General features: G+C 32.9%; 62 protein-coding genes, 1 tRNA gene and 1 other RNA gene (1 of these 64 cut by a window edge). 43 read left to right on the top strand and 21 right to left on the bottom strand.

The window, feature by feature from the left end:
* A protein-coding gene (locus QYZ68_RS00320) for a PASTA domain-containing protein (RefSeq protein WP_476390631.1) crosses the window boundary here: on the top strand, positions 1–167 show its 3' portion. Its footprint begins 757 nt before the window's first position; the window shows 167 of its 924 coding nt (coding positions 758–924); the start codon falls outside the window, past its left edge; its stop codon occupies positions 165–167.
* 35 nt (positions 168–202) lie between these two features.
* On the opposite strand, the gene QYZ68_RS00315 is transcribed toward QYZ68_RS00320, so the two are convergent.
* Complete coding sequence (locus QYZ68_RS00315) at positions 203–925, bottom strand: 16S rRNA (uracil(1498)-N(3))-methyltransferase (protein WP_301383504.1); 723 nt, start codon at positions 923–925, stop codon at positions 203–205.
* A 72-nt stretch (positions 926–997) separates the two neighbouring features.
* Between QYZ68_RS00315 and trxA the strand changes: the two genes are divergently transcribed.
* The 8 genes from trxA to secG all read left to right on the top strand — a co-directional run bounded on the left by trxA (position 998) and on the right by secG (position 8,053).
* A complete protein-coding gene (gene trxA, locus QYZ68_RS00310) occupies positions 998–1,351 on the top strand; it encodes a thioredoxin (RefSeq protein ID WP_301383502.1) in 354 nt (117 codons plus the stop codon).
* Positions 1,352–1,438: 87 nt separating this feature from the next.
* Positions 1,439–1,885, top strand: a complete 447-nt coding sequence (ybeY, locus tag QYZ68_RS00305; RefSeq protein WP_301383500.1) for an rRNA maturation RNase YbeY — start codon at positions 1,439–1,441, stop codon at positions 1,883–1,885.
* Entirely contained in the window at positions 1,885–2,661 is a 777-nt protein-coding gene (locus tag QYZ68_RS00300; protein WP_301383498.1) for a hemolysin family protein, read from the top strand. Before ybeY ends, QYZ68_RS00300 begins: the two co-directional genes overlap by 1 nt.
* The gene (locus QYZ68_RS00295) at positions 2,658–4,658 is read left to right on the top strand and encodes a tetratricopeptide repeat protein (protein ID WP_301383496.1); all 2,001 of its coding nucleotides are present in this window, start codon (positions 2,658–2,660) and stop codon (positions 4,656–4,658) included. The genes QYZ68_RS00300 and QYZ68_RS00295 overlap by 4 nt, the downstream gene beginning before the upstream one ends.
* A 49-nt stretch (positions 4,659–4,707) precedes the next feature.
* On the top strand, positions 4,708–5,715 hold the full coding sequence (gene gap, locus QYZ68_RS00290) for a type I glyceraldehyde-3-phosphate dehydrogenase (protein WP_301383495.1): 1,008 nt from the start codon (positions 4,708–4,710) through the stop codon (positions 5,713–5,715).
* A 27-nt stretch (positions 5,716–5,742) separates the two neighbouring features.
* Entirely contained in the window at positions 5,743–6,921 is a 1,179-nt protein-coding gene (locus QYZ68_RS00285) for a phosphoglycerate kinase (RefSeq protein WP_301383493.1), read from the top strand.
* Positions 6,922–6,923: 2 nt separating this feature from the next.
* Entirely contained in the window at positions 6,924–7,691 is a 768-nt protein-coding gene (gene tpiA, locus QYZ68_RS00280; protein ID WP_301383491.1) for a triose-phosphate isomerase, read from the top strand.
* Positions 7,692–7,699: 8 nt separating this feature from the next.
* Positions 7,700–8,053, top strand: coding sequence for a preprotein translocase subunit SecG (secG, locus tag QYZ68_RS00275; RefSeq protein WP_301383490.1), 354 nt, complete (start codon positions 7,700–7,702; stop codon positions 8,051–8,053).
* A 38-nt stretch (positions 8,054–8,091) separates the two neighbouring features.
* On the opposite strand, the gene ung is transcribed toward secG, so the two are convergent.
* Both ung and QYZ68_RS00265 read right to left on the bottom strand, forming a co-directional pair.
* Entirely contained in the window at positions 8,092–8,763 is a 672-nt protein-coding gene (ung, locus tag QYZ68_RS00270) for a uracil-DNA glycosylase (RefSeq protein ID WP_301384377.1), read from the bottom strand.
* 110 nt (positions 8,764–8,873) lie between these two features.
* Positions 8,874–9,344 (bottom strand): VUT family protein, encoded by a 471-nt coding sequence (locus QYZ68_RS00265; RefSeq protein WP_301384375.1) that lies wholly within the window; start codon positions 9,342–9,344, stop codon positions 8,874–8,876.
* Here QYZ68_RS00265 and QYZ68_RS00260 point away from each other — a divergent pair.
* Positions 9,304–9,495, top strand: a complete 192-nt coding sequence (locus QYZ68_RS00260) for a hypothetical protein (RefSeq protein ID WP_301384460.1) — start codon at positions 9,304–9,306, stop codon at positions 9,493–9,495. The two genes, QYZ68_RS00265 and QYZ68_RS00260, sit on opposite strands and share 41 nt — an antisense overlap.
* Positions 9,496–9,599: 104 nt before the next feature.
* Here QYZ68_RS00260 and QYZ68_RS00255 read toward each other — a convergent pair whose 3' ends face one another.
* Positions 9,600–10,295: a queuosine precursor transporter gene (locus QYZ68_RS00255; protein WP_301384373.1), complete on the bottom strand. Its 696-nt coding sequence runs from the start codon at positions 10,293–10,295 to the stop codon at positions 9,600–9,602.
* 134 nt (positions 10,296–10,429) lie between these two features.
* Between QYZ68_RS00255 and ssrA the strand changes: the two genes are divergently transcribed.
* Positions 10,430–10,790: a transfer-messenger RNA gene (gene ssrA, locus QYZ68_RS00250) on the top strand.
* Positions 10,791–10,802: 12 nt separating this feature from the next.
* Here ssrA and QYZ68_RS00245 read toward each other — a convergent pair.
* Positions 10,803–10,874, bottom strand: a tRNA-Gly gene (locus tag QYZ68_RS00245).
* Positions 10,875–11,030: 156 nt separating this feature from the next.
* Between QYZ68_RS00245 and QYZ68_RS00240 the strand changes: the two genes are divergently transcribed.
* A complete protein-coding gene (locus QYZ68_RS00240) occupies positions 11,031–11,387 on the top strand; it encodes a DUF3276 family protein (protein ID WP_301383488.1) in 357 nt (118 codons plus the stop codon).
* Positions 11,388–11,395: 8 nt separating this feature from the next.
* On the opposite strand, the gene QYZ68_RS00235 is transcribed toward QYZ68_RS00240, so the two are convergent.
* The gene (locus QYZ68_RS00235; RefSeq protein ID WP_301383486.1) at positions 11,396–11,941 is read right to left on the bottom strand and encodes a ribonuclease HII; all 546 of its coding nucleotides are present in this window, start codon (positions 11,939–11,941) and stop codon (positions 11,396–11,398) included.
* Positions 11,942–12,014: 73 nt separating this feature from the next.
* Between QYZ68_RS00235 and QYZ68_RS00230 the strand changes: the two genes are divergently transcribed.
* The 4 genes from QYZ68_RS00230 to QYZ68_RS00215 are packed head-to-tail and all read left to right on the top strand — an operon-like array spanning position 12,015 to position 14,437.
* Positions 12,015–12,395 (top strand): hypothetical protein, encoded by a 381-nt coding sequence (locus tag QYZ68_RS00230; RefSeq protein WP_301383485.1) that lies wholly within the window; start codon positions 12,015–12,017, stop codon positions 12,393–12,395.
* A gap of 2 nt (positions 12,396–12,397) precedes the next feature.
* Positions 12,398–13,411 (top strand): tetratricopeptide repeat protein, encoded by a 1,014-nt coding sequence (locus QYZ68_RS00225; protein ID WP_476390612.1) that lies wholly within the window; start codon positions 12,398–12,400, stop codon positions 13,409–13,411.
* 11 nt (positions 13,412–13,422) lie between these two features.
* Entirely contained in the window at positions 13,423–14,094 is a 672-nt protein-coding gene (phoU, locus tag QYZ68_RS00220; RefSeq protein ID WP_301383483.1) for a phosphate signaling complex protein PhoU, read from the top strand.
* A 10-nt stretch (positions 14,095–14,104) separates the two neighbouring features.
* A complete protein-coding gene (locus QYZ68_RS00215; RefSeq protein ID WP_301383481.1) occupies positions 14,105–14,437 on the top strand; it encodes a PTS lactose/cellobiose transporter subunit IIA in 333 nt (110 codons plus the stop codon).
* 12 nt (positions 14,438–14,449) lie between these two features.
* On the opposite strand, the gene QYZ68_RS00210 is transcribed toward QYZ68_RS00215, so the two are convergent.
* Positions 14,450–15,292 (bottom strand): CheR family methyltransferase, encoded by an 843-nt coding sequence (locus tag QYZ68_RS00210; RefSeq protein ID WP_301383479.1) that lies wholly within the window; start codon positions 15,290–15,292, stop codon positions 14,450–14,452.
* 168 nt (positions 15,293–15,460) lie between these two features.
* On the opposite strand from QYZ68_RS00210, the gene QYZ68_RS00205 reads away from it, so the two are divergent.
* The 6 genes from QYZ68_RS00205 (at position 15,461) to QYZ68_RS00180 (ending at position 23,557) form a co-directional block, all read left to right on the top strand.
* Positions 15,461–16,966, top strand: coding sequence for a peptidylprolyl isomerase (locus QYZ68_RS00205; protein ID WP_301383478.1), 1,506 nt, complete (start codon positions 15,461–15,463; stop codon positions 16,964–16,966).
* Between the two features lie 44 nt (positions 16,967–17,010).
* Positions 17,011–18,462 carry a pallilysin-related adhesin gene (locus QYZ68_RS00200; RefSeq protein WP_301383476.1) on the top strand — a complete coding sequence of 484 codons (1,452 nt, stop codon included), beginning with the start codon at positions 17,011–17,013 and terminating at the stop codon, positions 18,460–18,462.
* Between the two features lie 5 nt (positions 18,463–18,467).
* A complete protein-coding gene (locus tag QYZ68_RS00195; protein ID WP_301384370.1) occupies positions 18,468–19,247 on the top strand; it encodes a lysophospholipid acyltransferase family protein in 780 nt (259 codons plus the stop codon).
* On the top strand, positions 19,234–21,030 hold the full coding sequence (locus QYZ68_RS00190; RefSeq protein ID WP_301383474.1) for a DNA topoisomerase IV subunit B: 1,797 nt from the start codon (positions 19,234–19,236) through the stop codon (positions 21,028–21,030). Before QYZ68_RS00195 ends, QYZ68_RS00190 begins: the two co-directional genes overlap by 14 nt.
* Positions 21,030–22,913 carry a DNA topoisomerase IV subunit A gene (locus QYZ68_RS00185; protein ID WP_301383473.1) on the top strand — a complete coding sequence of 628 codons (1,884 nt, stop codon included), beginning with the start codon at positions 21,030–21,032 and terminating at the stop codon, positions 22,911–22,913. Before QYZ68_RS00190 ends, QYZ68_RS00185 begins: the two co-directional genes overlap by 1 nt.
* A gap of 110 nt (positions 22,914–23,023) precedes the next feature.
* Complete coding sequence (locus tag QYZ68_RS00180) at positions 23,024–23,557, top strand: P13 family porin (protein WP_301383471.1); 534 nt, start codon at positions 23,024–23,026, stop codon at positions 23,555–23,557.
* A 71-nt stretch (positions 23,558–23,628) separates the two neighbouring features.
* Here QYZ68_RS00180 and smpB read toward each other — a convergent pair whose 3' ends face one another.
* Together smpB and QYZ68_RS00170 are read right to left on the bottom strand one after the other, a co-directional pair.
* Positions 23,629–24,078 carry an SsrA-binding protein SmpB gene (gene smpB, locus QYZ68_RS00175; protein ID WP_301383469.1) on the bottom strand — a complete coding sequence of 150 codons (450 nt, stop codon included), beginning with the start codon at positions 24,076–24,078 and terminating at the stop codon, positions 23,629–23,631.
* Positions 24,079–24,080: 2 nt separating this feature from the next.
* Positions 24,081–25,544: a PEGA domain-containing protein gene (locus tag QYZ68_RS00170; protein ID WP_301383467.1), complete on the bottom strand. Its 1,464-nt coding sequence runs from the start codon at positions 25,542–25,544 to the stop codon at positions 24,081–24,083.
* A 124-nt stretch (positions 25,545–25,668) separates the two neighbouring features.
* Between QYZ68_RS00170 and lepB (QYZ68_RS00165) the strand changes: the two genes are divergently transcribed.
* The 3 genes from lepB (QYZ68_RS00165) to QYZ68_RS00155 are packed head-to-tail and all read left to right on the top strand — an operon-like array spanning position 25,669 to position 27,710.
* Entirely contained in the window at positions 25,669–26,649 is a 981-nt protein-coding gene (gene lepB / locus QYZ68_RS00165; RefSeq protein WP_301384368.1) for a signal peptidase I, read from the top strand.
* Between the two features lies 1 nt (position 26,650).
* Positions 26,651–27,286: a signal peptidase I gene (gene lepB, locus QYZ68_RS00160; protein ID WP_301383465.1), complete on the top strand. Its 636-nt coding sequence runs from the start codon at positions 26,651–26,653 to the stop codon at positions 27,284–27,286.
* A complete protein-coding gene (locus QYZ68_RS00155) occupies positions 27,276–27,710 on the top strand; it encodes a DUF188 domain-containing protein (RefSeq protein WP_301384366.1) in 435 nt (144 codons plus the stop codon). The genes lepB (QYZ68_RS00160) and QYZ68_RS00155 overlap by 11 nt, the downstream gene beginning before the upstream one ends.
* Here QYZ68_RS00155 and QYZ68_RS00150 read toward each other — a convergent pair.
* Complete coding sequence (locus tag QYZ68_RS00150) at positions 27,696–28,724, bottom strand: hypothetical protein (protein ID WP_301383463.1); 1,029 nt, start codon at positions 28,722–28,724, stop codon at positions 27,696–27,698. The genes QYZ68_RS00155 and QYZ68_RS00150 overlap by 15 nt on opposite strands.
* A gap of 8 nt (positions 28,725–28,732) precedes the next feature.
* The gene (locus QYZ68_RS00145) at positions 28,733–29,368 is read right to left on the bottom strand and encodes a BB0027 family outer member beta-barrel protein (RefSeq protein ID WP_301384365.1); all 636 of its coding nucleotides are present in this window, start codon (positions 29,366–29,368) and stop codon (positions 28,733–28,735) included.
* Between the two features lie 171 nt (positions 29,369–29,539).
* Here QYZ68_RS00145 and QYZ68_RS00140 point away from each other — a divergent pair, with 171 nt between their 5' ends.
* Genes QYZ68_RS00140 through ruvC form a run of 3 tightly spaced genes read left to right on the top strand, consistent with a single transcriptional unit; the run spans position 29,540 to position 31,678 of the window.
* On the top strand, positions 29,540–30,445 hold the full coding sequence (locus tag QYZ68_RS00140) for a bifunctional 5,10-methylenetetrahydrofolate dehydrogenase/5,10-methenyltetrahydrofolate cyclohydrolase (protein WP_301383461.1): 906 nt from the start codon (positions 29,540–29,542) through the stop codon (positions 30,443–30,445).
* A complete protein-coding gene (locus tag QYZ68_RS00135) occupies positions 30,446–31,177 on the top strand; it encodes a YebC/PmpR family DNA-binding transcriptional regulator (protein ID WP_301383459.1) in 732 nt (243 codons plus the stop codon).
* Between the two features lie 24 nt (positions 31,178–31,201).
* Entirely contained in the window at positions 31,202–31,678 is a 477-nt protein-coding gene (gene ruvC, locus QYZ68_RS00130) for a crossover junction endodeoxyribonuclease RuvC (RefSeq protein ID WP_301383457.1), read from the top strand.
* Here the strand turns inward: ruvC and QYZ68_RS00125 are convergent, their stop codons facing one another.
* Entirely contained in the window at positions 31,679–32,806 is a 1,128-nt protein-coding gene (locus tag QYZ68_RS00125; RefSeq protein WP_367317272.1) for a PQQ-dependent sugar dehydrogenase, read from the bottom strand. It abuts the gene before it with no gap.
* 84 nt (positions 32,807–32,890) lie between these two features.
* Between QYZ68_RS00125 and ruvA the strand changes: the two genes are divergently transcribed.
* The 6 genes from ruvA to QYZ68_RS00095 all read left to right on the top strand — a co-directional run bounded on the left by ruvA (position 32,891) and on the right by QYZ68_RS00095 (position 38,816).
* Positions 32,891–33,481, top strand: coding sequence for a Holliday junction branch migration protein RuvA (ruvA, locus tag QYZ68_RS00120; protein ID WP_301383453.1), 591 nt, complete (start codon positions 32,891–32,893; stop codon positions 33,479–33,481).
* A 39-nt stretch (positions 33,482–33,520) separates the two neighbouring features.
* Complete coding sequence (ruvB, locus tag QYZ68_RS00115; protein ID WP_301383451.1) at positions 33,521–34,582, top strand: Holliday junction branch migration DNA helicase RuvB; 1,062 nt, start codon at positions 33,521–33,523, stop codon at positions 34,580–34,582.
* Positions 34,557–35,594: a tRNA preQ1(34) S-adenosylmethionine ribosyltransferase-isomerase QueA gene (gene queA, locus QYZ68_RS00110; protein ID WP_301384363.1), complete on the top strand. Its 1,038-nt coding sequence runs from the start codon at positions 34,557–34,559 to the stop codon at positions 35,592–35,594. Before ruvB ends, queA begins: the two co-directional genes overlap by 26 nt.
* A 65-nt stretch (positions 35,595–35,659) precedes the next feature.
* The gene (locus tag QYZ68_RS00105) at positions 35,660–37,324 is read left to right on the top strand and encodes a diphosphate--fructose-6-phosphate 1-phosphotransferase (protein ID WP_301383449.1); all 1,665 of its coding nucleotides are present in this window, start codon (positions 35,660–35,662) and stop codon (positions 37,322–37,324) included.
* A 7-nt stretch (positions 37,325–37,331) separates the two neighbouring features.
* Positions 37,332–37,835 carry a hypothetical protein gene (locus QYZ68_RS00100; RefSeq protein ID WP_301383448.1) on the top strand — a complete coding sequence of 168 codons (504 nt, stop codon included), beginning with the start codon at positions 37,332–37,334 and terminating at the stop codon, positions 37,833–37,835.
* On the top strand, positions 37,836–38,816 hold the full coding sequence (locus tag QYZ68_RS00095; protein WP_301383446.1) for an RluA family pseudouridine synthase: 981 nt from the start codon (positions 37,836–37,838) through the stop codon (positions 38,814–38,816).
* Here the strand turns inward: QYZ68_RS00095 and QYZ68_RS00090 are convergent.
* Positions 38,813–39,778 carry a YitT family protein gene (locus QYZ68_RS00090; protein WP_301384362.1) on the bottom strand — a complete coding sequence of 322 codons (966 nt, stop codon included), beginning with the start codon at positions 39,776–39,778 and terminating at the stop codon, positions 38,813–38,815. The two genes, QYZ68_RS00095 and QYZ68_RS00090, sit on opposite strands and share 4 nt — an antisense overlap.
* 155 nt (positions 39,779–39,933) lie before the next feature.
* Here QYZ68_RS00090 and QYZ68_RS00085 point away from each other — a divergent pair, with 155 nt between their 5' ends.
* Positions 39,934–40,308: a rhodanese-like domain-containing protein gene (locus tag QYZ68_RS00085; RefSeq protein WP_476390630.1), complete on the top strand. Its 375-nt coding sequence runs from the start codon at positions 39,934–39,936 to the stop codon at positions 40,306–40,308.
* Positions 40,301–40,921, top strand: a complete 621-nt coding sequence (gene udk, locus QYZ68_RS00080; RefSeq protein WP_301383444.1) for a uridine kinase — start codon at positions 40,301–40,303, stop codon at positions 40,919–40,921. Before QYZ68_RS00085 ends, udk begins: the two co-directional genes overlap by 8 nt.
* Here udk and priA read toward each other — a convergent pair.
* From priA to cdaA, 7 genes are read right to left on the bottom strand one after another with little or no spacing between them, the layout of a single operon-like run.
* On the bottom strand, positions 40,918–42,894 hold the full coding sequence (gene priA / locus QYZ68_RS00075; protein ID WP_301383442.1) for a replication restart helicase PriA: 1,977 nt from the start codon (positions 42,892–42,894) through the stop codon (positions 40,918–40,920). The genes udk and priA overlap by 4 nt on opposite strands.
* On the bottom strand, positions 42,887–43,462 hold the full coding sequence (locus tag QYZ68_RS00070; RefSeq protein ID WP_301383440.1) for a uracil-DNA glycosylase family protein: 576 nt from the start codon (positions 43,460–43,462) through the stop codon (positions 42,887–42,889). The genes priA and QYZ68_RS00070 overlap by 8 nt, the downstream gene beginning before the upstream one ends.
* Positions 43,443–44,192, bottom strand: a complete 750-nt coding sequence (gene truA, locus QYZ68_RS00065) for a tRNA pseudouridine(38-40) synthase TruA (protein WP_301383439.1) — start codon at positions 44,190–44,192, stop codon at positions 43,443–43,445. The genes QYZ68_RS00070 and truA overlap by 20 nt, the downstream gene beginning before the upstream one ends.
* Positions 44,193–45,041 carry a DUF2225 domain-containing protein gene (locus QYZ68_RS00060; protein ID WP_301383438.1) on the bottom strand — a complete coding sequence of 283 codons (849 nt, stop codon included), beginning with the start codon at positions 45,039–45,041 and terminating at the stop codon, positions 44,193–44,195. It abuts the gene before it with no gap.
* A gap of 3 nt (positions 45,042–45,044) precedes the next feature.
* Entirely contained in the window at positions 45,045–45,419 is a 375-nt protein-coding gene (acpS, locus tag QYZ68_RS00055) for a holo-ACP synthase (RefSeq protein WP_301384360.1), read from the bottom strand.
* Between the two features lie 4 nt (positions 45,420–45,423).
* Positions 45,424–46,419, bottom strand: coding sequence for a CdaR family protein (locus QYZ68_RS00050; protein WP_301383437.1), 996 nt, complete (start codon positions 46,417–46,419; stop codon positions 45,424–45,426).
* Complete coding sequence (gene cdaA, locus QYZ68_RS00045) at positions 46,416–47,183, bottom strand: diadenylate cyclase CdaA (protein ID WP_476390629.1); 768 nt, start codon at positions 47,181–47,183, stop codon at positions 46,416–46,418. The genes QYZ68_RS00050 and cdaA overlap by 4 nt, the downstream gene beginning before the upstream one ends.
* 106 nt (positions 47,184–47,289) lie before the next feature.
* On the opposite strand from cdaA, the gene QYZ68_RS00040 reads away from it, so the two are divergent.
* The 3 genes from QYZ68_RS00040 (at position 47,290) to trpS (ending at position 50,341) form a co-directional block, all read left to right on the top strand.
* Positions 47,290–48,147, top strand: coding sequence for an HAD family hydrolase (locus QYZ68_RS00040; protein ID WP_301383433.1), 858 nt, complete (start codon positions 47,290–47,292; stop codon positions 48,145–48,147).
* A gap of 62 nt (positions 48,148–48,209) precedes the next feature.
* The gene (locus QYZ68_RS00035) at positions 48,210–49,295 is read left to right on the top strand and encodes an AI-2E family transporter (protein WP_301383431.1); all 1,086 of its coding nucleotides are present in this window, start codon (positions 48,210–48,212) and stop codon (positions 49,293–49,295) included.
* A gap of 2 nt (positions 49,296–49,297) precedes the next feature.
* Complete coding sequence (gene trpS, locus QYZ68_RS00030; RefSeq protein ID WP_301383429.1) at positions 49,298–50,341, top strand: tryptophan--tRNA ligase; 1,044 nt, start codon at positions 49,298–49,300, stop codon at positions 50,339–50,341.
* A 42-nt stretch (positions 50,342–50,383) separates the two neighbouring features.
* On the opposite strand, the gene QYZ68_RS00025 is transcribed toward trpS, so the two are convergent.
* Positions 50,384–52,174, bottom strand: coding sequence for a phosphoglucomutase (locus QYZ68_RS00025; RefSeq protein ID WP_301383427.1), 1,791 nt, complete (start codon positions 52,172–52,174; stop codon positions 50,384–50,386).
* A gap of 148 nt (positions 52,175–52,322) precedes the next feature.
* On the opposite strand from QYZ68_RS00025, the gene QYZ68_RS00020 reads away from it, so the two are divergent.
* The 4 genes from QYZ68_RS00020 (at position 52,323) to QYZ68_RS00005 (ending at position 56,315) form a co-directional block, all read left to right on the top strand.
* Positions 52,323–53,765 carry a UTP--glucose-1-phosphate uridylyltransferase gene (locus QYZ68_RS00020; protein ID WP_476390628.1) on the top strand — a complete coding sequence of 481 codons (1,443 nt, stop codon included), beginning with the start codon at positions 52,323–52,325 and terminating at the stop codon, positions 53,763–53,765.
* Complete coding sequence (locus QYZ68_RS00015; RefSeq protein WP_301383423.1) at positions 53,746–54,780, top strand: glycoside hydrolase family 3 N-terminal domain-containing protein; 1,035 nt, start codon at positions 53,746–53,748, stop codon at positions 54,778–54,780. The genes QYZ68_RS00020 and QYZ68_RS00015 overlap by 20 nt, the downstream gene beginning before the upstream one ends.
* Before the next feature lie 249 nt (positions 54,781–55,029).
* Positions 55,030–55,647, top strand: a complete 618-nt coding sequence (locus tag QYZ68_RS00010; protein ID WP_301383421.1) for a hypothetical protein — start codon at positions 55,030–55,032, stop codon at positions 55,645–55,647.
* Between the two features lie 386 nt (positions 55,648–56,033).
* Positions 56,034–56,315: a hypothetical protein gene (locus QYZ68_RS00005; RefSeq protein ID WP_301383419.1), complete on the top strand. Its 282-nt coding sequence runs from the start codon at positions 56,034–56,036 to the stop codon at positions 56,313–56,315.
* Positions 56,316–57,088 lie beyond the last annotated feature (773 nt).

Genomic DNA, 57,088 nt, shown 5'->3' with positions numbered 1-57,088 from the left:
GTGTAGATGTAATGATTAAAGTAAAAGACTCTAGTGGAAATAGTTCTTTGCTTTATTCTTTTAAAACTAAGGGAGGCTCCATTAAGTTGCCTTATGAAGCAACAAAAGGCTCTGCAATTGAGCTTTATATTTACGATAAACTTGTAAATCAAACGGCGGTAAATTAGCCTTTAAGGTATCTTATGGCAACCCCTTTTGAAATTCATTCTTTGGTCATTTTCGATGCAATAACACCAGAAGATATGATTGTAGCTGTTTCTGTTCTTAATATGTTTGTGGATACGGAATACGGCAGAAACCCATCTTCTTTTATAAGGTTTATCTCTTTTTGTGTAAATCCTCTCTCTGGTCCAATAATAACAGCAACGTTGGTTGTTGTTATTGTGATATCAGTCAGGTTAGTATTGCTTGCCCTTTCAAGCAATACTTTTGTGTACTCAAAGCTTTCACGTTCTATGCTTTTTAAAGCGTCTGTTAGATCGTTAAGAATTTTTACTTTTGGTATGTAGGTAATGCCGCCTTGCGCGGCACCTTCTATTAAGTATTTTTCATATTTTTTTTCTTTAAATAGTTTGGAACTTGAGTAGGATTTTTCACTAAGTAAAGCGTTGAAAAAAACAATTTCAGAGACTCCAATACTGGCAAGGTCCTTAATTATTCTTTTTGCTGTTATTGGACGTACCAACCCAAGTATTACTTTTATGTTCTTTAGCTTATTTGACTTTGCTATTTTATGGCTTTCTTTAAAGAACAGTCTTGTGTCTTTTTTATATTTACAAAAATAAATCCACTCTTCTTCGATGATTCCAAATTTAAATTTTTCATTGTTTTTAAGATTTAATATTTTGGTGATGTGCTTTACTCTAAAATCATCAAGAACAATTCCATTTTTGAAGTCCTGCAAGTTTATTAGCATTAAGTTCATTTCGTGTTTATTCTCCTATTGATTATATTGTATTTATGCTATAATGAGAAACATGTTAATTCAGGAGAAGATATGGCGGTTAGTTTGACTAAGCAGGAGTTTGTTGATAAGGTTTTTGATTATGAGAGTAACAAGGAGTGGACTTTCAAGGGCAAGAGGCCTGCGGTGATCGATTTTTATGCCGATTGGTGTGGCCCTTGTAAGATGCTTTCCCCAGTTTATGATGAACTTTCAAGGGAGTATGGGGATAGAATCGATTTTTATAAGGTGGATACTGATAAGGAGCAGGAGGTTTCCATGTCACTTGGTGTTCAGAGCCTGCCTACTATCATGTTTGTTCCTGTTGAAGGGGAGCCAAAAGTTTCTGTGGGGTATCTGCAAAAAGACGCCTTTGAGGATACAATTAAAGATTTTTTTAAAATTTAATTTTTAAATGGTGTTAACTATAAAATTAAAACTTCGTCTGTTTGTATGATGTCTTTTTAAGTTATAATTGTTCCAGGGTGTGTTGAGTTGGTAGGGGAAGGTTTAGATTTATGGGCGGAGGATGTTGAGTTTGAGTACTTGGACGCTTATCGTAGTTTCGTTGCATCTGTTCTGAGTTTTCTTCGCGTTAAAAAATTTGAGCTTTCTATTGTTCTTTGTAGTAATGCGTATATCCAAAGGTTAAATGGTGAGTTTAGGCGGATGTTTGAGCCCACCGATGTGCTTTCTTTCAATTATTTTGAGGGAAGTGGCCGGCTGGGTCTTGCAATAAAGGGTGACCTTGTGATATCCCTTGAGTATCTGAGGTTTAGTGCTTTGGAATTTGATGTTGAGATGTATGATGAGCTTCAGCGAGTTACTATACACGGAATTCTGCATTTAATGGGATATGACCACGAAACAAATGATTTTCAAAAGGAAGAAATGTTAATTATTCAGGAACAGGTCTTAAGGGAAACCAGAAGGGTGTTTTGATGTTCAATTTTTTTAACTTTATTAAGAATAAGAAAAGAAGACGTGTCGATGAGGATGATGAAGGAAGATCGAATTTGGGGACTTCTTCGGTGAATAATTTTAGTTCTCTTAAAGGAACCATTGTTAAGGAAATTATGATTCCAAGGATAAGCGTGGTCTTTGTTGATTATTTTGGAAGTAAGGATGAAGTTTTGAAGGTTGTAACGTCTAGTAATCACTCAAGATTTCCCGTTTACAAGGAAACGATTGATGATATTATTGGAGTAATCCATACTAAGGATATCCTCTTTCATATGTGTAAGAAAGATTTTTATGAAATTGATTTAAAAGACGTTATGCGTAAGGTAATGTTTGTACCAGAGAGTAAGAAAATTGATTCTCTTTTAAAAGAATTTCAGGAGAATCATGTTCATATTGCTATCGTCGTTGATGAGTACGGTGGGGTTTCAGGTCTTGTTACTCTTGAGGATATTCTTGAGGAGATAGTTGGAGACATCCAAGATGAATTTGATAATGAAATTGACGAAATAGTTCCCCTTGATGATGGTAGCTATCTTTGCACTGCTAGGGTTTTGATAGAAGATTTGAATGAAAAACTTGGATTGAGACTTCCAGATGGAGATTTTGACACTCTTGGTGGATTTGTGTATGACTTGTTTGGAAGGATTCCTTTAAAGAATGAAAAAATAGAGTACAATAACTTGACATTTACTATTAAGAATATGCATCAGAGAAATATTAAGGTGATAAAGATTTCTCAGAGGGAAGCGTTGTGAGTTTGAGTCGATTTTTGTATATTTTTTTGATTTTAAGTTTGAATTTTGAGAGCCTGATAGGCTCTGTGACGGCAATTGAGTATTACCAGAGAGCGCATGAGTATTATCTTATGCAAAAGTACTACGATGCTATTGATGAGCTTCTTGAGGCTGTCAAAATAAATCCCGATTATTATGAGGCGTATAAACTTATTGCGGAGATTTATTATCAGTTGAAAATATATAGCCAAGCTCAATTTTTTGTAGAGAAAGCTTACAAAATGTCAAATGGAGACACTGAGTATAAGATTCTTTACGCTAATATATTACTTAAAAACAAAAGAACGGAACAGGCTAAAAAGTTTTATACGGAAGTTCTTTCTAAACAAAAGAATAATGTTGATGCCTTGGTGGGGCTTGCTTCAATATTTGAAGAAGAAGGACTGCTTATTGCAGCTGCTAATTATTATCTTACGGTTCTTGAGTATGGCCAGACAAATTACAGCGCCTTTGAGCGTCTTATGGATATTTATGAAAAATTAGATATGAGAGATAAGGCGCAGCATTTGATCAACAAGATTAGGGGTAATTTTAATTCGTTTCCAGATTTTCATAAAAGAGTAGCGGAATTTTATGTTAGTACTCAAAACTTAGGAATTGCGGAAAAATATGCTCAGAATTATTTGATGTTGATAGGAACCACTTATAAAGATTTTGGTTTTGTTGACGCCTATCGCTTGCTTGCTCTTATTTATTTGTATCAATCTAAATATGAGGAGTCAGTAGATGCCCTTCAAAGAGCAATACTTGTTGATAAAAATATTGATGAACTTTATTACCTGCTTGGTTATTCTTATTTAAAACTTGGAGAAGTTGATAAAGCTATTTTAAACTTGGAAAAAGCTAGAGGTATGAAAAAGGACTTAGAGTTTTATAACATTGCACTAGAAGAGAGTTTTTTTGTGTCCAATTTTAGAGGTTTTATTCAGGGTAACAATATTAGCGCGGAAGTATCTAAGAAGTATGAGAAAGAGGGATTTAAAGCTTTTAAGAATCTAAATTTAGACGAGGCAGTATTTAATGCGAAAAATGCTGTTGATATTTATCCTGACAATGATAGTGCTAGATTTTTGCTTGCAAAAATCTATAAATTGCTAAAATTGGATGTGATGGCTTATGAGGAGCTTTATTATTTAGCAAACCAGAGGAATGTTTTAGATCCTAAAATTTTAGATTTTTTTGATATAGTTTCATTCGATGCCAGGAGTTCTTTGTCATTTAGATATGGATATAGGAGCATTGGTGATTTGAACAAGCTTTATGATGAGCGATCGGTTTACAAGGTAGGTATTTTCACTCAGAGCGAGAACAGAGTCTTTGGAGCAAATGAGTTGATTTTAAGGTATGCTGAGCGAATAATTGAACGCAATCTAAGCATAGAAGTGGTGAATTATAATTTTGATTATAGTAAAAATAAGGATTATTTAATAAGTAGCTTTTCTGAAGGGTTTTCTTATGCAAGGAGCAGTAATCTTGATTTATTTTTGATTTTTGATCTTGATGTGGATGTTTTTAAAAATTCGGTTAAGCTGAAGGTTGGGGTTTATTCTGGTAGAACGGGTATCAAGGTTGGTGATTTTAACTATAATTCAGGGGGGGGTCTTTACTTGAGTGCAGTTTTAAGTACCTTCTCTAGGGATTTTAATAGTTATTTGCCTAAAAAGGGTAAGATACTTAAAATTAGAAAAGAGGATGCTCTTATTAATTTAGGGCGTGTGAACGATGTTAAGAAAGGTGATGTGTTTTTGGTTCTCAAAGAAGGGGCTTTAAGATACGATGACGATAGTTCTAGCTTTGTCAATTATAACAGGTCGGATATTCTTGGTGAAATTTTGGTTGAAGAACTGGGTGATTATGTTTCCAGGGGAGTTTTAAAATCATCTACCCTTTTAAGAGAGTATATCCAGGAGGGATATACGATTTTTATAAAAGGTAATTTGACACTTGCTATTAATTAATTTATGATTTAATAATTCTGGTAGTGATGAAAAAATATGGAGGATTTGTATGAAGTTGGCTATTAATGGTTTTGGGCGTATAGGTAGGAATGTTTTCAAAATTGCTTTTGAAAGGGGGATCGAGGTCGTTGCTGTAAATGACTTAACAGATCCTAGGACACTTGCTCACCTTTTAAAATATGACTCAACTTTTGGGGTGTACAATAAGAAGGTTGAAGCTAAAGAGAATGCAATTGTAGTGGACGAAAGGGAAATAAGAATTATTGCTGAAAGAGATCCTAAGAACCTCCCTTGGGGGAAGCTTGGAGTTGATGTTGTAATTGAATCAACAGGTGTTTTCTCAACAGCAACAGGCGATAGGGGTGGATATATTGATCATGTTGATCACGCTGGGGCTAAGAAGGTAATTTTGACAGTACCTGCTAAGGATGAGATTAAGACTATCGTGTTGGGCGTGAATGATCGTGATATCAATTCTGATTTGAAAGCTGTTTCTAATGCTTCATGCACAACTAACTGTCTTGCTCCTCTTGCTAAAGTGCTTCATGAGGCCTTTGGGATTGAGCAAGGCCTTATGACTACGGTGCATGCTTATACTAACGATCAAAAAATTCTTGATCTTCCGCATTCTGATCTCAGGCGAGCAAGAGCCGGGGCGTTGTCGATTATTCCTACTTCAACAGGTGCTGCTAAGGCTGTTGGGCTTGTTTTGCCTGAACTTAAGGGTAAGCTTAATGGTACTTCAATGAGAGTGCCTGTACCAACAGGCTCAATTGTCGATCTTACAGTACAACTTAAGAAAAAGGATGTTACGAAAGAGGAAATAAATTTGACTCTTAAGAGAGCTTCTGAAACTAAGGAACTCAGTGGTATTCTGGGGTATACGGATGATCCTATAGTGTCTTCGGATATCAAGGGGAATTCTCATTCTTCAATAGTTGATGGTCTTGAGACAATGGTTCTTATGAATGGTTTTGTTAAAGTGCTTTCATGGTATGACAATGAGTTTGGATATTCTACAAGAGTGGTTGATCTTGCACAGAGATTGGTTAAATAATAATAAGTGCTTGTGGAGTAATTGTTAATGGCAATAAAGACTATAAAAGATTTTAATTTTTCGGGTAGGCGGGCTTTGGTGAGGTGTGATTTTAATGTTCCTTTAAGAGAGGGAAGTATTAGTGATGATACTAGAATTAGGGCAGCCCTTCCTACTATAGAATATCTTAAGGCTCGTGGAGCTAGGGTTGTTCTTATGAGTCATTTAGGCAGGCCAGATGGGGTCAGGAATCTCAGATATTCGCTGGGTCCTGTTGCTAGGAGATTATCAGAATTATTGGGTGAGGATGTTAAGATTCTTTCTGACTGTGTGGGCGATGATGTTTTTGATACTATTTCTCTTATGAAAGATGGTGATGTTGTTTTGCTTGAAAATGTGAGGTTTCATAGGGGAGAGGAGCAGAATGATAGTGATTTTGCTGAAAAATTGTCTCGAAATGGAGATGTTTTTGTTAACGATGCTTTTGGAACTGCTCACAGGGCTCATGCTTCAACAGCGGGGGTTGCAGTTTATTTACCGGCTGTTGGTGGATTTTTAATGGAGAAAGAAGATAATTTTTTGGGTAGAATTTTGAAAAACCCCGAGAGCCCGTTTGTTTCAATAATAGGAGGCTCGAAGGTTTCTTCAAAAATTGGAGTGTTAGAGTCTCTTTTACCGAAATCAAATGTAATGGTAATTGGAGGCGGGATGGCTTATACATTTCTGAAAGTAGGAGGGCATTCTATTGGGAAATCTCTTATAGAAGATGGGTATGTTGGTGTGGCCGCTTCTTTTTTAAAGAAGGCTTACGACTTGAATGTAAGGATTATTTTGCCGCTTGACCATGTGGTTGCAGGTGAATTTAAGGCTGACTCTATACCTGAGTATGTTGATTCTGTTGATATACCTGATGGTAAGATAGGAATGGATATTGGTGATAAAACGTTAAGAGAGATTGAAGGGGCTTTGGGTAGTGCAAGAACTGTGATTTGGAATGGGCCTCTTGGAGTTTTTGAGTTTGACTCTTTTTCTAAAGGGACGGCTAGGGTTGCTAATTTTGTAGCAGATTGTCCTGGGATTACGGTTGTTGGCGGAGGAGATTCGGTAGCTGCTGTGAATAAATTTAATTTGGCGGGAAAGATAACTCATGTTTCAACGGGTGGTGGAGCTTCTCTTGAGTATCTTGAGGGGAAAATTTTGCCGGGTATAAAGGTATTGGAGAAATAAGTATGAGAAAGATATTTTTGGCGGGAAACTGGAAGATGCACTATACAAGCTTAGAGGCTTTAGGTATTTTTAAGCAGATTGTGGATGGAGTGCGGCATGTTAAGGATGATGTTTTGATTATGATAGCGCCTCCGTTTACATCTCTTTGTAAAGTTTGTAGTGTTGCTAGGGGGGCTAATGTTTTTCTTGGCGCCCAGAATATGTCTTATGAGGATTTTGGGGCGAGGACCAGCGAAGTTTCGCCTTCTATGCTTCTGGAGTTTGGGGTTGATTGTGTAATACTTGGTCACTCTGAGTGTAGGACTTATTTAGGAGAAACGGATGAGGTGGTAAATAAAAAGGTTCTCACAGGACTCAGGCATCCGTTTAAATACTTAATTCTTTGTGTTGGAGAGACCCTTAAAGAAAGGGAAGATCATAAAACTTTGGATGTTGTTTTGAGTCAAGTTAGGAAGGGGCTATCTTCTGTACCTGAGTCTGAGATTGGAAGGATAGTTTTGGCTTATGAACCTGTGTGGGCTATTGGAACTGGCAAAACAGCGACAAAAGAAGAAGCTCAGGAAGTGCACAGGGCAATTAGACTTGAGATCGAGAAGTTATATTCGAGTAGGGCCGCTGCCAATATTATGATTCAGTATGGTGGTTCTGTTAATTTAGATAATATAGGGAGTCTCATGAGAGAGAGCGATATTGATGGTGCGTTAATTGGCGGGGCGTCTTTGAAGGCTGATTCTTTTTTAGATATAGTTAATAGAGTAGCTGCTGATTAGGGGGCATTTTGGAATTGTTTCGATTTTTGATATTTGTTTTTTTTATTGTAACTTCTTTTATGATTATCCTGTTGGTGTTGTTTCAAGATGAGCAGGGTGATGGCATCGGGGGGGTATTTGGCGGTGGGAGTTCTTCTATTTTTGGAGCTAAATCCTCAAATGTTGCGATCAAGATTACGGGGGTTTTTATTGCACTTTTTTTTGTATTTGTTGTTGCATTGTCTTTTGTTAATACGAAAAGAGTAGATGACAGTTTGTTAAAAGATGTTAGGATGAATGAGAAAGACTCTCAGTTTTGGACTGATGAGATGAGGGACGACGGAGATGCTGAAGGGGAGGTTTTGCAGAAGAAAAAAGACTGACATCTTTCAGTCTTTTAGCATGTAATTGACTTGGCTTTTTATTGAAAATTTATTGGGGGTTTTCGGTTCCTTTTGAGGTATTCTAGGGTTTTGCCGAAATGGTTTGAACCTAGGAATCCGTTGTTCGCTGAGTAAGGGGATGGGTGGCTTGCTTCAAGGATTAAGTGTTTTGATGAGTCAATCAGGTTCTTTTTTCCCCTTGCAAAGTTACCCCACAGCATAAATACGATATTGTCCAGTCTCGCTGAAATAATTTTTATTACTTCGTCTGTGAAAATTTCCCACCCTACTTCTTTGTGAGATGATGGGATTCCTTCTTCTACCGTTAGTATTGAGTTTAGTAAGAAAACACCCTGAGTGGCCCATCTTTTTAAATCCCCGTTTGCAGCAGTTTTTATTTTTAAGTTACTCTCTATTTCTTTAAAAATGTTTTGTAGTGAGGGGGGTATTTTAATGCCAGCATTGACAGAAAATGCTAATCCGTTGGCTTGTCCCTTTCCGTGATATGGGTCTTGTCCAAGAATGACAACCTTTATATCTTTAAATGGCAAAGAATCGAATGCATTAAATATAAGACTAGGAGGAGGAAATATTTTTTCATTTTTTGTTTTGTATTCATTCTTTATGAAACCCACAAGCTTTTTAAAATATGCCTTGTTAAATTCGTTTTTCAATACTTCTTTCCAAGATTCCCCAATCTTTACTTCCATTCTCAACATTATATAAAAAATTTGGTTTTAAAGTTATTATTTTGATTTTATTTTTCCATTTAAACTTAATTTTTTGTTAACAGTATTGAAAATTATTTAAGAATGGATTCTTAAGTTTCTTGTACTTTAAGAGAAGTCAAGAAATGATAAATAAAAGAATCTATGACCATTATTACCAGGATAAAAATGCTAGAGCCTTTTATATTAAAATCAATATCGTAGCTAGGATACAACTGTGAAACTATATAAACGGAAGATTTAATAAGAGCATAGGCTATCAATGAGGTAATCAATCTATTGAGGTTATGTTTCAGCCATTTGATTTTTAGGTTTTTCTGTTTCATCACAGAGTACATATATATATTTACATTCTGGCATATGTATATAATATATGTGCCAATAACAGTTGTTGTGCTATATGAAGTGTCATTAAACAATAATTTAAGATGTATGTTTGAGGTATCGAACGAATTGTGTTGAAAAGCTAACGTAAAATTTATCATTAATACAAAAGTTATATTTACAAGTAGACTCAGAGTTGTGCATTTTGCGGCTGCTTTTGCATTGTACTTTTCTGTGATTAAATTCAGAGAGAAAAGGATTGATAAAAATGTTATTGTTGTTAAATTGACAGTTTGGTCGAATATAACCACTTTTTTAAGTATGAGAATTTTTGAAAGTATTGTGGTAATGGCGACAAAGCAAAAAAGACCCGATTTTCCGAATAGATAGTAAAACACCGTAAGATACAGGTATACAGATAACAACAAAAACGCCCATAAAACGAGGTCTGCCATAGGTTGTTAATTATAGCAAATCAGAAGCCAATAGTTAAGTTAACGACTGCCGTTGAGTTGTTTTTTTTGCTGTGACATAAATTTTGCTGTGTAAATAAATGGGGTTCCCAAAAAACCAGCAAGCGCTTTAACTAAATATGTAGAAAGTGCTATATCAAAAAAAGCTTCTTTTGGAAATATGTTGAAATATGTTGCAATACCCACAAATACTATCGTATCTATTAGTTCACTTACCAGTGTCGATCCATTGCATCTTACGAAGAGAAATTTTGGAAATTTGTTTTTAATGAGCTGATACAATTGGATGTCGTTTAACTGAGATAGCATGTATGCAGTTATCGATGCAACTAATAATATTGGAATTGAAGAAAATATGCTCTGTAAGCTGTTGGAATGTATATCAAGCTTGCTTGATGAAAAATAAAGTTGAATATTCGTGATGAGCGCAAAAGCTATGAAACTTATAAAACCCATATAGACTGCTTTTTTTGAAATCTGACGGCCGTAAAATTCTGATAAGATATCGGTTGCAACATAGGTCGATGCATAAATAATATTGCCAAGGGTAGCATTAAATCCAAACAAAGTAATTTGTTTCAAGACCTGAATGTTTGCAATAGCCACAGAGGACGTCACCCACACAAACAAACCTCTTTTTCCAAAAAACCTGTATACGATAATTAATATTGAATAAGTACAGATCAACATAACTATCCACACAAATTCGTTACTCAAAAAACGATCGCTACTCAAAAACCCCTCGTACTCCGTTCATTATACAACCAATTGTAAAACTTTAGATATTGTTTTTCAAATAAATTATTTTGCTTTTTTGGTGTGTTTATATTATAATTCTCATCGAAGTAATGGGGGATGTTTTGGATTTGACTAAAGGGTTTGGTGGTATGAGTTGCAGGCAGAGTGAATCTCTTAAAACTTCTTTAATAAATGCAAAAAATAATAACTTTACAAGTTCAAACCTTGTAATGGCTGCTTAAGTTAGCAGAGAGTTTTGTTGAATTTTGCTTTGAGGTTCGGTTTAACTCTTTAAAGACATCAAAGCTTGGCTGGGGATGATCCAAGTGCGCCCTAGGGACTCCTAAACTTGGGAGCAACTTGACGGTTTGCCAGGGGTTTCCCGTCTCTTTGCTTATCGAAACACTGGCTAAGCCTGTAGACACCCATGGTATCACCTTTAGGACGCGGGTTCAAATCCCGCCATCTCCATAAAGACCATTAGCAAGCGTCCTATCGGGATCGAACCGACATCATTAGCTTGGAAGGCTAAGGTAATAGCCATTATACGAAGGACGCACAAATATCAGATCCGATTCTATAAAAAAATGAGTTTTATGTCAATTAATTTATTATTAAGTTTATCTAGTATTTTTTTTTCTTAATAAGTACAATTATGTTAACTTTTATGAAAGCCAATGTAATGATTTTGGTGCTTTTTGAGTGGAGGAATTAATGGGAGAGAGAGGGGAAATATATTCTGATAAGTTATTTACAAATTCTGAAAGAACTTATTTCTTTAATGTTAAAGAAAATAGGAAGGGTGATTATTTTTTAAATATTGTTGAGAGTAAAAGAAATGCTAGCGGAGATTTTGAAAGACATTCAGTTTTTATTTATGAAGAAAATATTAAGGAATTTGAAGCAAGCTTATTAAGAGCAATTTCTGTAATTAAGAAGAAGATTTCTGGAAATTATGTTGCAGGAGAAACTCAGCATGATGATTTTGATGCTAATAATGAAGGTTTCAGAGGTGACAATTTTGATAAAGATTATCACTTTTCAGGAAGATCTAGAAATAGAGATTATTAAAAAAATATTTAGGTAAGTTTGAAACTTTTTCTGTGAAGGCTTAGGATTCCATGTTTCTTTATTGCGTCTTTGTGGGTCTGTGTCGGGTATCCTTTGTTGTTTTTTAGGGAATAGAGAGGATAAATTTTATCGTATTCGTCCATCAACTTATCTCTTCGTACTTTTGCGATAATGGAGGCTGCTTTTATTTCATTAATAATAGAGTCTCCCTTGATTATTGCCTTGATTCTTTTAGCTTTTATTGTTGGAACGAATTTCCCATCCACAAGGACTAAATCACATTGTATGTTTAGGCTTTCGTACGCGAGTTGCATAGCAAGAAGAGAGGCATTGTGAATATTAATTTTGTCAATGATGTGGTTAGGTACCTCTGCGAAGGCATAATATGCATTTTTAAGTATTAATGAAGATAAGTATTCCCTTTTTTCTTTTTTAAGCTTTTTTGAATCATCTAGTTCACTTAAAAAACTAGGATTTCCTTTAAAAACAACTGCCGCACTTAACACTGGTCCAAAAATGCATCCTCTCCCGACTTCGTCAATTCCACAAATCATAACTAATTATATTATCTTAATAGAGAAAGTCTAACATTTAATATATAATTCATTGAGTAGCAGAGGGAATTTTATGAGAAGAAGGAAGTTTTATTTTCAAAAATATTTTTTGATTTTAATATTTTTATCTATTGCTGTGGCCTTCATTACCTATTTTTACTCTAATAACATTATCAGAGTTGCTCGCAGAAACACAGAAGAGGATTTAAATAAAAAGTTAAAATTAATGAATGCGGAAGATTTTTATTTTGATTTAAACTCTAGTCTTAACATGAATGATTTTTTCTTTCCCAGACCCCATCTTCCTGGCAGCGAGTTGGAAGATGGATTAACTGAGCATCAGCCAATTAATGAGGAACTTCTTAAGAAATTCTGGATAAAACCTGAAAATTTATTTAATGTTGATTTGGAAAAGCAAAATGAGACATTAGTCGACAAAATTTTGGAAAATTAGAAGTGAATAAGGGTTGTTTTGTTGTTTTATTCTTAGTTGTGAATGCAGTGTTCTTGTTTGCTACTGAGAGTAGTTATGGAGCTTATGAGCTTGATTTTAGTAGTGAAGAAAGAGAATTTTTAGTAAGAACTAATTCAAAATTTAATTTTTTTTTTAAGGATGAGTCTTGGATTTATATTAAAAATCCTGATAACGGTTCTTTTATTAGACTTTTAGGAGAATCTTATCAGGACGGAGCTACTTTCACTTTTCAGACTTCAAATAAAGTTGGGAGTGTTGTATTAACTTTTAGTTATCAAAATGTAAGGGATTCTAGGGAATTTACTAAAAATGTAATTTTGAAAATTGATCAAAGAGTCCCTGACAATTTGGAAGGGAGGCAGCTGGGTGGAGATATTCAGGATGATGAAGGCATTAAACCACAAAATAATATTGCTGGTTTAAGTTCTAGGGAGATTATCAGAAGAGCTTTAAATTTATCTTACATTAATGATTATAAGGGTGCAATTAAGTTACTTAACAGTTATAGTTTTAGTGAGAGTGAGTATACCCTACTAAAGGCTGATCTTTATTATAAGAATGGGGATTATTTAAATTCTTATGAAAATTACTTACGTTTAAGAGACAGTCACTTTAATCAGATTTTTTTGCATCTTATTAGTCTTGGAATTAAGTTAAATAAGGTAGAAAATGTACTAAGGGATGTTAGATTCTTAATAGAGAATAATATTGATTTTAGTGAAGATGTTTATCTCGATATTCTTGAATTTTTGTTACTGAGTGGTGAGTATGAGTTTTTTTTAAATTTGAGTTCTCTGTATTTCCCGAAATACATAAGTGCGAGTTTTCCAGACAGATACAATTATTTATTGGGTAGGCTATATGAAACCGAGAGTAAGTACAGAGATTTTTTGAAAGCACTTGATTACTATAAGAGGGTTATTGATGATTATCCTTTTAGTAATTATTATGAGATGTCTAGGTTAGGGTATTTGTTTTTAAAAAGGTTTTTTTAGGAGGATTTGGTATGATTAGACGCAAACTTACTAAACAACTTGAAGTGATAAAAGATTATCTTTGGGATATGAAAGAATGTGTTCTTAAAATAATAGAGAATTCTTTAATAGCTTTAGAATCTAGGGACAAAAATTTGGCTAAAAAGATCATTAATGAGGATGAAAAAATAATAGACGATTATCAGTATGATATTGAGGATTTATGTGGAAGAATTATTGCTACAGAACATCCTGTGGCTACTGAACTTAGGGAAATTTTAGCGATTATTAAGATAATAAGTTCCCTTGAGCGTATTGCGGACCATTCTACTAAAATTGTAAAGGTTGTGCTTCTCTTGGAATCTAATGTGACGGATTTTTGCACTGCTAATCTTTATCTTAAACCTCTAAGAGAAATGGCAGATACAGCAAAGGATATGCTTTCAAATATTTTTGATGCTTACTTTGATGGGGACTTTACTAAAATACTTAAAATAGTAAAGTACGACAACATTATAGATAAATTATTTTCTAAGCAAAAAACAGTTGTAATTGATGCTATGAAAAATAATCCGGAAAATTTGGATTATCTTCTAAATATCTTGTTTTTAAATAGCTTTCTAGAAAGAGTTGGAGACCATGTTGCTACAATAGGTGAATTGCTTTACTTTGTGAAGGTGGGGGAAAAAGTAAATTTGACCTAGAGGGAGCTGTATGTTAAGCGATGAGTTGAATAGATATATTGGCGATAAGTTTGTGTTGATTCTAGATAAGGCTAGCAGTGTAAGGCATAGACTTTACAAACTTTTAAAGGAGGTTAAGAGAGGAAATTTTGATGATGTTGAATATGAACTTAGTGAAATTGAGACTTTAATTACCAACATTAATGCTTTGCAGGCAGAATTTATGAGTGACGGTAAATTTATACAAAATGTGTATTTATCATTGACTGTGTTTAACATGCAAAACTGTATCATAGGTCTATTGAGTGAAAAGAATCTTATTGAAGAGCTTATTTATCTGAATAAAAAGATACAGGGTCAATAGGCGTGCTTTGTGTTAATTTATTTTCTTATATGTTGCTGGCATAACATACTCGAAGTTTTTATTTCCTCTAATTGTTTCCGAGTGGCCGATAAGTAGATAGCAGTCACCTTTTAGGTGTTTGCTAAATTTTTCAGCAAGCAGATCTCTAGTTGTTTCATCGAAATAAATCATTACATTTCTGCAAAAAATTAAATCAAATTTCTTTCTGAATGGGAAATACTCATCCATTAAATTTAATTTTTTAAATTGAACCATTGTCTTAAGTATATCTTTGACTTCAAATTTGTCACCCTTAAGTTGATTTAAGTATTTAAATTTTAAATGCTTAGGCAGGGTTTTTACGCGATCTCCTGGGTAAATTCCTTGGCTAGCTTCTCTTAATACGGTAACTGAAATATCGGTTGCCAAGATTTTTGCCTTTAAATAAATTTTATTACTGTTTATGTACTCATTTATTATCATTGCAATCGTGTATGGCTCTTCCCCACTTGAACAACCAGCTGACCATATACGAACCTCTTTCTCTTCCGATCTTGCCATCCTATTAATCATTTTCGGCAAAAGCTCTCTTTCAAGGAGCTCGAAATGATTAGGCTCTCTGAAAAAATAAGTATGATTTGTTGATATTTTATCCACCAACTCTATTAAGGGCAATTGACTTTCACCACTTTCTAAGTAGTCAATATACTCCGTGAAACTGCCAAAACTTTTTGCCTTAATCGTTGACGAAAGGCGACTCTCAATCAACAACTTCTTCTTCTCACTGAGGTTAATCCCAAAATTATCGTAAACTATCTTTATGAGCCTACCGAGCTCGTTCGGTCTTATATGAATAGTAAAACTGTTATCTTTCATAACTCCCTGTGCATTGTTGAACTGTCAAAGAGCACCAAACCAGCAAGCGTCCTACCTCCAACCTACAAGGTAGCCCTTAATCTTAAATATTTCAATTGAAATAATGCTTTAATTATGCTATTTTAGTACTTAAAATGTTATTTTTATTGAAATTTTGAAGGTTGTTTTATGCACAAGAGAGTGAAACGGGTAGAGGTAGATGCGTCTAAGGTTGGTTCTTTTGATTCTGATGATAAGAGGGTTGGTGTTTGGGGTCTTTTAGCGCTTATACTGATTGTGTTTGGGTTCATTATTGCGCCCTTGATTCCGGCTTTGGTTGAGAGTACTGATTCATCTGGGTTGAAATTTGGTTCTTATAAGGGGCAACCAATTTATTATGAAAAGGATAGTAGATTTGCTAGATATGTTAGTCATTACTCAAATCTCTATTCTAGATTCATGCAGAATAAAAGTAATTCTGATATGGAGTACTCTATCTGGAACTTTGCTTTTGTGAAGCACGTGGAGGATCTTGCTTTTCTTGATTTAGCAAGAGCTAATAGCTTTTATGTTTCAAAGGATATGTTAAATAAGAATTTAATGAATTCTCCTGTGTACCTGGATTCTACTGGTAATTTCAGTCCTAAGAGGTATGATAAGGTTTCTGATTACCAGAAGTTTAAAATCCAGAGTGAAATGGTGGAGGATTTACTCTCTTCTAACATACAGATTTTATTGAATAGTAGCTTGATATTTGCAGATTCTCTTCCTAATGCGATTAGGGATATGGCTAAAGTTAGGAGAAATATTTCATATATTGTGCTTTCATATCAAGATTTTCCACAAGATGAATTAATTTCCTATGCCGAAAGAGATTTGAATTTATTTAAAAGTATTGAAGTTGCGTCCATTCGATTTAAAAATTTAGGAGAGGCAAATGATGCTTATGAAAAGTTGTCCAAGAATATGCCTTTTGAGGAAGTTGCTAAAGTTTACTCTGAGAATATTGCCAATTTTAAGGGAGTTATTTCTTCTAGGAAGTACTATTTTGATTTTGAGCTTGCTTTTGAGAGAAAGGAAGACGTGGGGTCTGTTTTTTCTTTGAAGGTAAATGAGTTTTCCAAGCCAATTAAAAGCAAGGATGGGAGTGGATATGAGATCTATAAGATATTAGGTAGTGTTCATGATTTTGATAAAAAATCGGAACATGATGTTAGTGTGGTTAGAAACTATGTAGAAACTTATGAACCGAGCGTTATTGAGACTTTTCTTGAAAATAAGCTTGATGGTGTTGTTGTTGAGATGGGTACCGATGGGGTGCAAAAAGCTCTTAGAAACCATAAATTGGCACTAAAAAAAGATATTGTAAATCTTGCTTACAATATGAGCGTTTATCCTAGCACTTTGGGAGAGGAATTATCGGGGTTTAAAGACAGTAAAGATTTTTATGATATTATCTTTGCTTTAAAAGAAAACCATTGGTCTAAGCCTTTTTTGGCAGATCGTAAGATTTATGTGTTTTCCTTAAACTTAAGAGGTGGTTATTCTGTTGAGTCTAATCATGTTAAAGAAGATGTTATTTTTGATAATCTTTATCAGGCAAGTAACAGGTTAGTGATAGATTCTATGTTAAATAAAAATAACTTTGAAGAGAATTTTAGTGAGGCATTTTTTGCTTTGCAGAACTTTAATTGAAACCAGTAGTTAGTAGGATTGAGTTTACAGATAAAATATGTAATATGTGTTTTAAGTTAATTTTACCTTTCTTGTTTGTTTTGTTGTCCTGTGCTAAGGGCAAAGGGGGCTTTATCGTTTTTAATAAAGAGGTAAAGGGGAATGGTGGAGTAACTCATTCTAATGTGAGCGTTTCGAATGGAAATAATGGGGAAGATGTTTTTGGATCACTGATTGATCTTAAGGGTTATAAAATTCTTTCGGTTCAACAGGAAAATCTAAATTTAGATGTTTACTTTGAACAAGTGGTTTTGGCACAATCTTTTTCAGACCTTAAATCTTATCTGTTTATTATTGGATTTGATCCGAAAACACATGAGGCCATAGTTCTTTTCAAAGAGCAGGTAGATATTGATTCTGGGAAATCTTATAATATGTATCTTGAGGATATTACTGGTGATTATGATTTTGATATAGTTGTGCAGGGATTTTTAAATGAAGAGACTGTTTTATATGTTTTTCAGAAGGCGGTTGCTAATGATGTCTCATCATACAGACCTATATTTTTTAATAAGGTGAATGGAAGCATTATTATCAATAAGTATGATAGATCCTCAGCTTACGATGATAAGCAGTCTAGAGAAAGTTATTCTATTTCTTTGGAAAAATACAATAAACAGGGTGAGGATATAATAGTTAGCCGAGTTGAAATGTATAAGTATTCTCACTCTCATAGAAGGTATTATCCTTTATCCGCTAGCGAAAACATTAGACGAATGGACAGTCGTGTGTATAAAACCTTAAAAGATTTGACTAAGGAGGGGGTTTATAAATTTTTATATGGTGTTTGGTATGAAAGTACATATCAAACGTTGGAGAGGTCAAGTCTTGATGATGCTCTGTTTTTGTTATTTAACAGACGTTCCAATGAGATTAGTATTTTTAAGAAGAATTATCAAGAAATAGCAAATGTTGAATACATATCAAAACCGGCTTATAATACTCTTAATATCAGTACGAAGTCTGTTTTTTCAGACTTAATAGTTTACAATTTTTGGATAAAAATCATTGATGGTGATAGTATTGAGGTAAAGGTTGATACTGGTACAGATGCTTATGATAAGTATGGGTTTTCAGGTGTTTTTAAAAGATTTGATCACTCTATTTTGGGAGCGAATAAGGATAAAGAGGATCTTTTTATTCCAAATGGCAATTATGTGTATAAGGATATTATTTATGATTTTTCTTATCCTAATCTTACTTATGTTATTGAAGATAATGTTTATTATGGAATTTTTAATGTTTTTAGTTTAAAGAATAATTTAGTTCTTGAGTATGAGGTCAGAATGGGTGATGTTAGGACGAAAGAATCTTTTATTGTTGAATATAACGAAAGAGTAGTTGAGAAGCAAAAATTTTCTACGATTATTCTTAATCCTGTTAAAATTTTGAAAGATGAAGTAGGCTTGCTTAAGGGACATAGGTTAAAGCTTGAGAGGATAGAAAAATTAGATTGAGTCTTATGAGAATATTAAGGAATGTGCTTACTTATGTCAATGTCCTTTTCTTTTTTTTCGTTTTTACTGCGTTGTTTCCGGTGTATTTAGTTTTTAGAGTTTTTAAATTTGAGAATTATTTTGTAAAACTTAGTTTTTTGTTAATGAAGCTTGGAATTAATATTATCTTGTGGCTTTCTGATATTAAGGTCGTTGTGACGAGAGACAATGATAGTTGTTTGTCTGACAGGGGCGGTGGTGCGGTGATTATGGGAAATCATGTTGCTGCGATGGATGCAATTTTTTTAATTTACGTATTTATGCAACCCTTTGTAGTGGTTGCTAAGAAGTCACTTTTTGGTATTCCTTTTCTTAATCTGATTTTGATTTCCATAGGGGCCATTCCTGTGCAGAGGAATAGTATCAAGTCTTCTGCCAATGCCCAGAGGATGGCTATTAAAGTTATTAAAGAGGGGAGATTTATTGGAATTTTTCCTGAAGGGACTAGGAGTAGGGGCGGTGAGGTGGGAAAATTTAAGAGAGGTGCTATGAGTTTAGCCTTAAGGACAAATTCTTCCATCATACCCGTTACCCTGCTTAATACGCATAAGGTTTTTATTAAAAATTTTATATTTAATTCAGGATTATCTGTGTATGTTCATGTTCATTCTCCAATAGATGTTTTTGAGTTAAAAGACGATGAGAAAGAGAATCTTCATGTTATTGTTAGGGATAAGATAGTTAAAAAATTGAAAGAAATGAGGGTGCAGTATGGCATTAATAGGGATTTAGATGAAAACAAATAGTTACGATGAGAGCAAAATTATTACCCTTTCTTCTCTTGAGCATATTAGATTGCGGTCTGGGATGTACATAGGGAGGCTTGGGGATGGTTCTAATGTTGATGATGGTATTTATGTTTTAATTAAAGAAATAATTGACAATTCCATTGATGAATTTATTATGGGTTATGGTAAGGAAATCTTTATAAGAAAAGAAAATAATATTATTGGAGTCAGGGATTATGGGCGAGGTATTCCTCTTGGAAAAGTTGTAGAGAGTGTTTCTGTTATCAATACTGGCGCTAAGTATAATGATGATGTGTTTCAATTTTCTGTGGGGCTTAATGGGGTTGGAACTAAAGCTGTTAACGCTTTAAGTTCAAGATTTTTAGTAAGATCAATAAGGGATGGTAAATTCTTTGAGGCTCTTTTTTCTAAGGGAAGTTTGATGAAGACTTCAGAGGGTAATTCTGATGAGAGGAATGGCACTTATGTTGAATTTTTAGCAGATACAGAAATTTTTGGCAAATATAGGTATAGTGAGGATTTTTTAAATAGAAGGTTTTTTCATTATGCCTGTTTAAATAAGGGTCTTAAAATTAATTATAATGATCAAATTTTTGAGTCTAAGAAGGGGCTTTTAGATTTTATAAACTCTGAGATTAAAAATGAAGATCTACTTTATGATTTTGTTTATTATTCGAATAAGACTTTAGAATTTGCCTTTTCTCATACAAGTAATTATGGAGAGACATATTTCTCATTTGTAAATGGTCAGTATACTAGTGATGGAGGGACACACCAGACAGGGTTTAGAGAAGGCTTTGCTAGGGCTATTAATGATTTTCTTAAGAAGACATATTCATCTACTGATATTAGAGAAGGGCTTGTGGCCACCCTTTCTGTTAAGATAAAAGACCCAATATTTGAAAGTCAGACTAAAAATAAACTTGGCAATATTGAAACTAGAGGTAATGTCGCTAAAGAAGTGCAGAGGATAATTTCAGAGATTCTTTATAAGAATAAGACCCTGGCAAAGGCAATTGAGAGTAAGGTGGTTGATAATGAGCGCCTTAGGAAAGAATTAAGTAGTGTAAGGAAGGAAGCGAAGGAGAGAGCAAAGAAGATATCTTTTAAGATACCTAAGCTTAAAGATTGTAAATTTCATTTTAATGAAAAAGGTATTCAATCTGAGGTTACTATGATATTCCTAACAGAAGGGGATTCTGCAACAGGTTCAATGGTGTCTTGCAGGGATGTGTACACGCAGGCTATATTTTCTCTTAGGGGTAAGCCTCAAAACATGTTTGAGAAGAGTAAGTCTGAGATATACAAAAATGAGGAACTTTACAATATGATGGTTGCTCTTGGTATTGAAGAATCGATTGAAAATTTAAGATATAACAAGGTGGTGATCGCTACGGATGCTGATTTTGATGGGTTTCATATTAGGAATTTACTTTTAACATTTTTCTTAACTTATTTTGAAGATTTGGTTTTAAATGGGCATATGTATATATTAGAAACCCCACTTTTCAGGGTAAGGAATAAAAAAACTACTATTTATTGTTACTCTGAGGAAGAGAAGCAGAAGGCTATGCTTGAGGTTAATAATCCTGAAGTGACAAGGTTTAAGGGACTTGGAGAGATTTCTCCAAGTGAGTTTAGGGGCTTTATCGATATTGCTAATATTAAGCTTACAAAGGTTGATCTTTTCAATATTAGAGATATAAAAGAAAAGTTGGGGTTTTATATGGGACAAAATACTCCTGAGAGGCGTCGCTTTATTATGGAGAATTTAATTTAATGGATATTAAAACACTACTTAGAGATAATTTTTTGCAATATTCATCTTATGTTATTAAGGATCGCGCGATTGCAAGTGTTATTGACGGATTTAAGCCTGTTCAGAGGAGAATTATACATTCTCTTTTTGAGATGCATGATAGTAATTTCCATAAGGTTGCAAATGTTGTTGGAAATACAATGAAGTATCATCCACACGGAGATGCTTCCATTTATGAAGCACTCGTTAATATGGCGAATAAGGATTTATTTATTGAGAAGCAAGGAAATTTTGGCAACCTTTTGACCGGTGATTCCGCATCTGCATCGCGCTATATTGAGTGTCGATTAACTCCCTTAGCGTTTGATGTGCTTTATAGCAAGGAGATAACATCTTATGAGCCTTCTTATGATGGCCGTAATGACGAACCCTTGATTTTTCCTGCAAAAATACCGGTAGTACTTATTCAGGGAAGTGAGGGAATTGCAGTTGGTATGGCCGCAAAAATTTTACCACATAACTTTAATGAGATTTTGAATGCTGTAAAAAGTGAATTACTTGGAGAGTCTTATGAGCTTTATCCAGATTTTCCTACAGGAGGAATAGTTGATGTTAATGAGTATGCGGATGGGAATGGGAAAGTTTTGGTGCGTGCTAAAATTGAGGCTACAGATGATAATAGAACCATTTTAATAAAGGAATTACCATTCGGTGAGACTACTGAGAGCATAATATCTTCGATTGAAAAAGCTATCCGAAAGAATTATATCAAAGTGACAAGCATTAATGATTTTACCACAGAGCATGTAGAGATTGAGTTAACTCTTCCAAGGGGAGTGTACGCTAATGAAGTTATTGAAAAACTATATCATTATACGAATTGTCAAATATCTATTTCTGTGAATTTGCTTTTGTTAAGTGATAGGTATCCTGTTACTTATACCATTGCAGATATTATCAAATTTCATGCGGAGCATTTGCAAAAAGTTTTAAAGATGGAACTTGAATTACATAGAGATAAAATACTTGAAAAAATTTTTTATAAAACCCTGGAGCAATTGTTTATTGAGAAGAAAATTTATAAGGTACTTGAGACTATTTCAAAAGAAACTGAGGTTGTAGGCATTGTTTTAGATAATATTTTAGAATATAGAGATAATTTCCATAGAGATATTGTTTTGGGTGATATTGAAAATATACTTAAAATTCCTATTCGGAAGATAAGTATCTTTGATATCGATAAAAATAATAAGGATATTAAACTTCTTGGCAAGGAATTAAGAAGCGTGGAAAGTAACATTAGATCGATTAGGGGGTATTCAATAGATTTTATTGATAGGCTTCTTGCAAAGTATTCTAAGCTTTATAAAAGGAAGACGGAAATATCTCTTATTCAGTCAAAAAATGCTAGGGAAATAGCTACTAAGAATATGAAGGTTTATGTAAATTTAAAAGCTGGTTTTGTTGGGACTAGTCTTATTGATGGCGAATTTATTGGTCATGCTAGCCACTATGACAAAATACTAATATTTAAGAAAAAGTCTTATGTTGTAAAGAATATTGAGGATAAAGCTTTTATCGATAAGAATAATATAAGTGCTTTAGTTTATGATATAAATAATTCGAAAGAGCAAGTATTTTCTATTATTTATCTTAATAAGTCTGAAAGCCTTCATTATGTTAAGAGGTTTAGGATAGACAAGTTTATTACGGATAAGATTTACAAATTTTTAGATGATGGGGATGAATTTGTAGATTTTGCTTTAAGTCCAGAATTTGTAGAGTTTTCCACTAGTGAAGGCGTTGTTAAAGCGATCAGTATTGGTGAGTTCGTGATTAAATCAAGGACTTCTGTAGGTAAGAAAATTTCAAGCAGCAAGCTTAAAAAGGTTAAGTTTAGGTAGTCATTTTCACATCTTTTTGTTACCACAGCCTTGTTAACAGATTTGTTTTGTGCTGTTGATAGTGTATCGGTAATATAGTATATTTATAGCACCATGAAGGAGGTTATTTGATGACGAGAATGTTGATCTTGGTTTTATTTTCTTTTTGTACTTTTGCTGGTTTTGCTCAGACTGGGGATGAGAAGGCGGCTGGTGGTGACTCGGTGAGTAAGTTGTTAGTTTATGAAACATCTAAGAAGGATCCTTTGATTCCGTTTTTTTTAAATCTATTTTTGGGTTTTGGGATAGGGTCTTTTGCTCAGGGAGATATTCTTGGTGGTTTGTCTATTTTAGGATTTGATGCTCTTGGTGCTGGGTTGTTGGCTTATGGTGTGTATTCTGTTGGTGGTGTAAGTAAGCTTGAGGAAGGGAGTGAAAAAGAGTGGCCAGTGCTTGGGATTTCTTTAATAGCATTGGGGGGGGTTACTTTGGCTATAACAAGGCTTGTTGAAATTATTCTTCCCTTCACACATGCTTCTAGTTACAATGCAAAGCTCAAGCAAAACTTAGTAGCCGCTTTAGGAGGGTTTCAGCCCAGTCTTGGCGTTGCTATGAGCGAAAGTAACATGCTTGGGCTTGGGGTTTCTTTCACAAAAAGTTATTAGTTTATTTAGTTGGATTAGAGATTAGAGTGGTTTTCAAGCTACTCTAGTCTATTGTTTTCGTTGGTTTCCAATTACCTGTATTGTTTAATTTCTCGGCTTAGATCTTTTTTGATGCTTTTCTGTTTTAAAACTTCTCTCTTGTCGAATAGTTTTTTGCCTTTGCACACACCTAGTTCTATTTTGATTAATGAGTGTTTTAGATAAATTGCAATGGGAACCAAGGTATATCCTTCTTTTTTTTTGAATTTTTTTAGTTTTTGTATTTCTTTCTTTTTAAGAAGTAGTTTTCTACTTCTTATCTCTTCATGATTGAATATATTCCCCTCTTTATACTTAGATATATGCAAATTTTCAAGCCATATTTCGTCTTTCCTAATATTGGCAAAACTGTCATTAAATGAAAATTTCTTAAGTTTAATAGACTTGACCTCAGTTCCCCTTAAAACAATACCACAGATTATTTTATCTTCAACGAAGTAATTGAATCTTGCTTTTTTATTTTCAAGCAACAATAAGGACACCTCTACTCCTTTTCAATAATTAACCTAAATCCAATATTTGGTGAACTCCAATTTTTAAAGAAAGAAGCCTTAGTCGAAGGCCTAAGTACTGAGTTGTCATTGTAATTGTATGTTCTAACTTCGGTTATTAGTGAATCAAAGTGTGTAGAATATATGTTATTTTGATTCTCATCTTTGAATAGCAAGATATCATTAAAGCTTGAGTTTTGCATTAGATTCCAAAATCCAACTTTTTTAGATATCTCATTGACATTTAGACCATCGATTGATTTTGACTCTTCTCTTTGATACAGCTCCCACTCTTGAGATAAAGGTAGCCTTGCTATAAATCCCTTTGGTAGATTTGAAGAATACCATTTAGCATATTCTAGAGCTGCATTGTAAGGTATGTTAGTAATATCTTCATTAAAGGGCATCTGCTCAAAATTCTTTAGATATCTTTCATCTACCAGTTCTTCTTTTATTAAATTATCTTTATTGTTGAATGACCATCTAGGATTTTTGTTTAAGAACAGCTGGTATTCAGCTTTAGTAATATTTTGATTCTGCATTAAAAATTCTTTTAATCTATATGTAGTTTTGATTGTAATGTTTTGGGAATTTAATTTATAACTCTGAGCACTTTCAATAATGCCTGAAGCTACCTTTTTAAAACCCCTTAGAGTTAAATCCATATTTTTATTTTCAGATTTCAGTATTTTATTTTCATCTTTTAATTTTTCTACTATTGCCACAAACCACTCTTCATTAGATACCAGTCTTTGTTGTTCATTGTCTAGATTTTCAAAAAACCAAATAACTGCCCTGTCTTCTAGATTAAAGTTTCGTTGTAAAGATTTCCACATTTCTTCATTGCTTTTATCACTTACCAAGTAAACTGATCTGTATGCTGAAAGGAAGTCTTTAAACATTGCACTCGAACTTACATAAGGGATGGAATTTCTGAAGAATTTTTTAATGTGATTCGGGTTACTTTTTAAATCATTTAAAAGCAGTGAGAATACGGGTATTGGTTGTACATTGTCGTTAGTGTTTTTGAGCTTTGTCATAACGGAGAGTTCCCTTTGTCTTTGTCTAATAATTTCATCGGGATCTCTTAATTCTAAATTGACATTAAACTTGTAGCTTGTAAAAAAGCTATTTTTTATCTCAATTTGTTTTTCATAAGTATCAAATCCCAATCTTTTGACTACTAAGTTTCCTCTGGTGGCATTTGTGTATTTATTCAGTGGAGTTCTTCCAAGGTATTTTTCATCTAGATAAACATGTGCATTGTCAATATTAGCTTCTACACTTAGATAGGCTCCAGGGTTCTTTAGTTTGGGATTGATGAAAAAAACAAAGACCAGCGATAAAAGCAGGGCCAGTAGTATCAATAAAACATAAACCTCAGGCACCATGCCCAATATTGGTTTTAACTTTACTTTAAAAACCTCATCATCAACTTTGTCTTCTTTCTGAATCACATGTGTAATTATATGGGAGTATGAAGATAAGGTCAATGTTACGTTGCTTTGTCTTTAAATGCTTGTTTTGAGTATTTTAATAAATGTTGATTTTATGTATATTGTACTATTGAGGTCAGAATTTATGTATCCAGGAAAATTAGGTAAGTTGGCTCACTTTTTGGTGAGCTCCATTGAGAGGTATCTAACCTATAGAAAAAGAAAGAAATATTTTTGTAAGTTAAAGGCTAAGAAGCGAGGTTTTCTGGTAACTTTTTTGTTTGAGTTTTTAGGGGCTGTGGTTTTTGTTTTGGCGGTAAATCAGTATTTTTTTCAGGGATTTAGAATCCCAACAGGATCCATGGAAGATACTCTTAAGGTAGGAGATTTTTTATTTGTGGACAAGTTTTCTTATGGTCCTGAATTTTTACCTGGAATGGGCAAAATAAATGGAATTAGGGAACCAGGAGAGACAGATATTGTTATTTTTGAAAATATAGAATATAAATCGAAAGGAATTTTTTTCGATATTTTTCAGAGAATAATTTTTATGTTGACTTTTTCTTTTATTGATCTTGACAGAGATGAAGATGGAAATCCCAGTGTTAGGTTTTTTGTAAAAAGAGCGTTGTTTGCTGATGGTAAAGTTGTAAGATTCCGAAATGGAAAGTTGTTTGTTAAGAAGGAAGGAGAAGAGAATTTTATAGAAGAAAAATTGTATAAAGCCTCTTTAGGATATAATTTCTCGTCTAAGAAGCTTGTAGAAGAAGAAGATTATAAGTTTTATGATGATCTTGCTATGTTTATTGCATTAAAGCAGCTAAGTTTAAATCTGGAGAATATGCCCGATTTTTCGTTTTTTAATGTGAGAGTTGTTGATAGATTTGAAATTGAGAGATTAGAGTATAGTTATTTAGTGGCTTTCATGCCATATGTTGATTACTATATGGAAAAAACAATAGTAAGGGATTATGGATTGTATGTGCCTTACGGATATGTGTTGCCCATTGGAGATAATAGAGATAATTCTCATGATGGTAGATTTTTTGGGGTTATAAATAAAAATAAGATACTCGGCAGAACTTTTTTCTTGCATTTTCCTTTCTCCAGGATGGGTTTTATTTAAAATGGCTGCATATCTGACTTTTGAACAAAGGCTTTTAAGGAAAAAGCGAAGGAAAATTTTGTTTAATTTTATCTTGCTTTTTTTGATATTAAATTATGTTTTTACAAAATTTGTTATGCAGGTTTTTAATTTTCAAGGTGAAGAGATGCTTCCTTTAATAACAAAGAATCATAATTTAATTTTTGTTTCAAAATATGTTAGGTCTTTTTTTGTGCCTTTCAGTATCAATGACATTGTGCTTTATGAAGATTTGGCTCTAGAGGGCAATGTTGTATTAGATTTTTTCAGAGATTTACTTTGTTTGAGTAAAATTTTTCATACAAAAAAGTATGGTATATCAAGAATAGTTTCTACTTATGGGGATTTAGTTTATGTTAAAGGTTTTGATGTATTGGTTAATAGAGGAGGCTCGGGTTCTTTTTATTTAAATGGCACTTTAATGGGTAATTATAAATTGAATGATTTTTTTAAATCTAATGAGCCCATTAAATGCTTTACTTTAAAGAAGAATGAATTTTTTCTCTTGAATGAAAATTTAAAAATTTTGAATGACTCTAGAGTGTTTGGCCCCGTTAAGAAGGACAAAATAGAATCTTTTTTAGTATTAAAGATGATGGATTATGAGATTGCTAGATAAAATTTTCGTTGATGCTGATTCTTGTAATCCAAGAGCGATAAGCTTTTTGCAAAGTTTTGTCTTTAAAAGAAGTGTAGAACTTGTTTTAGTTTCAAATAAATCTTTAAATTTAAAAGGAACCAAAAATGTCGATTTTAAGGTTGTAGAGGATGTCGATTCTTGCATTTTGGAACTGGTTGACAAATGCAGTATTGTAGTTACAAGAGACATATTGCTTGCTAAGCATTTACTTGACTTAGAAATTAGAGTTATCAATGATGAAGGTTGCATTTTCAATACAGACAACATAGACTATCTACATTTCAGATCCAACATGAACAATAACTTGAGTTTCGTTAAAGTAAAGAAATACTTTAATCATGAGTCTAGCAAGGCCAAGTATTCAAATTTTACAACAAATTTTCACCGTTTATTCTTTAGTTAATTCGTTGTTCTCAATTTTCCATAATCCCTTTCCCTGAGTCAGTATGTAAATTTTTCCATTCAAGGGTATAATGTTATTGAGCCTTGTCTTACTTAGTTGTGAGGCATTGTAAGAACCTTGTGACACGGATTGGGAAGGTGATTGCAGGACAAATGTGTTCCCATCTTTGACAAGTTCGACAAATCCATTATTACTACCAATAAGTATTGTTCCATTAACTTCTCTTGCAAAATACGCAACAAAGTCCACTATGTCTTCTCGCTTAAATACTGGCTCTTGATAATTATTTACACTTGAGTACACTTTAAGTTTATTGTCTGATGTATCATAACCACCGCCAGTCATTACCAAGGTTTCATCAAAACCACGGATATTTGTATCCACTATAGGCATTATTTCATTTGTTGAATTAACATGTGTAGGACTACTGCCGTCGAGTTTCCAAATTTTTGCAAATCTTCCTGTGATTGACTGGTGTTTGTTTGATATTTGATAAAATTTGTCGTCCTTATATGTATCTGCAGGGGTTTTGTTATCTCCGTTAATGTCTAGAATAATTTGACTCCCATTTTCTTTCGATGCTAGGATATAAGCTGATTTGACTCCAGTTGTGTCTATAGATTTTAAGAATTTAATTGCATTCAAATTTTTTTGAAAGATAAGCTTCCAGTTGTCATTTTCAAGGAGATAGAGCTCCAGCCTACCTTCCTTGCTTTGCGCTAACAGATATGTTTTACCTGAAATATTAACGAGATCAATTACAAATTCATAAGAATCACTAAAACTTACTTTTTCAATATTTCCATTTTCTTTTTTAAATAAGTGCATGGCTGCAATATATAAAGTACTATTCACTAGCGAAACACCACTCGGACTTGAACTGTCTAGCGTACTATTATCACTGCTTATTTTTTGTAACTTACCAAGTTGAGAAAAAATAGATTCACTTGAACAAGAGTTAATGAGCGATATCAATACTATCAAAATGAATTTTTTAAAATTTTTACCGTCCATATTCAATCCTACAATTTATTTACATTCACTGCCACTGAAAGAGAAACTAGTAAAAAGTGACCTATTTTAGCGGTTCTCCCAACTTCAAACATCGACCACCATGAGGTTGTAAAGCCTAGAGACCACTTGTGGTTAAAGTTCCACAGAACGCCACAGCCAACTGACATTACAGGCATTGCATCAAAGGTTCTTAAGTTAGAGATGTTATCACTTTTGTCTCCGTAAGAGTTTAGGGAAAACCCTATATTTGAAAATATGGGGACTTGAAAAAGTTCTCCAATGTCAAAGACATAATTTATTAAAAACGTAATAGGAACCATGCCAAGTGTTTTGCCTATACCAGAGTCCGGATTAAGTAAGTTAAACGTTTGATTGATGTCAAAATTAAACAAGTACCTAAGCTCAAGCCCCACAGATAAGCTACTCAAAATATGGTATTGATATTTAAGAGCTCCAATTCCTCCGGGGTACAAATTCGAAGGATAGATCTTCAGCAAATCATTATAAAAAAGAGGCAATCCCAGACTCACATCCACCCCAATAACAGAATTTCCATTCCTATCAACTGAATAAGCTTCGACCCTCGGTACATTCGAGCCCAACAATAACAGCCAGACTAAGCAAACTAAAAGATTTCTTTCCATTATTCCCCATTCTTCAAAAATCACTAGCTACAACCATTATATTTAAAAAGATGTTTTATTACAAATAACTATTTTTCAAATTGATTTTATTTACATTTACAATATCTTGTTTATATTTACAATAATAGGTATGGCGTGTGATATTTGACTAAATTAATAGGGGGTTCTGATTTGACCAGTGTTTTTGATGGTAAACTTTTTGCGGAAAAGTACTACTCGCTATTGAAAAAATTTTTAGCAGAATATGAACTAGTAAATAGGATCTCCTTGAGAGTTATTTTGGCAAATGATAAACCTGCAAGTAGGCTTTATGTGTCTATTAAAGAAAGAGTATCAAAAGAGATTGGCATTAATTTTTGTGTTACTAAGTTAGCTAGTAATGCAGAGCAAGAGAATATTTTGAAATTAATTGAGGCTGAAAATTTGAATGAAGATACCGATGGAATCATTGTTCAGTTGCCTCTTTTGGGTGAAATAAATGTAAACAAGGTTTTAAACAAGATAGTTCATACAAAGGATGTAGATGGGCTTTCCGCTATTAATTTAGGCAAATTGGTTTTGGGTGACAGGAAAGGATTTATTCCTTGCACGGCCCTTGCTGTGCTTAAAGTTTTGTTTGATAATGGGATAGAAACTTCTGGTAGGACTGTTGTTGTGATTGGAAGGAGCGCTCTTGTTGGGAGGCCTATTTCCATTTTGCTTTCTTGCAAGCCTTATAATGCCACTGTAATTACATGCCATAGTAAGAGTACTTATTTGGATGTTTATGTGAGGCAAGCAGATATTATTATTTCTGCTGTTGGTAAGCCTAGATTAATTGGTCCAAATATGATATCTGGTAATCCTTATGTTATAGATATTGGTATTTCTGAATTGGAAATTGATGGTGGAAATGTTTTAACTGGAGATGCAGATTTTGAAGCAATTAAGGGGCATGTTAAATTTATTACTCCTGTAAGGGGTGGTATTGGTCCTGTTACGGTTCTTATGTTAATGTTTAATACTATTAAATCACATTTGGTTAGACATAGTAAGTTTGATGTTTTGGAAAAATTAAAAAAGTTGGTGGAGGTTTAGATGTCTGGTCATAGCAAATGGTCGACTATAAAGAGGAAAAAAGGTGCGCTTGATGCTAGGAGAAATAAAATCTTTACTAAATTGATTAGGGAGATAAGTATTGCGGCCAAGATGGGCGGAGGTGAGGTTGACTCTAATCCTAGATTAAGAGTTGCTATTAATAAGGCAAGAGTATCTAATATGCCTAAAGATAATATTGAAAAAGCAATCAAAAAAGGCATTGGAGATAATGTAGGTGCTGAATATATTGAACTTACCTATGAAGCTTATGCTCCTCATGGTGTTGCTTTAATGATTATGTGTCTAACCGATAATAAAAATAGAACGGCAAGTGATGTAAGGAGCGTTCTTGCAAAGGGAGGTGGTTCTCTTGGGGCTCCTGGTTCTGTATCTTATATGTTTCACCGGAAAGGTTTAATATCTTATAGCCTAGATAAATATTCTGAAGATGAGATAATGGAGCTTGCTTTAGATGCAGGTGCAGAAGATATTTCGAGTGAAGGATCTGAACTAGAGGTAATAACAAGTGATGATAATTTTGAGACAGTTTTATCTATTTTGAAAACTAAGTTTGAGGAAGAAATGGCAGAGATTGTCTTTATCCCTGAGAATAAAGTTTCTTTGGACAAAGATCAAATGGATAAAATTTTTGTTCTTGTTGAAAAATTAGAAGATTTTGATGATGTTCAGGAAGTTGTTCATAATTTGGAAGTTTTTGATAACATCGAATAATTGCATCTTAATTTTTAAATTCGAATGAGAATATTGGGTATTGACCCTGGTCTTGCTAATGTTGGCTGGGGGGTTTTGGATAAGCTGGGTAGCAGATATGTTTATGTTAAAGATGGGACGATTGTAACCAGTTCTTCCATGTCTTTAAAAGATAGAATAAAGTTGATTTCTGCAGAACTTGATCTTGTTATTGACAAGTTTAGGCCTGATGTTGCAAGTGTTGAAGATATTTATTTTGCTAAAAATAAGAAGACAGCAATGGTGATTGCCGAGGCAAGGGGAGCTATCATTTTAACTCTTGCTATAAAAGACACAAATTTTTACTCATATACCCCAATACAGGTTAAGAGTGCGATTTCCGGTTTTGGTGGGCTTAGAAAGGTGCAAGTAAAGTATATGGTTCGTATTTTACTTGGGATGGGTTCTGACTTTATGTTTACTAGTGATCATAGCAGTGATGCACTCGCGCTTGCGATTTGTCATGGCAATTATCAATTATAGCTAGTTGTATTGTACCCTATAAATTTTGTTGCCAAAGTCATCTGAGAACAAAATTGAACCGTCCCAATAAGTTATGATGTCAACAGGTCTTCCTATTTTAGAACCATCAGACCTCAAAAGACCATCTAGGAATATCTTGTAATTTGTTGCAGTTTTTGTGGTTGAATTAATGTCTATTGTTGTTATTCTGTACCCAACAGGAGTGCTTCTGTTCCAAGATCCATGCTCAGCTATGAATAACTTGTTTTTATATTCGTTTGGAAATGTATTCCCTCTGTAGAAATGTATTCCAAGAGGTGCTAAGTGAGCCGGTAGCTCATAAATAGCAGGTGTGAAACTAATGTTTTTGGGAGCCTTAGAGTAAAAGGAAGGATCTTTTCCATTTTTACCAAACATATATGGAAATCCAAAATGCTCGCCATGTTTAGATACTAAATTAATCTCGTCTGGCGGTGAATTATCTCCTAGTTGATCTCTTCCATTATCACTGAAGTAGATATGATTACTGGTTGGATGAAAATCAAACCCTACTGAATTCCTGACGCCATAAGCTACTGTATTTTTTTCTTTAGTCGCAAGATCAATTTCTAGTAGCACCGCTTCGTGTTCTTCCCTAGGGATGCTGGCGTTGTTGGGAGATCCAATATTGACTATTAATTTTTTGTTTTTCTTGTCTACCTTAATATATCTGCCCGCATGCATTTTTGAATTTGTATCTGGTAATGGAGCAAATTCTTCTATCTTCCATTTATATGGTTGATTTGTAGTGATAGTTTTAGTTATTTCTTTTTCTACATCCTGGACAACATAAATCTTGTTCACTGAAGAAATGTATAATTTGTTGTTAAAATAAGAAATACCTATTGGTTTTTTAAGATTTGAAGCAATTGTATAAATATCTTTATTTTTTGTGATTAAATAAGCAAAATTACTTGAGGATCCTATGAAGATATTTCCTTCGCCATCACTTGTAAGTCCCCTAGGTTTTTCAATATTGCTTACAAAGATTTCAACTTGAAATCCATTTGGAACTTTTAATTCGAGGGACTTTGCCATCAGACTTAGTGGTAGACTTAGCAAAAATAATGAGACGCAAACAGAGTAACTGATAGTAAATTTGTTTTTCATTGTATGACTCCTTGTCTCATTTTATATTAATTGGTTAATAGAAATAAGATAAATTTGAGTTTTTTATGTATTATAATTTAGCCTATGATAAATAAGATTTACGGTAAGGTTGTAGAAAAGAGAGAAACCAGTATCGTCATTGTGGCACTTCCCTTTGAATTTGAGGTTTTAGTTAGTTATTTCTGTATGATAGAATTTGATTTGCTAGAAGATGTTGCAATATTAATTTATCTTCATTTAAGAGAAGGGGAGATTAAGCTTTTTGGCTTTGCAAATGCAGAAGAGAGAGCAATTTTTGAGGAACTTATTGGTGTTGAGGGAATAGGGCCAAGGGCAGCTTTAAGAATACTGTCGGGTATTAAATACAGTGAATTTAGAGATGCAATTGAAAGGGAAGATGTAAAACTTATTTCTAAGGTTAAGGGGATTGGAAATAAAACAGCGGGTAAAATATTTTTAAAGCTTAAGGGAAAACTTGTTAAAACAGATGGGTTGAGTTCGGATGCATTTAAATTTAAGGATCTTGAACAGTCAATTGTTAATATGGGTTTTGATAGAAAGCTTGTTTTGGCTGGGATAAAGGAAGTTATGGCTACAGATGGGTTTTTAATGTTAGGAGAAGATGACCAGGAGCAGTTTTTATTCAGAGAAACCTTAAGAAGACTTTCAAGTTAATTTTGTTTGGTAAATATTTAGTGAAGAGAGGGCTTATAGATGGATTTGGGAGAGGGATCTAGTTTTTTAAGTTCCGACAAAAGTTTTCTTTATGACAGAAATGAGAGTGAGCTTAGACCAAAATCTCTCGGAGATTTTTCGGGGCAAGCTCACATCAAGGAAAACTTGAATATTTTTATAAAAGCATCTAAGGAGAGGGGTGAGGCTCTTGACCATGTTTTTTTAAGTGGCCCTCCGGGTTTGGGCAAGACTACTCTTGCTAGTATTATTGCTTTTGAAATGAACACTACAATAAAGGTTACTTCAGCACCAGCACTTGATAAACCAAAGGATATTGTAGGAATTTTGACAACTCTTGATGATAAGAGTGTTTTATTTATTGATGAGATACACAGACTCAAACCTATAATAGAAGAGATGCTCTACATTGCAATGGAAGATTATGAGATAGACTGGGTAATTGGGCAGGGGCCTGCTGCAAGAACGGTAAGAATTCCTATTCCTAGGTTCACTTTGATTGGAGCCACTACAAAACCAGGAAAAGTGGCATCGCCTCTTTATGCAAGATTTGGAATTGTGTCTAGATTTGATCTTTATGATGAAGAAGAACTTGTAAAGATAATAAAAAGAAATGCTGTTGTTTTAAATGTTAGTCTAGAGGATAGGGCCTCATATCTTTTAGCAAAAAGCTCAAGGGGAACGCCTCGTGTGGCAAATAGGATTTTGAGACGGATGAGAGACTTTGCACAAGTTAATGGGCATGATTTTATTACAGAACGTGTTGTTAGTTCTGGACTTGAAATGCTAAAAATTGATGAACAAGGACTTGATGAACAAGATAGAAATATTTTAAGGAACCTAATACTGAAATTTAAGGGGGGGCCTGTTGGTGTTGAAACTTTAGCGATTTCTGTTGGTGAAACGGCTGATTCTCTTGAAGATTTTTATGAGCCTTATCTTATTTTAAAGGGCCTAATTGAGAGAACTAGTAGAGGGCGCAAGGCTACTGACTTTGCTTATTCACATCTGAATTTAGATAAAAACGGACATAACGACTTAAATAATGAGAAAAAAAATGGACACCAAGGAATTTTATTTTAATTTGCCATCTAATTTAATAGCACAGCATCCAAGTAGAAAAAGGGGATCATCAAGGTTGATGGTTCTAGATCCTGATAGGCATAAAGTCTATCACGATCGTTCTGTAAATGATATGTTGAAGTATATTGACAGCAATATTTTTTTAGTGTTTAACGATTCAAGAGTTAGGAAATCAAGAATATATGCCAAGACAGATAGTGGGGGTAGTGTTGAATTTTTGATTCTAGACAGGATAGCAGATGATGTGTTTACATGTTTAGTTTCCAAATCCAGGAGACAGAATGTTGGAAGGATTTATAAATTTCCTCAGGATTTGTTGGCTCAGATAATTTCAAAGTCAGATAATGAGTTTACAATTAAATTTAATAAATGCGTGGACGAGGCTTACTTCGAGCAATATGGGCTTATTCCTTTACCGCCCTATATCAAGAGGACCTATGAAAAAGAAGACGAAGAGCGTTATCGAACAATTTATTCTAAGTGCATAGGTTCATCTGCCTCAGCTACAGCGGGACTACATTTTGGTAGAGAATTTTTTTCTTTGTTGGACAAGAATAGCATTGAGTATGATTTTATTACGCTTCATGTTGGACTTGGAACTTTTCTTCCTGTAAGAACAAAGAAAATAGAAGAACATAAGATGCATTTTGAAAGATTTTTTATAAAAGATTCTGTTGCAGTGAGACTTAAGAAAGCAATGACTTTAGGTAAAAAGATCTTAGCCGTTGGAACCACCACTCTTAGGGCATTAGAGTCAGCTTATAAGGGTAACAACGAATTTATGCGAGGAGGACAGAAAACAGATCTTTTTATTTATCCGGGTAAGGGTTATGGATTTAAGTGTGTTGATATGCTTTTTACAAATTTTCATACGCCAGGATCAACTCTTTTAATGTTGATTTCTTCATTTGGTGGTAAAGACTTTGTATTTAATTCCTACAAAGAAGCCGTTGAGATGAATTATAAATTTTTCTCTTATGGTGATGCTACTTTATTTTTAAATCACGTATAGATATTAATTCTTAATTATTTTAGTATTGAAGAGACAATTAGATCGATTTTAAAGGAGGGAGAGTTATGGTGTCGTCTTTTCAAAATGAGAGGTATCAATATACACCAAAGTTGCCTAAGATTTTGGAACATGATTTTAAAGATGTTAGTGTAGTTTTTGGTGAGAAGACTGAGGGGCTTCAAGATAGAGAAGCTTTAAGAGAAGTTTTTAAAAATACTTATGGGCTTCCGGTTGTAAGTTTTACCCAGGGATCTTCAAATATAGACTTTTCAGGGGTTTTAAATGTGGGGATAATTCTGTCAGGTGGCCCCGCTCCTGGAGGACATAATGTTGTGGCTGGTGTTTTTGACGCAGTGAAGAAAGCAAATTCAGATTCAAAAATCTTTGGGTTTAAAGGAGGTCCTTCAGGTTTATTGGAAGATAAGAAGATTGAAATTACTAGCGATTTGATGAATCTTTATAGAAATACTGGAGGCTTCGATATGATATCTTCTGGGCGAACCAAAATAGAGACAGAGACTCAGTACGAACAGGTTTTGTCAGTTTCTCTTAAAAATAATCTGAATGCAATTATTGTTGTTGGTGGCGATGATTCAAATACTAATGCAGCCTTATTGGCAGAATTTTTTAAAAAAAAGAATAGTAATATTCAAGTTATTGGTGTTCCAAAAACAATAGATGCCGATCTTAAAAATGAACATATTCAAATTTCATTTGGATTTGATTCTGCTACTAAAACTTATTCTGAATTGATAGGTAATTTATGTCGTGATGCTATGTCAACTAGGAAATATTGGCATTTTGTTAAACTTATGGGAAGAAGTGCGTCTCATGTTGCCCTTGAGTGTGCATTAAAGACTCAGCCTAACGTATGCATTATATCTGAGGAAGTTTTAGTGAAAAATAAAACCTTATCAGAGCTTGTTGATGAAATAACTTCTGTTGTAGTAAGACGTTCTTTGAAAGGATATGATTTCGGTGTGGTTATAGTACCTGAGGGTGTTATTGAGTTTATCCCTGAAGTTAAATCTTTGATGGTTAATTTATGTAGCATATTTGATAGCAATGAAAACGAATTTAAGGGGTTGAATGTTGAAGCCATAAGGGAAATTTTTATTGGTAAACTTAATGGATACATGAGGGAGGTTTATTTGTCCCTGCCTTTATTTATTCAAATTGAACTTGTGAATTCTGTTTTAGAAAGAGATCCCCATGGTAATTTTAATGTATCGAGGGTACCTACCGAGAAATTGTTCATTGAAATGGTTCATGTTAAGCTAGAAGAGTTAAGGAAGCAAGGCGAATATAGCGGTAAATTTACTCCCGTTGACCATTTCTTTGGTTATGAAGGCAGAAGTGCTGTTCCTTCAAATTTTGATAGTAATTATTGCTACAGTTTGGGATATAATGCTGCTTTTCTTGTTTTAAATGGTTTAACAGGCTATATGTCTAGCATAAAACATTTAGATAAAAATACCACAGAATGGACGCCCGGGGGGGTGCCCTTAACTATGATGATGAATATGGAAGAAAGGTATGGCGTTGCGAAGCCTGTTATTAGGAAAGCTCTCGTTGATTTAAATGGAGCTCCTTTTAGTGAATTTTCTAAGAAGCGTGAAGAGTGGGCAGTGAATAATTTATACATGTTTCCAGGGCCTATTCAGTACTTTGGCTCTTCTAGCCTTGTTGACGAGATAACTTTGACACTAAAATTAGAGTCAGAGAATTAAAATATTTATGTTTATTGGATTTTTGCTTTTACTTTTTAATATTTGTATTCTCTATTCCAATTCTTTTGACCATCGTAAACTTGATTTTGGTTTAAGTCAAAAATTTTCGCTGGGAGATGATATTTTTTTCAGCGAAAATAATGTTCATTTTGAAAATGAAATTTTTGTTAAACTTCAAGATAAAAGAGATGATGATTTTCTTTATAAAAATATACAGGAAAATGAGGCTTTAAATGTAGAAAAGTCTATTGAGTCTAATTGGGGTAAGAAAGTTTTTAGATTTTCAGCGATAAGTGTTGGCACTTTTCCTATATCTTTACTGGTAAGTTTGTTTTTTTTTGACTTGTCTTATTATTTTAATAGTGATATGGAATCAAAATATCTCCCGTATCCTTTCTCAGGTGGCATTAAGCTTTCAAAGGATGAGACTTTTAAAAAGTATATGATCTCAGCATCTTCTGGTTTGGCCGTGGCTTTAATAATAGCTTTGATTGATTGTTTGATTTATTGAATGAAAAAGCTTCAGGAAGAGTTTGTTGTAAGGGAAGATTGTCAGAGACTTGATATTTATTTATCTGAAAGATTTTGTATTTTTACTAGAAGTCAAATAAAAAAAAGAGGGGTGGTTGCCTTTAAGAACAGTGGTGGTGTCTTTGTTGGGATAAAGTTATCAAAACCTGTTTTTGTAGGGGACGAAATATTAATAGAATTTAATGAAGAAGTTGATTTAAAAAATCATGTAAGGCCTTTGAAATTACCTATTGATATTATTTATGAAGATATAAATGTTATCGTTGTGAATAAACCCCAAGGTATTTTAAGTCATCCTTGTGTAACTGGGATGGAAAATACTGTTGTAAATTTTCTTTTGTATCATGTGTCAGGTTTAGAGGATAGTTTTAAAGAGGATAAAGTTAGACCTGGGATTGTACATAGGTTAGATAAAGATACATCTGGAGTATTAATTTGTGCTAAAAATTGGACAACTTTAAATTTTTTGTCTACACAATTTAGAGAAAGAGTTGTTAAGAAGGTTTACATTGCAATTATAAAGGGTGCTCCTAAAAATCTTTCTGGTGTTATTGAGACTTTCATAAATAGAGATAGAAATGATAGGAAAAAGTTTATCGTACATAACAGTAGAGGCAAAAGGGCGTTGACTGAATACAAAGTGTGGGCTAGCATTGGTAATTATTCTTTGGTAGCTTTAAGACCCAAGACAGGGCGTACGCATCAAATAAGGGTTCATATGAAGTATTTAAATCATCCAATATTGGGAGATAATGTTTATGGTAGGATAGATAGGGATTTTAATGATGTATCTTTAATGCTTCATTCTTTCAAGCTTGAGATTAGCATTAAAGAAGATTTTTTGAAAAAATTTATCTCAGAGTTTCCTCAGAGGTTTGTTGATTTTTTATCAAACTTTTATACGGAAGAGGATCTGAATATGCTTATCGCTAATTTTGTTGAATTTTTAGAGGAATTTTAAGTTTCAATATCTTGTTTGGCTGGACTTGATTCGATAATTTTTTTGCCACCCGTTATTTCGTTTGTATTAAGTACTGTAATGAAGCAGTTAGGGTCAACTTTTTGAGAAATATATTTAATCCTTGCCATGCGTATTGTGGGAACCACTATGAAAACTATAGTCTTATCATTTCCTGCCCAAGCACCTCTTCCTTCAATCAGTGTAGCTGCTACTTTTAATTTATTAGTGATCAGATAAGATATTTCTTTTCCTTTATCTGAGATAATAAATATCGCTTTTTGATTACCAAAACCTATGCTTGCCTTGTCTGTCATAACAGCCGTTACAAAAGAAGCTATTAAGGTGTAAAGAGCAATCTCAACATTAAAGAATACAGCTGCAACAATTAATACAGCAAGATTAACAAGAAAGTTTGTAGTTCCAATACTAATTGAATATTTCTCTTTAATGATCATAGAGATTATGTCCGAACCGCCTGATGATCCCTTTGCTCTAAAGATTAAACCAAGCCCAAGACCCGATATGAGGCCCGCTAGAATTGATACAAGCATCATATCATCAAGATGCATCCTGCCCTGCAAAAATTGTGAATAGTTTACTGAAACAGAATACAAAGCCATTGCAATCCAGCTTTGAATTACAAAGGTTATGTTTAAAAATTTGATTCCAAGAATGAATAATGGAATATTTAGAATAAATATTGTATATCCTAAATTGAAATCTAGGACATAATGAAGCATTAGGGCAATCCCGGCAATCCCTCCACTCAAGAGACCGTGAGGTATGTATAAAATATTTGTAGATATCGCCATTAAAAGAGAACCGATTGTTAGTTGTAATGTACTAATCAGTATTAGCTTAGGATCCTTGAAAATATTTTTAAGTTGTTTCCTAAATACTCTGCGTACAATAAATCTGGTCTTCTGTTTTATTCTCTTCCATCTCTTTCTTTTGTTCTTCATGCTCTTTCTCTCTTCATGTCGATTCATGGGTTATTTTTCGATACAAAAATGATTAATTCATTTGAACTTTATATTAATTTTATTAAAAAAACAATTTTATTTTATTGAAATTGTTTCTTTTTTTTTGATATTATTGTTTCATAAGCAGTATGCTAGTGGATTATGTGAAGTTTGTACTCTTAATGGTTTTCCTCGTTTTCTATGTTTGGGTTTTTATTGTCTTGAAGATGAAGAGGACCGGGTTGGCTTTGTTGAAGAGGGTTAAAGAGGGCGCTCTGATATTGGACATTAGGTCTGCTAAAGAATATAACAAATGCCATTATGCAAGGGCAGTTAATATTCCTTTTAACAATTTGTTTGCCAAGAAAGATAAGTTGGGTAGTGTTGAGAGTCAGATAATAATTTATGGTAGAAGTTTTAATAAATGTTTTGAGGCTGAAAAGATTTTAAGAGGGGTGGGATTTAAAAATATATTTGTTGCAGGTACTTTAAAAAATATGCCTAAGTTTCAAGAAGAGGGCGATGGTTAAGATTATTGGAATAACTGGTGGGTCTGGTAGTGGGAAGACTACGGTTGTCAATAAAATTAGCGAGGTTATTCCTGAGTTTGTTCTTATATCTCAAGATAATTATTATAAGAGCGTTGGTGATTATGAATATGAGTTTTTGGATGTTAATTTTGACCATCCAGATGCTTTTGACAACAATTTGTTTTATGAACAGTTGAGAAAGTTAAAACATAATGAGCCGATTAATATGCCTCTTTATGATTTTATCAATCATAGACGAAAACCGGAGTTTGTAGAGATATTCCCAACTCCTGTTGTTATTGTTGAGGGTATTATGATTTTTGTTGAGGAGAGAGTGCGCAATCTGATAGATTTAAAAATATATATTGATACACCTAATGATATTAGGTTTATCAGGAGGCTTGAGAGGGATATGTCTAGGAGAGGTCGTACGTTGGAGTCGGTTATTGAACAGTATTTAAATACTACCAGAGCAGGGTATTATAGGTTTATTGAGCCCACTAAAGAGTATGCTGATCTTATTATTCCTGAAGGAGGGCATAATGATAGGGCACTTTATGTACTTTCATCGTTTTTAAGAGCTCTTGGGAAGGATAACTCAGATTTTTTTTAAATTAGGGAAATTGGATAGTAATCTATTTCGATATAAGTGTCTTTTGTCGATTTTATTTTTTCTTTTGTGCTTCGTATTAACTTTTCAAGCAGATTGAAGGATTTTGATAAGTACAATATATTATATCTGTAGTATTTAGATATTTTTGACATAGGGGCTTTCGACGGGCCAAGGTACTCAATCTCCTCATTTAGAAATTCTTTAGATATTTCAAAGAACTCTAGGCATTTATGCTGAGCGGCTTCTTTTTTGTGGCTTCTTGTGATTATTCTAATTATTTTTTTAAAGGGGGGGTAGTTAAGTTCTTTGCGAATTTTTATCTCTTCTTTATAAAATGCTTCATACCTACCTTCGTAGGCATATTTTATGGCGTAATAGTCTGGATTTTTTGTTTGAATAATAATTGTATTATCGCTTTGAAATCTTGCGGCTCTTCCTAGTACTTGTGAAATTATTGCAAACATTCTTTCGCTACTTCTAAAATCAGGAAGCCCCATACCAACATCGGCGTTAATAATTCCCAGCGTTTGTATTTGTTTAAAATTAAATCCTTTCGCAATGATCTGTGTTCCAATTAAGATATCTAATCTTTCATTTTCAAAATCAGTGATTGCATTGATAATATCTTTTTTATTAAGATCAGAGTCTGTTCTTGCTATTCGTGCATTTGGTAAAAGATTTTTTAATTCCCTTTCAACAAATTGAATTCCATATGTTTTATATGTGATGTTTTCTGCGTTGCAACCGGGACAATTCTTTACTATCTTTGTTTTGTGTTTGCAATAGTGGCATATGAGTTTGTTTTCATTTTTATGATATGTTAGGTTAAAAGAACAGTTTGGGCAACAAACTATGTGCCCACAAAGGCTACATTCAAGTGTTTTTGAGTATCCTCTTTTGTTGAAAAATATTAAAACTTGCCTTTTATTAACTAAGCTTTTTTGTATGCTGTAAAGTAATTCTGAAGATATAATCTGTCGCTCTTTTTTCATGTCTACTATCTTAAGTTCTTTAACTGTTTTATCAAAAAATTTGTTTTCTAGCATCATTTTTTTTATTTGATTATTTTCCATTGCCATGTATGCTTCAAGTGAGGGGGTAGCACTTCCCATTACAAATTTGGAAGCAAAGACACTTTGTAAGAAAAAACCTATGTGCCTTGAATGAAATCTTGGAGTATTTTCAGATTTATATGTGTTTTCATGTTCCTCATCCATTATTATTAAACCCAAATTTTTAAAAGGTAGCATTAATGCACTTTTAACCCCGATTATAATCAAACTTTCTCCATTCTTGACTTTGTTCCATGTTGAAACTTTTTTTGAATTTGCTACTTTTGAATTATATTCATAAATCTTATTTGTACTTAAATTGGATTTGATTCTTTGAATTATTTGATAACCCAAAGAGATTTCGGGTATTAAAAAGATTATTTGTTTTTCTTGTTCTAGATAGTGTTCACACAATTTGATGAATATTTCTGTTTTCCCAGATCCAGGTACTCCGAATAAGTAAAATGTATTCTGTGTTTTTGATTCGATAATTTCTTGATAAATGTCATTTTGCTTTTCATTTAATTGAATAGATATTATTGAACTAGTGTTTTTCTTGTCATTATTTTTTATTACTTTGTTTGAGGTTGTGCTTTTAGGGAGTCCACAAAACAAAGCTTCTCCAAACCCAGAAAATGTTTTTCTACTAATCCAGTTAGCAAGATTAATGTTGTGTTCTGTTATTGGTGCATTTTCATCAATGACTTTTAGTATGTTTTTTATTTCAAATGTAAAATTTGTATTAAGCTCATCCTCAGAATGTCTTTTTATTATGATTCCAAGTGTTTCTTTTCCATTAAAGTTTGTTATTACCCTTACTCCTATTTCTAATTTGAAATTATGCTTGTAGAGAAAAAGTCTATTGACTGGGATGTTAAAAGCTACTTCATAATAAAAGTTATTCTCTAGATCGTCATCCATATTTTATTATACCCTTTATTATTTTTAAGTCTTGCCAGATTTCTTTCTTTAGTTTTGGGTTTTTGATTTGATTCATGGGAAGATATGTGAATACTAGAGGAATTTCTTTAAATCTGAGCTCAAATCCTCTTACAATTTGAATTCTTAAGTTTTGATTTAGAAAAAATTCCACTTCTTCGCAAGAGAGGATTGCTTTGGGTCGTCTATTGAGCTCTATGTTTAGTGTGTTAACATTATCTATTATCTTGTAATTCAATATTTTAATACTTTCGCACCATCTTCTGACCATTTCACTTGTACTTTTGTTTAAATATTTTTTATCTATATATACTATTAATAGATCTTTCTTGTCATTTTTGTTTTGACTGTGTTCTATTAATTTTGTTGATTTTGGCTTTTCTTTTATATTGACTTGTTCTGTCCGGTTTAATATTTTTATATTTCTGCGTTCTACTATCTTTTTTTTGATTTTCTTAAGTTCATCCTCTTTATAAACATAGAGATTGCCAGATATATTATTTTTAAGCATCCTTAAAAGTATCAATTTTTTAATTAATGTGTTTTTCATAGTAAACCTTATCTAGAAATAAAGCCTTTGCAGGTGCTGTTTTTCTTGCAAATTTTCTATTTCTTGAGTTTAAAATTTGCATAAAGGTACAAACAGATTCATTTTTTATTTCGATATCAAGCATTGTTCCTGTTATTGATCTTACCATTTTCCATAAAAAGGAAGAGCCCACTATCTCGAATATAACAAACTTATTTTCTTTCTTAAACCCAGCAAAATAAATTTCTTTCAGTTTTGAATTTGTTTGATCTCTTATGCATGAAAATGTAGTAAAGTCGTGTGTTCCAATTAACATAGCAGACATTTCATTTAATCTATCGATATTTAATTTTTTCTTTACATAATAGGCTTGATATGCTTCCCATGGGTAATGATTTTCGTCATTGAGAATGTAATAGCTGTATTTTCTCCTCTTGGCATTAAATCTGGGTTGAAATTCATTTTTTGTATATTTTAATTTTATGACCCTAATATCATCTCTTAAAAGAGAGTTTAAAGCCATCTTTAAATTTTTTGGAGCAATATCTATGTTTATATAAAAAGATATTATTTGGCCTCTTGCATGAACTCCCTTGTCAGTTCTGCCCGATGAGTGAATCTTGATCTTTGTTTTACTTATTTTTTCTAAAGCTTTCTCGATCTCTCCTTGTATTGTCGGGGTTTTAGGTTGAATCTGAAATCCGTGATATAAAGACCCATCATATGCTATTTCGGCAAATATCTTTTTCATTTATTTCAAAGTTTTTATTTCTTTTGAAATTTTGAAATAAACTTCTTTTATTTTGTCTAAAAGTATTGAGGGTTTTTCTTTCGATGATTTTCCCATTCCAGCTATTTTAGAGAGTACGGTCTTAATTTCAACTAATTGACTGTATCTGTATTCCTTATTATCTTTATTGCCATAGAAGTATTCTAGCAAACCCGATAAGTACAAGGCACTGTCGTATCCATAATTTTTATCAGTGTCAGGTCCGAATACTGCCTCAGTAGAAATCGGTTCTGAGTTATCTTGTTCTTTTTCAATTGTTAACTTGTAGAGATAAGCCGCCTTGTAATAGAATATTTTTTGCAAATAGTTATAGTTTTGATTTGAATTTTCTTTGTGAAGATCCTCAAAGACCCAAGCAGCCCTTATTGCACATTTTGCCTGATTCAGAGTTGGATTATGACTTTTGTCAAGGTGCTCGTAACACAACATAGCAAGTATATAGCTAGCAGCACCTTCTCTAAGTCCCCTTGGTTGATTGAAGTTTAGATCGTCATCAAAAAGTGACTTTATTCTCTTCCGTTTTTGTTCGCAGTGGACCAACTGTTGTTTTGTTTGTGAGCTAGAGGTTGTTATCGCATTAAATTCATTTGGGAAAGCAGCCAAGTAGCAACCAGGACACACTGTTATTGAATATATCCTAGGGTAAATATCTCCATATTTTTCATTCTTGATATACTCTCTTTTTAAGTCAACCTTCAATTCCCCAGATATCAAGCGACCACTGCCTGTTAGGAGGTCTTCTTTTCTAAATTTACAGTCACACAAAGGACATTCAGTTTCGCATTTTGTGAAATATGATATCTTGTTCATAAATTAATCTTCTACTATTACAAACGCAACAGCGTACTCCCTTTCATGTGATATTGTTAAATATAATTTTAGATCCATTTTATTTATCAGGCTTTCAACATCATTGTGTAATTGGAATGCAACATTACCGGACGGCAACTCAACGACTTCCATATCTTTAAGAGAGTATTTTATTTTATTCTCTATTAGAGGACTTAAAGATTTAATCAAAGCCTCCTTTGCTGCAAACTTACCAGCCAGACTTTCCAAAATTCCCTTCCCTTTCATTTCCAAGCTTTTAATCTCTCTTTGTGTAAAGAACCTCTCCAATTTTTTTTTATTCTTTAATAAACTGTTAAGTCTCCCGACTTGTATTATATCACATCCTATTGATTTCATGATTTTATTGTTCACTTGGAATTACCTCTAGTCTTATCGTTTTAGGCTCTTGTTCATACACCTCTATGCCATGTGCATTATTTTTAAATATTATATCTGTATTAATGTTGTAAATTCCCGGAGTTTGAATATGATCCAAATCCAGATTAAAACAGATGTTTTTATTATCTATGTGCATTTGAATTATTTTTTCAGATAGCCTACTCCTTATTTTAATAAACATCTCGTTTTCTGGATTTAGAATTTTGTCCTTATTTTTTATTTCTAGTCCATTTTTGACATTATTGAAAACCAAATTAGGATTTTTTATTGTTGTATGTGTATATTTTTTGCTTAGCGTAATAGTAACCATTACATGACTTTTCTCGAGTGTGATAAGTGGATTTGGAGATAGTACCTCGAGATGTTCTGAGATAAATATGGTTCTTGTGTCAAATTCTTTTATTTCAGTTTCAATTGTATTGATTGAGTCGATTACCTTTTCAGGTCCGTATATTTTTAGTTTTTCGGGCGAGATATTATATTTGGCAATAAAATACTCTCCTTTGCTTTCTTTTTCAAGTAGTGTAAATTTAGGTTCAATTTTTACTAATTTTGAGATTTTTTTATCTAAATTTAGTGAAATTGCGCTCCTTGAAAGCTTGTACTCAGCAATGGGAATGGCATTAAGATTTTTGACCTTTATTGGAAGTTCATATTCTCCTGCCTCTTTTATATTGGTGGCCTCAACTAATAAGATTATGCGGTCAAGGTCTAAGTATTTTAAATTTTCTTTGTTAATTTTTGCCGTAAGTAGTATTTTGGTGTAATCAGGAATCTTCCCCAGTGTTATTTCATCTTTTAGTAAAATCTTGATTTCTTTTTCTACTGTGATTGATTCTATGTTGTTCAAGTAAAATGCGGCAAACATAACGATAGCTATTAAAATGGAAATAGATTTATTCTGCCAGTCTTCAGATAAAAACTTCGCTATGTTTATAACTTTTTTGCTTATGTTCATTCTATCAATGCAAGATTTAATTTTTTCCTAACTTCATTAGAGCTTAAATTATACTCTAGTTTTCCGTTACTTGTGAGTGAAATGGATCCAGTTTCTTCAGAAGTAATTATTGTTATTGCGTCTGAGTTTTCAGAAATTCCAAGCCCTGCTCTGTGTCTTGTTCCAAAAGTCTTGCTAATAGATTCAATATTAGATAGAGGCAGAAATGATCCAGCGTAAGCGATTTTGTTATTGCTAATAATGACAGCCCCATCATGTAGAGGTGTTTCGTAGTCAAAAATTGATATTAATATTTCGTTAGAGATTATGGCGTCTAATTTTATCCCTTTATTTATTAGTTGTTCTAGCTGTATTTTTTTTTCAATGCAGATCAGGCTACCAGATTTGTGTTTTGACAAATGCTTGATTGCTTTCATTATCTCGGAAATGATTTTAGTAGTTTCTTCTTTTCGGTTTGCAAGCTTAAAGGATAGGTTGAAATTTCCAATTTGCATTATGATCTTCTTTATTTCTTTGTTAAAGAGAATAAGCATTGTAATAGGTAGTATACTTGCTATATAGCTTAAGAGCCAGTTTATGGTGTGTAAATTGAGATAATAAGAAATGATTCCAACAGATGCAATTATGATCATTCCTTTAAGTAAATTGATAGAATAGGAATTAACCACATTTTTATACACATAATAAATTAAAATACTGATCAGACCCAGATCTAATACCCTAGAGAGGACATCTTTCACTTGAGTTATATTAATCACATCCATAGCAAACATTTCTATCCCATCTGTTTTGCATTATATATTGAATATATGCGCAGTTACATATATATTTTAATACAACTTAGTTTGTATTAAAATATATTTTTGTTTTATGGATAAAAAAGAAAAAATAGTAGCTTTGATATTCGATTTTGATGATACTTTAATTTATGGCAATATGCAGCAGGTACTTTTTGATGAGTACGGTGTTGATGAACGCTCGTTTTGGAATGAGGTTGAAAATTTATCTGCTGTTTATAATAAAAATGGCTATAATATTATTGCTAATGAGATGATATATTTGTCTCACTTTTTAACGTATGTCAGAGAGGGTATTTTTAAGGGTTTAAATAATAGAGCATTGTTTAAATTGGGTTTAAAATTAAAGTTTTTTGAAGGTGTAGTTGAATTATTCGAAGAGATAGATACAATCAATAAAAGTTTGAAAGGATCTGGTGCTGCAATAAGTAGTTACATTGTTTCAAGCGGATTTCGTCAGATGATTTTGGGGAGTAAAATTGCTTCTTATGTTACTAAAGTTTGGGCTTGCGAGTTTATAGATACATACCTTATGCCTTGTTATGAGAATTTGGATAATAAATTTTCTGAAAACAATGTTTTAAGCAGTGTGTGTTATTTTGTAGATCATACAATAAAAACACGGGTAATTTTTGAGTTGAATAAAGGATCTTATGATAAGATCAATAAAAGAATTCCTAAAGGTAGAAGAGAGATTCCTTTTAAGAATATGTTTTATATTGCAGACGGGTTTAGTGACGTTCCGGCTTTTGAAATATTAAATAATAATTTGGCCCATTATGAGAATACATTAACAGTTTATTATGAGAATGATAAGAAGGCTAGAAGGTTGCTCAGAGAAAAGAGAGTGGGAGATGTGGCTGAGGCTAATTACAGCAAAGGAACTAAATTATATAACTGGATAATGGAAAAAATTCATTCAAAGATATAAAAATCAGTTTAAAATTTTTAATGAATAGTGTGAAGGCAATTAAGTGTTAAAGGAGAAGTGAGATGGCTTTAAATTTATACCCAGCGGATAAGTTGAAATTTTTCAAAATTCAGTCTGTCTTTTATTCTGTGGTACTGATTGTGATTTTGATTAGTGTTTTAAAAATAGCGCAGACGGTATTTAAGCCTTTAGCTATTGCGGTAGTTCTTGGGTTTTTGGTGTATCCAATTTATACTTTTCTTAAAAGACTGCTAATTCCGAGAGTTTTAGTAGTTCTTGTGATTTTCTTTTTTCTCTTCTTATTTTCCTATTTGGTTTGCAATTTTGTTTACTACAGTATTACTGTTTTGATCAAGCAACTGCCTTATTACCAAAAGCAGTTAATTTTTATCATAAGAGATGTCCTTGACAAATATAGGGTAGATAGCGCTATTATTGGCTCTGTAGATTTTTCTGGCTATGTTTATCCTTTCCTAACTCGAATATCTAATGAGATTATAGGGTTTGCAAGTAGTTTGGTAATACTGTTTTTATTGTTGTATTTTCTGCTATCAGAGATACATATTTTTGGTATAAAGGTTAGGAAGGCTTTTGGATATTCCGCTTCGGAGAGGTTTGTTCAAGCTTTGGGTACAATAAATAACCAGATTAGTAAATATTTAGTGATAAAGGTTTTTGTCAGTTGTTTAACAGGTTTTTTAGTCTTTATAGGGTTGACTTCGTTTGGACAGGATTTCCCTCTTGTTTGGGCAGTACTTACATTTGTTTTTAATTTCATCCCAAGCATAGGGTCAATCTTGGCTGTGTTTTTTATTGTAGTAGCTGCTTTAGTGCAGTTCTATCCGAATCTAAATTTAGTGCTTTATATATTCATATACAATACTTCTGTTCAAGTATTGATTGGAAATATCCTTGAGCCGAAAATGCAGGGGCATAGGCTTGATATTTCTCCTTTTTTACTCCTTTGTTTTCTTTTCTTTTGGGGTTGGCTTTGGGGTGTAGTAGGGCTTTTAATAGCTTATCCTTTTACGGTGATTATAAAAGTAATAGTTGATAATATAGCTTATTTAAAACCTTTCTCTGTGTTCTTAAGTGGTTCAAAGATTCTGGGAGACATTAATGATGAATTGAGTAGTAAGGAGAATTGAGTTTGCATAAGAGGGTTATGCTTACGGGGGATAGGCCTACCGGTACTCTCCATTTGGGGCATTATGTTGGTTCTATTGTTAATAGATTAAAATATCAAGAGGAATATGAGACTTATGTCATTATAGCTGATTTGCATACTCTTACAACGAGACCAGATTTAAATAGTGTTAATGAAATATCTTCTAATGTTAGAGAGATGGTTTTGGATTACCTTGCTTGTGGAATTAATCCAGAGAAAGCTCATATATATTTACAATCGGCTATACCAGAATTGCTAGAGCTTAACTTAATACTTTCAATGATTGTTATGGTGAATCGTCTGCAAAGGATTCCTAGCATAAAGGATATGAGTGTTGCTGCTGGTCTTACAGAGGTTTCCTATGGTCTGTTAGGTTATCCGGTTCTCATGAGTGCGGATATTTTAATGGCTAAGGCCAATTTGGTGCCAGTCGGACGTGATAATGAGGCTCACATTGAGCTTTCAAGGGAACTTGCCAGAAGATTTAATTCTCTTTATGGGGAGAGTTTTTTCCCAATTCCTGAAGCTATTTTTACAGATTCTCAATCTCTTGTGGGAATTTATGGCAAGCATAAAATGAGTAAGAGTCTTGGGAATGCAATATTTTTAAGCGACGACGAGAATTTGTTGCGTAAAAAAGTTATGTCTATGTACACAGATCCAAGAAGAGTGAGGGCAGATGTACCAGGGGAAGTTGAGAACAATCCTGTTTTTATTTATCATGATCTTTTTAATAATAATGTTGATGAGCTTTGTGAGCTTAAAACTAGATATAAGAAGGGTAAGATTGGTGATGTTGAAGTTAAAGAAAGGCTTTTTGAGGCTTTAAATAAATTTTTAATACCAATTAGGGAGAGAAGAGCTTTTTTTAAAGATAAAAAAAAATATGTCGATGAAGTAATTTTTGAGGGTACAAGTAAGACTAGAAAAGTTGCAATGGAGGTTGTAGGAGGTGCAAAAAAATTAATGGGTCTTTCTAAAACTTGGAACAGTGTGAGGCGCAATGTGGAAAAAGGTAAGGGATGATAAATGCACATCACTTACACATAACTCTCAATTGATAATGGTTTATGTTGATAAATAAGCACTCTGAATTAGTTTTTTATTAAATTTTAGAAGATCTAGTAGTCTGTCTTGGTTCTCGGATTTAATTTCGCTCAGCACTCTGAATATCGGTTCTGTTTTTGAACCCCTCATCCATAAGCTTGCTATTATTTCTTTTTTTGCAGATTTAAGTAAAATTTTGAGCCCTCCTGAAGAATCTCCTGTTCTGGTTTTACGCTGTTTAATACCTTCATAATTAATTAATGTAAAACTATCTATTAATAATTCTGAAATAAGTCTATTGTTCTTCATTTCTTTTTCTAGTAGTTTTTCATAATTTGTTTTTAGCGTTTCTTGATTTTCTACTCTAAGCTTTAGTATAGCGTCTTCAGATGATGCTTCTATATTACTATAAAAATTTATTGTCTTTAATATATCATCTAGATTATAATCTTCCCTGTATTCATTGTTAGATAACTCGCACCATACTTTTTGGAGTTCTTTGACTCTTAACAGTTTGATTATGCTAAAGACTGTGGCTAGGGGATCCCTTACTTTTGAGGGATATGTAATATTCCCACCATTTGATCCTTCCCCTAGAATTTTAACTGTCAATCCCTTTCTCCGTAAAATATCTGCCATTTTCGTCAAATTCGATTCTCCGACTTCAACCCTGTAAACTTTGGCATTAAATAAAGTTGCTATTTTTTCAATATTTAATGAAGTTGCATCATTAACTACGACTGCTAAGTTGCTTTTAAGACCAATGTGATAAAGATAGCTAAGTTCTGAAAGTACCGATAATGCAAATATTTTTTGTGCTTCAATGTTTTTTGACTTTTTATTTGTCTTATTAATAAACACTAAGTTCCCTCTGTCTCCGTCGCAATCAGGAACATATCCCAACTGGAAAGAGTCATCTTCTTTAAATTTCTTTTCTAATATTTGCCTACACATATGTAAAGATTCGCCTTCAGGAATCATTCCATGCTTAAAAACTCCCATTTGGGTGTTGTGAAATTCTAATTTTACTCCAAAGGATTTAATGATGTCTTCATCTATTGAATTGATCCGAGCACTACCGTTCATTTCTCCTATTATTCCTATAGGATTTTTTTTTATATTTTCTTTCAAATTTTCAATATTCTTTTTATTGTTTTTCTCTGAATATATTATTTCATACATTAGTGACTTGTATGAGTTATAAGATTTTACTTTATTTTGAGTCTTACCTTGGATAATTTTTTCGTATTGTTTTAAATTGGCTTCGTTTGTGCTGAAATTTTTCAATATTTTTACTATTTTCTTTATCAAAATTTCGTTTTCAATATTTGATTTAATTTTGTGTATTATTTTATTTATTTCTTTTGATCCCAACACGCCTCCATCGTCCAAACCGATTTTAAGTCCATTATATCCTTTAGGATTGTGGCTAGCGGAAATGTATATAAATCCTTTTGAATTTTTACTGCTCTTTGTGTAAGCCAAAATCTCCGGTATTGGGAGTATGCCGAAAAATTTGATATCATCGTTGCTCAATATTAGTGTTTTTATTATTACTTCAGAGATTGTATTTCCAGTTGCTCTTGAGTCTAGTCCTATATTAATATATTTTTTTGTTTTCTTTTTAAAATAATTTGATATAGTGAAGGCTATTATTGAAATTAATACCTTATCGTCGTCATTGATTTCACAATCCATTGAATCCTCGTCTTTTGATTTTGCAAATATCTTTCTGAATCCCGAGGGGGATAGTATCATCTCCTCAATGGCGTTCTTTAGATTTGGCATGCTCAACTCATACCCACCTAGCATGTTAATCCCTTAAGGTGATGTATGTTAATCCTTAACTTGACTGCAGCAACTATCATAAAATAAAACACACTGATATATTATACTTGTATTATATACTAATACGTGGTTATTTTGGATTTAGATAAGGATTTTTAGATTTGTGTGTGAGATGATAGACAAAGATTTTTCTAAAAGAATGCTTGATGACCTTAATATGCGTAGGCTTGGGCCTTCAAATGTTTTTTTTAAGAGTTTCCCAGATAAAAATCATGAAAGTATTTTTAATCTTGCGGGTAATGTTTTAAAACTAAAGTTTAAAAAGAGGCTTGTTGAAGATAACTTGAAAAAATATATTAATGATTTTCCAGAATTTTTAAGATCAGAAGATGATTTTTATATTTTCAATGGCGATGAATTAGAAAAGTTGGGATTAGTATTATATCCCTATCTCTCGTGTGGTTTTTTGAATGGAGGATCTGCAACTAGTTATTTTGATATTTTGAAAAATAGTGATTTTAACGAAGGATTATATCTTTTATATGAAAATAAAATACTTGAAGCTAGAAAAATTTTTAAAGATTTACCCAAGGGAATAACGCCCGCGTATGTTAATAAAGATGGTAGTTATGGATTTTCATTTCTGGCATTAAAGATTCGACATCTTTTGTTGCTTTCTAAGAGGTATATGGATGCTCATAGTATAATTGTTAAGCCTTCAATTTTTCAGATGACCAGTTTTAAAACAGATCCGTTTATTTCTAAATTCTTAGATAATATATTCGATGAAGATTTGATTAAGAGCCTAAATTATTGCAATTTTAAAAGAGAAGATATCCTCACGGCTATTCAGCCTTTGGTTCATTGTTATAAAAAATTGAATAACGGTCAATATGTGTATTTTGATTATGAGAGGAAAGGAAAAAAAACTACATTGGCTTTACCCGCTGGCCATGGACAAAATTTTAGAGTTTTAAGAGATATTTATTTGAAGCTTTATGAATTTGGGAAAAGATTTGTATATATTGGGAATATTGATAATATTGGTTTTACTGTTAACTTAAAGGCTTTGGCTATAATGGCCGTAACAAACAGTTCTTCTGGATTTGAATTTAGCGTTAAAACAGCGCTAGATACAAAAGGAGGGGTTTTGATTGTGAATGAAGATGATAATTTGACGTGTGTCGATATTGGTGGAGCTATTTCTAAAGAATTCGTTCAAAGATTTGAATATAGAGGGGATAAGATTTTGTTTAATTGTGCTACTGGTCTTTTTAATTTAGAATATTTGGTTAAGAATATTGATAGAATTATAGAAGAGATGCCTAGTAGGGTTATTGAGCAAAATAAAGAGATAGGTAATTACTTTTCTATTGAACAAATAACTTGGGAAGTAATAAAGCTGGTAAATAATCCCTTAATTTTTGAGGTAAATAGGGGAGATAGATTTCTTCCTGCAAAATTATTTAGTGATATGCTTGTTACTAGTGGTTATCTTAAGGAGAGGTTACCATTTGATATTTTTTATGTTGCTGATTGCTTAAATAGTTCTCTTAACAATTTATTGAAAAATGATTATGGTTTGGTATTCAGAGATGAGAAATGGAATATTTAAGTTTTTGTTGATAAAAATCTTGTTTTCTTTAAATTTTTATTTCTTGGGAGCTGTACCTGAGATAGATTATGACTATTTCGAGCAGGATAAATCTGATCTTGTAAGTATTGATAGATTTTTGGGGAAAGTCGATTTTAAAGACTTGTTGAGGAAACGTTGTTTGTTTATTGGTATTAGAAATGTTTCAAAACCTAGTGCGGTACAAACCCTTAGTAGAGATGCACTTAAAAAGATAAAAAAAATTAATCCGATAGGAATTATTTTATTTAGAGAAAATTTTAAAGATGCTAAGCAAACCAAAGAGTTAATTGATTCATTAAAGCAACATATTGGTTCTGATATTTTTATTGCTGTTGATGAAGAAGGAGGCTTGGTTAATAGAGTTAGTAAAAATAAAAAAATGGGTGTTTATAATTTTCCTTCTATGGAATCCGTTGGTAGAACAAATGATGTTCATCTTGCATATAAAATAGGGGAAATTCTTGGAAAACAGCTTAGAAGGCTTGGCATTAATGTAAATATGGCACCAGTAGCCGATTCAAAACCGGATTCTGATAGTCCTTTAGTTAACAGAACTTTTGGACATTTAACTTACAATATTGGCCTTATGGTAGAGTCATTTGTTGAAGCACTGCAGAGACAAGGAGTTTCTGCAGTCATTAAGCATTTCCCTGGACTTGGAGGTACTAAGGTGGACACTCATAAGGAGATAGCTTTGTTACCGTATAGCAAAAATTTTTTCATGAAAAATAATTTTGTTCCATTTATTTTTGGCAAGGAAGCAAAGTTTATTATGATTGGTCATGTGTTGGCCCCCAAAATTTCTAAAGATGTAACTAGCATGTCAAGGGATATTGTGAAGATTGTAAGGTATAATTTGAACATTGATAGCATCATAATAACAGATGCATATGATATGGGAGCTATTGTTAATAACTTCAAAATAGAGAGCGCAATCAGAAGATCTCTGAATTCCGGTGTTGATGTTATACTAATCCCCGAGTTAAACAAGTGAGATAAAATAAACAAAAAGTCATGCGAAACAACATTTCCCAAGACTTTCTGTAAATGGTTAAAGGTTAAAGATACAATATAATTTACCACAAAGTATAAAAAAAGCAATAATATATCTATAATTCTTGAAAAATAAACCTAGAGAAACACAAAAAGGCAGATAAATTGTATTAATTCTTATTTGATATATATTATAATAATGTACACGAAATAAAGAGAGGAAAATAATTTAGGTTTGAGGTGATAAAAGATGAGAAGAATTAAAAGATCAGATAAGAGAACTTTCCCTATGGCATTGATTTGTGATAATTATGCGAAGAAGGGGGGTGCCTTTTTTGGAGATGCAGAATATGAAGCAAATTATAAAGCGAGGGTTAATGGGTATGTTATTGACTTCTTTAGGATACCTAGAAGCTTAAAGAATAAATATGAAGTTAATATTAAATCTTTGAGTGATCCAGAGCTTCCGTTTGGAAATATAGCAATGAATTGTATAAATATTTTTAAGCTCATAGTAGACATTGTAAATATGCAAACGGGTAATAATTATGATTATGATAAATTTATAACAGAGACGGAAACGGAGAAGATGCTTTATTATGGGGCAAAGGTAGTATCAGCACTTTCAAGACACTTTGATGAGATTAGTGGAAGTAACCATAATGAGGAATATTATGAATGGGAAAAGGGTTGGATAGAAAGGAAGTGGATCGATTATGAGCCTAGTAAGATAGAAATTAAAGAAATGCAAGAGTCAAATAGGAAACTCGATCCGGCAATGAGCGTAGGAGTAAGGGATAAACAGAGGAAGACTCTGAGTAAAGCTGAATTGAGTCTTTTAAGAGCAATAGAGAAAGCAGGTAATTAAAGTTTATGCAATAAAATGTTTAAAAATGTTTAAAAATGTTTACAAAATTAAAAAAATAAAATAACATTATAAACAGGATAGAAATCATTCTATCGCTAGTCCCCAACACTCCTATTAATCCTCTCCAAAACAAGATATAGGGGTAGGGACTTTTTTTTAATCTCTAATTAAGAAGGTATATCCAAATAAAGAAGAATACAATAAGCCTTGGTTTTTAATATAAGCCCCTTGCAATATCGTACCAGAGATTGGAATAATGACTTTTGGTGAGTATGCTGGATAACCTGTCTACTTCATACTTACTGAAGTAAATACTAGGAAAATCATAAGTGTTAGAATCTAGGTATAAAATACCATCAAAATAATAAAGATTAGCATGTGATATTATGCCTGTAGGTGTAGTTAGTTGGACTGGAGTAACTAATTTTTTGACTCCAAATATAAATTCAATTCCAGAAATAGTGGAGTGTAGAGATGCAATAGAAGACGCCGGCAGAGAAAAAGTATACCCTGAGTGTAATAAAAATAAAAGCCTTGGATCGCCTCTTAAATATATCTCCTTAACACCATCTTTGGATCTTACTAGTCAAGTGAAATTTCTAGGAGCTACACGAATTGAAGAGTATAGAGAATGCCGTGTCTTTTATAAAAGGAAAACCTATTGTTAAAGCTGAACTCTTTAAGCATAACCGTGCCCTTTCCTAATGTTATGATTTCAGTTAGGCCTATCTCATTAAAATCGGGCGCAGAATATCCCCTAACTTTTTCTGGTACATAGCAAGAATTGAAAAAAGTCAGAAAAAAAAGAATGCATAAAACTCCAATCAAAGGACGACAACGGCTCACTAAATGCTCCTAAAAATATAAATGTTCATAGGCTTTATAGTCTGTAATGTTATTGTAACATATTTAAATCTTTCTATTTCATAACTTACGATGAACAAAGACTATAGTATTTTACATATTTAAGAGCAGAAAGGATAGAACAGGAAAATAATTTATAAAAACTGGAAATAATTGAATTATTGAACTAATAATTTAGATATTAAATATTCTCCTTTTTTAAAATTAAAAGAATTTATTATCGATATTTACTTCATACCGTACGTTCTTTTAAATAATCCCCTTCCCCAAGGGGTTTTCTTTTTTGCACGGGGCATATGTACGCTAATATAGTTCAAACGCTATTTTTAAGGTAAAAAGTGTTGGGTTCGACAAATGGTAGGAGTTTTCTCTGTTAAGATCTAAGCTAAAATATCCTTCCTATAATGATTTTAAAAAAAGTATCTTTTAAACAGCGAAATGCTGTTTTTATTTTAGGGAGATGTAAAAATTAGCTTCTTTTGCTTTTAGTTTATCGAGTGAAGATTAGAGGGAAGTTACTGTATTAGAGGGAAGTTACTGTATTAGAGGGAAGTTACTGTATTAGAGGGAAGTTACT

The organism is Borrelia sp. P9F1, from assembly GCF_030436115.1.
Lineage (GTDB): Bacteria > Spirochaetota > Spirochaetia > Borreliales > Borreliaceae > Borrelia.
The sequence above is the reverse complement of the archived record's forward strand: the minus strand, read 5'-3'. Positions and strand labels throughout refer to the sequence as shown.

Bases quoted from the DNA above. Each gene is read 5' to 3' on its own strand.
- QYZ68_RS00315 (WP_301383504.1), bottom strand. From the start codon at position 925: ATGAACTTAATGCTAATAAACTTGCAGGACTTCAAAAATGGAATTGTT.
- trxA (WP_301383502.1), top strand. From the start codon at position 998: ATGGCGGTTAGTTTGACTAAGCAGGAGTTTGTTGATAAGGTTTTTGAT.
- QYZ68_RS00300 (WP_301383498.1), top strand. From the start codon at position 1,885: ATGTTCAATTTTTTTAACTTTATTAAGAATAAGAAAAGAAGACGTGTC.
- gap (WP_301383495.1), top strand. From the start codon at position 4,708: ATGAAGTTGGCTATTAATGGTTTTGGGCGTATAGGTAGGAATGTTTTC.
- QYZ68_RS00285 (WP_301383493.1), top strand. From the start codon at position 5,743: ATGGCAATAAAGACTATAAAAGATTTTAATTTTTCGGGTAGGCGGGCT.
- tpiA (WP_301383491.1), top strand. From the start codon at position 6,924: ATGAGAAAGATATTTTTGGCGGGAAACTGGAAGATGCACTATACAAGC.
- ung (WP_301384377.1), bottom strand. From the start codon at position 8,763: ATGGAAGTAAAGATTGGGGAATCTTGGAAAGAAGTATTGAAAAACGAA.
- QYZ68_RS00240 (WP_301383488.1), top strand. From the start codon at position 11,031: ATGGGAGAGAGAGGGGAAATATATTCTGATAAGTTATTTACAAATTCT.
- QYZ68_RS00235 (WP_301383486.1), bottom strand. From the start codon at position 11,941: ATGATTTGTGGAATTGACGAAGTCGGGAGAGGATGCATTTTTGGACCA.
- QYZ68_RS00230 (WP_301383485.1), top strand. From the start codon at position 12,015: ATGAGAAGAAGGAAGTTTTATTTTCAAAAATATTTTTTGATTTTAATA.
- phoU (WP_301383483.1), top strand. From the start codon at position 13,423: ATGATTAGACGCAAACTTACTAAACAACTTGAAGTGATAAAAGATTAT.
- QYZ68_RS00215 (WP_301383481.1), top strand. From the start codon at position 14,105: ATGTTAAGCGATGAGTTGAATAGATATATTGGCGATAAGTTTGTGTTG.
- QYZ68_RS00210 (WP_301383479.1), bottom strand. From the start codon at position 15,292: ATGAAAGATAACAGTTTTACTATTCATATAAGACCGAACGAGCTCGGT.
- QYZ68_RS00205 (WP_301383478.1), top strand. From the start codon at position 15,461: ATGCACAAGAGAGTGAAACGGGTAGAGGTAGATGCGTCTAAGGTTGGT.
- QYZ68_RS00200 (WP_301383476.1), top strand. From the start codon at position 17,011: ATGTGTTTTAAGTTAATTTTACCTTTCTTGTTTGTTTTGTTGTCCTGT.
- QYZ68_RS00195 (WP_301384370.1), top strand. From the start codon at position 18,468: ATGAGAATATTAAGGAATGTGCTTACTTATGTCAATGTCCTTTTCTTT.
- QYZ68_RS00190 (WP_301383474.1), top strand. From the start codon at position 19,234: ATGAAAACAAATAGTTACGATGAGAGCAAAATTATTACCCTTTCTTCT.
- QYZ68_RS00185 (WP_301383473.1), top strand. From the start codon at position 21,030: ATGGATATTAAAACACTACTTAGAGATAATTTTTTGCAATATTCATCT.
- QYZ68_RS00180 (WP_301383471.1), top strand. From the start codon at position 23,024: ATGACGAGAATGTTGATCTTGGTTTTATTTTCTTTTTGTACTTTTGCT.
- lepB (WP_301384368.1), top strand. From the start codon at position 25,669: ATGTATCCAGGAAAATTAGGTAAGTTGGCTCACTTTTTGGTGAGCTCC.
- lepB (WP_301383465.1), top strand. From the start codon at position 26,651: ATGGCTGCATATCTGACTTTTGAACAAAGGCTTTTAAGGAAAAAGCGA.
- QYZ68_RS00150 (WP_301383463.1), bottom strand. From the start codon at position 28,724: ATGGACGGTAAAAATTTTAAAAAATTCATTTTGATAGTATTGATATCG.
- QYZ68_RS00145 (WP_301384365.1), bottom strand. From the start codon at position 29,368: ATGGAAAGAAATCTTTTAGTTTGCTTAGTCTGGCTGTTATTGTTGGGC.
- QYZ68_RS00135 (WP_301383459.1), top strand. From the start codon at position 30,446: ATGTCTGGTCATAGCAAATGGTCGACTATAAAGAGGAAAAAAGGTGCG.
- ruvC (WP_301383457.1), top strand. From the start codon at position 31,202: ATGAGAATATTGGGTATTGACCCTGGTCTTGCTAATGTTGGCTGGGGG.
- QYZ68_RS00125 (WP_367317272.1), bottom strand. From the start codon at position 32,806: ATGAAAAACAAATTTACTATCAGTTACTCTGTTTGCGTCTCATTATTT.
- ruvA (WP_301383453.1), top strand. From the start codon at position 32,891: ATGATAAATAAGATTTACGGTAAGGTTGTAGAAAAGAGAGAAACCAGT.
- ruvB (WP_301383451.1), top strand. From the start codon at position 33,521: ATGGATTTGGGAGAGGGATCTAGTTTTTTAAGTTCCGACAAAAGTTTT.
- queA (WP_301384363.1), top strand. From the start codon at position 34,557: ATGGACACCAAGGAATTTTATTTTAATTTGCCATCTAATTTAATAGCA.
- QYZ68_RS00105 (WP_301383449.1), top strand. From the start codon at position 35,660: ATGGTGTCGTCTTTTCAAAATGAGAGGTATCAATATACACCAAAGTTG.
- QYZ68_RS00100 (WP_301383448.1), top strand. From the start codon at position 37,332: ATGTTTATTGGATTTTTGCTTTTACTTTTTAATATTTGTATTCTCTAT.
- QYZ68_RS00095 (WP_301383446.1), top strand. From the start codon at position 37,836: ATGAAAAAGCTTCAGGAAGAGTTTGTTGTAAGGGAAGATTGTCAGAGA.
- QYZ68_RS00090 (WP_301384362.1), bottom strand. From the start codon at position 39,778: ATGAAGAACAAAAGAAAGAGATGGAAGAGAATAAAACAGAAGACCAGA.
- udk (WP_301383444.1), top strand. From the start codon at position 40,301: ATGGTTAAGATTATTGGAATAACTGGTGGGTCTGGTAGTGGGAAGACT.
- priA (WP_301383442.1), bottom strand. From the start codon at position 42,894: ATGGATGACGATCTAGAGAATAACTTTTATTATGAAGTAGCTTTTAAC.
- QYZ68_RS00070 (WP_301383440.1), bottom strand. From the start codon at position 43,462: ATGAAAAACACATTAATTAAAAAATTGATACTTTTAAGGATGCTTAAA.
- truA (WP_301383439.1), bottom strand. From the start codon at position 44,192: ATGAAAAAGATATTTGCCGAAATAGCATATGATGGGTCTTTATATCAC.
- QYZ68_RS00060 (WP_301383438.1), bottom strand. From the start codon at position 45,041: ATGAACAAGATATCATATTTCACAAAATGCGAAACTGAATGTCCTTTG.
- acpS (WP_301384360.1), bottom strand. From the start codon at position 45,419: ATGAAATCAATAGGATGTGATATAATACAAGTCGGGAGACTTAACAGT.
- QYZ68_RS00050 (WP_301383437.1), bottom strand. From the start codon at position 46,419: ATGAACATAAGCAAAAAAGTTATAAACATAGCGAAGTTTTTATCTGAA.
- cdaA (WP_476390629.1), bottom strand. From the start codon at position 47,183: ATGGATGTGATTAATATAACTCAAGTGAAAGATGTCCTCTCTAGGGTA.
- QYZ68_RS00040 (WP_301383433.1), top strand. From the start codon at position 47,290: ATGGATAAAAAAGAAAAAATAGTAGCTTTGATATTCGATTTTGATGAT.
- QYZ68_RS00035 (WP_301383431.1), top strand. From the start codon at position 48,210: ATGGCTTTAAATTTATACCCAGCGGATAAGTTGAAATTTTTCAAAATT.
- QYZ68_RS00025 (WP_301383427.1), bottom strand. From the start codon at position 52,174: ATGCTAGGTGGGTATGAGTTGAGCATGCCAAATCTAAAGAACGCCATT.
- QYZ68_RS00020 (WP_476390628.1), top strand. From the start codon at position 52,323: ATGATAGACAAAGATTTTTCTAAAAGAATGCTTGATGACCTTAATATG.
- QYZ68_RS00015 (WP_301383423.1), top strand. From the start codon at position 53,746: ATGAGAAATGGAATATTTAAGTTTTTGTTGATAAAAATCTTGTTTTCT.
- QYZ68_RS00010 (WP_301383421.1), top strand. From the start codon at position 55,030: ATGAGAAGAATTAAAAGATCAGATAAGAGAACTTTCCCTATGGCATTG.
- QYZ68_RS00005 (WP_301383419.1), top strand. From the start codon at position 56,034: ATGCCTGTAGGTGTAGTTAGTTGGACTGGAGTAACTAATTTTTTGACT.